The 56,243-nt window shown below is 71.1% G+C and carries 55 protein-coding genes (1 of these 55 running past the window's edge); 22 read left to right on the top strand and 33 right to left on the bottom strand.

All coding sequences use genetic code 11. The features are described from left to right. The 5 genes from FPZ12_RS25175 to FPZ12_RS25155 all read left to right on the top strand — a co-directional run. Positions 1-1,204: the 3' portion of a CoA-acylating methylmalonate-semialdehyde dehydrogenase gene (locus FPZ12_RS25175; RefSeq protein ID WP_144758160.1), read on the top strand. It extends 287 nt beyond the left edge of the window; the window shows 1,204 of its 1,491 coding nt (coding positions 288-1,491); its start codon lies beyond the left edge, outside the window; the stop codon is at positions 1,202-1,204. A gap of 15 nt (positions 1,205-1,219) precedes the next feature. Then, a complete protein-coding gene (locus FPZ12_RS25170) occupies positions 1,220-2,566 on the top strand; it encodes an aspartate aminotransferase family protein (protein ID WP_144758159.1) in 1,347 nt (448 codons plus the stop codon). A 207-nt stretch (positions 2,567-2,773) separates the two neighbouring features. Further along, positions 2,774-3,613: an ABC transporter ATP-binding protein gene (locus FPZ12_RS25165; protein ID WP_208025998.1), complete on the top strand. Its 840-nt coding sequence runs from the start codon at positions 2,774-2,776 to the stop codon at positions 3,611-3,613. Positions 3,614-3,630: 17 nt separating this feature from the next. Continuing rightward, complete coding sequence (locus FPZ12_RS25160; protein ID WP_144760768.1) at positions 3,631-4,611, top strand: ABC transporter substrate-binding protein; 981 nt, start codon at positions 3,631-3,633, stop codon at positions 4,609-4,611. A 7-nt stretch (positions 4,612-4,618) separates the two neighbouring features. Continuing rightward, entirely contained in the window at positions 4,619-6,694 is a 2,076-nt protein-coding gene (locus tag FPZ12_RS25155) for an iron ABC transporter permease (protein WP_243770015.1), read from the top strand. Positions 6,695-6,717: 23 nt separating this feature from the next. On the opposite strand, the gene FPZ12_RS25150 is transcribed toward FPZ12_RS25155, so the two are convergent. Together FPZ12_RS25150 and FPZ12_RS25145 are read right to left on the bottom strand one after the other, a co-directional pair. Further along, the gene (locus FPZ12_RS25150) at positions 6,718-7,701 is read right to left on the bottom strand and encodes an Acg family FMN-binding oxidoreductase (protein ID WP_144760765.1); all 984 of its coding nucleotides are present in this window, start codon (positions 7,699-7,701) and stop codon (positions 6,718-6,720) included. Next, the gene (locus FPZ12_RS25145; RefSeq protein ID WP_243770014.1) at positions 7,698-8,651 is read right to left on the bottom strand and encodes a nitroreductase family protein; all 954 of its coding nucleotides are present in this window, start codon (positions 8,649-8,651) and stop codon (positions 7,698-7,700) included. The genes FPZ12_RS25150 and FPZ12_RS25145 overlap by 4 nt, the downstream gene beginning before the upstream one ends. 226 nt (positions 8,652-8,877) lie before the next feature. Between FPZ12_RS25145 and FPZ12_RS25140 the strand changes: the two genes are divergently transcribed. After that, a complete protein-coding gene (locus FPZ12_RS25140) occupies positions 8,878-9,324 on the top strand; it encodes a hypothetical protein (protein WP_144760762.1) in 447 nt (148 codons plus the stop codon). Between the two features lie 54 nt (positions 9,325-9,378). Next, positions 9,379-11,100 carry a sensor histidine kinase gene (locus FPZ12_RS25135; RefSeq protein WP_243770013.1) on the top strand — a complete coding sequence of 574 codons (1,722 nt, stop codon included), beginning with the start codon at positions 9,379-9,381 and terminating at the stop codon, positions 11,098-11,100. A 3-nt stretch (positions 11,101-11,103) separates the two neighbouring features. On the opposite strand, the gene FPZ12_RS25130 is transcribed toward FPZ12_RS25135, so the two are convergent. Both FPZ12_RS25130 and FPZ12_RS25125 read right to left on the bottom strand, forming a co-directional pair. Next, positions 11,104-12,492 carry a DUF4389 domain-containing protein gene (locus FPZ12_RS25130; RefSeq protein WP_144760759.1) on the bottom strand — a complete coding sequence of 463 codons (1,389 nt, stop codon included), beginning with the start codon at positions 12,490-12,492 and terminating at the stop codon, positions 11,104-11,106. A 257-nt stretch (positions 12,493-12,749) separates the two neighbouring features. Then, positions 12,750-13,463: a universal stress protein gene (locus FPZ12_RS25125; RefSeq protein WP_150980494.1), complete on the bottom strand. Its 714-nt coding sequence runs from the start codon at positions 13,461-13,463 to the stop codon at positions 12,750-12,752. A 208-nt stretch (positions 13,464-13,671) separates the two neighbouring features. Between FPZ12_RS25125 and FPZ12_RS25120 the strand changes: the two genes are divergently transcribed. The 3 genes from FPZ12_RS25120 (at position 13,672) to FPZ12_RS25110 (ending at position 16,334) form a co-directional block, all read left to right on the top strand. After that, positions 13,672-14,070, top strand: coding sequence for a pyridoxamine 5'-phosphate oxidase family protein (locus FPZ12_RS25120; protein ID WP_144760849.1), 399 nt, complete (start codon positions 13,672-13,674; stop codon positions 14,068-14,070). A 71-nt stretch (positions 14,071-14,141) separates the two neighbouring features. Next, the gene (locus FPZ12_RS25115; protein WP_144760846.1) at positions 14,142-15,908 is read left to right on the top strand and encodes an FUSC family protein; all 1,767 of its coding nucleotides are present in this window, start codon (positions 14,142-14,144) and stop codon (positions 15,906-15,908) included. Between the two features lie 18 nt (positions 15,909-15,926). Continuing rightward, the gene (locus FPZ12_RS25110; RefSeq protein WP_144760843.1) at positions 15,927-16,334 is read left to right on the top strand and encodes a hypothetical protein; all 408 of its coding nucleotides are present in this window, start codon (positions 15,927-15,929) and stop codon (positions 16,332-16,334) included. Positions 16,335-16,365: 31 nt separating this feature from the next. Here FPZ12_RS25110 and FPZ12_RS25105 read toward each other — a convergent pair whose 3' ends face one another. The 3 genes from FPZ12_RS25105 to selA form a co-directional block, all read right to left on the bottom strand. After that, positions 16,366-16,752, bottom strand: coding sequence for an anti-sigma factor antagonist (locus tag FPZ12_RS25105; RefSeq protein ID WP_166462894.1), 387 nt, complete (start codon positions 16,750-16,752; stop codon positions 16,366-16,368). A 150-nt stretch (positions 16,753-16,902) separates the two neighbouring features. After that, positions 16,903-18,636, bottom strand: coding sequence for a selenocysteine-specific translation elongation factor (gene selB, locus FPZ12_RS25100; protein ID WP_144760837.1), 1,734 nt, complete (start codon positions 18,634-18,636; stop codon positions 16,903-16,905). Further along, complete coding sequence (gene selA, locus FPZ12_RS25095) at positions 18,624-19,910, bottom strand: L-seryl-tRNA(Sec) selenium transferase (RefSeq protein WP_144760834.1); 1,287 nt, start codon at positions 19,908-19,910, stop codon at positions 18,624-18,626. The genes selB and selA overlap by 13 nt, the downstream gene beginning before the upstream one ends. Positions 19,911-19,978: 68 nt before the next feature. Here selA and selD point away from each other — a divergent pair, with 68 nt between their 5' ends. Then, positions 19,979-20,971, top strand: a complete 993-nt coding sequence (selD, locus tag FPZ12_RS25090) for a selenide, water dikinase SelD (RefSeq protein ID WP_144760831.1) — start codon at positions 19,979-19,981, stop codon at positions 20,969-20,971. Between the two features lie 17 nt (positions 20,972-20,988). Here the strand turns inward: selD and FPZ12_RS25085 are convergent, their stop codons facing one another. Then, positions 20,989-21,282 (bottom strand): hypothetical protein, encoded by a 294-nt coding sequence (locus FPZ12_RS25085; protein WP_144760828.1) that lies wholly within the window; start codon positions 21,280-21,282, stop codon positions 20,989-20,991. Positions 21,283-21,726: 444 nt separating this feature from the next. Here FPZ12_RS25085 and FPZ12_RS46915 point away from each other — a divergent pair, with 444 nt between their 5' ends. Beyond that, positions 21,727-21,855: a hypothetical protein gene (locus tag FPZ12_RS46915; protein ID WP_279537832.1), complete on the top strand. Its 129-nt coding sequence runs from the start codon at positions 21,727-21,729 to the stop codon at positions 21,853-21,855. Between the two features lie 7 nt (positions 21,856-21,862). Here FPZ12_RS46915 and FPZ12_RS25080 read toward each other — a convergent pair whose 3' ends face one another. Together FPZ12_RS25080 and FPZ12_RS25075 are read right to left on the bottom strand one after the other, a co-directional pair. Then, positions 21,863-22,462 carry a PASTA domain-containing protein gene (locus FPZ12_RS25080; protein ID WP_144760825.1) on the bottom strand — a complete coding sequence of 200 codons (600 nt, stop codon included), beginning with the start codon at positions 22,460-22,462 and terminating at the stop codon, positions 21,863-21,865. 51 nt (positions 22,463-22,513) lie between these two features. Then, on the bottom strand, positions 22,514-23,413 hold the full coding sequence (locus FPZ12_RS25075; RefSeq protein WP_144760822.1) for a cobalamin-binding protein: 900 nt from the start codon (positions 23,411-23,413) through the stop codon (positions 22,514-22,516). Positions 23,414-23,485: 72 nt separating this feature from the next. Between FPZ12_RS25075 and FPZ12_RS25070 the strand changes: the two genes are divergently transcribed. The 3 genes from FPZ12_RS25070 to FPZ12_RS25060 are packed head-to-tail and all read left to right on the top strand — an operon-like array spanning position 23,486 to position 25,811. Continuing rightward, positions 23,486-24,499: an LLM class flavin-dependent oxidoreductase gene (locus tag FPZ12_RS25070; protein WP_150980490.1), complete on the top strand. Its 1,014-nt coding sequence runs from the start codon at positions 23,486-23,488 to the stop codon at positions 24,497-24,499. Positions 24,500-24,510: 11 nt separating this feature from the next. Beyond that, complete coding sequence (locus FPZ12_RS25065; protein ID WP_144754200.1) at positions 24,511-25,509, top strand: GDSL-type esterase/lipase family protein; 999 nt, start codon at positions 24,511-24,513, stop codon at positions 25,507-25,509. Further along, positions 25,506-25,811, top strand: a complete 306-nt coding sequence (locus FPZ12_RS25060) for a DUF6191 domain-containing protein (RefSeq protein WP_144754197.1) — start codon at positions 25,506-25,508, stop codon at positions 25,809-25,811. The genes FPZ12_RS25065 and FPZ12_RS25060 overlap by 4 nt, the downstream gene beginning before the upstream one ends. Positions 25,812-26,098: 287 nt before the next feature. On the opposite strand, the gene FPZ12_RS25055 is transcribed toward FPZ12_RS25060, so the two are convergent. Genes FPZ12_RS25055 through FPZ12_RS24995 form a run of 13 tightly spaced genes read right to left on the bottom strand, consistent with a single transcriptional unit; the run spans position 26,099 to position 40,166 of the window. Continuing rightward, positions 26,099-26,296 (bottom strand): helix-turn-helix domain-containing protein, encoded by a 198-nt coding sequence (locus FPZ12_RS25055; protein ID WP_144754194.1) that lies wholly within the window; start codon positions 26,294-26,296, stop codon positions 26,099-26,101. A gap of 10 nt (positions 26,297-26,306) precedes the next feature. Then, on the bottom strand, positions 26,307-26,882 hold the full coding sequence (locus FPZ12_RS25050) for a LutC/YkgG family protein (protein WP_144754191.1): 576 nt from the start codon (positions 26,880-26,882) through the stop codon (positions 26,307-26,309). Next, positions 26,879-28,330, bottom strand: a complete 1,452-nt coding sequence (locus FPZ12_RS25045; RefSeq protein ID WP_144754216.1) for a lactate utilization protein B — start codon at positions 28,328-28,330, stop codon at positions 26,879-26,881. The genes FPZ12_RS25050 and FPZ12_RS25045 overlap by 4 nt, the downstream gene beginning before the upstream one ends. 17 nt (positions 28,331-28,347) lie before the next feature. Then, positions 28,348-29,073, bottom strand: a complete 726-nt coding sequence (locus FPZ12_RS25040; protein WP_144754187.1) for a (Fe-S)-binding protein — start codon at positions 29,071-29,073, stop codon at positions 28,348-28,350. Further along, positions 29,070-30,521 (bottom strand): rhamnulokinase, encoded by a 1,452-nt coding sequence (locus FPZ12_RS25035; protein ID WP_208025997.1) that lies wholly within the window; start codon positions 30,519-30,521, stop codon positions 29,070-29,072. Before FPZ12_RS25035 ends, FPZ12_RS25040 begins: the two co-directional genes overlap by 4 nt. Beyond that, positions 30,521-31,936, bottom strand: a complete 1,416-nt coding sequence (locus FPZ12_RS25030) for an L-fucose/L-arabinose isomerase family protein (protein WP_144754184.1) — start codon at positions 31,934-31,936, stop codon at positions 30,521-30,523. Before FPZ12_RS25030 ends, FPZ12_RS25035 begins: the two co-directional genes overlap by 1 nt. Positions 31,937-31,949: 13 nt before the next feature. Then, a complete protein-coding gene (locus FPZ12_RS25025) occupies positions 31,950-33,980 on the bottom strand; it encodes a bifunctional aldolase/short-chain dehydrogenase (protein ID WP_144754181.1) in 2,031 nt (676 codons plus the stop codon). 2 nt (positions 33,981-33,982) lie between these two features. Next, positions 33,983-35,158 (bottom strand): L-rhamnose isomerase, encoded by a 1,176-nt coding sequence (rhaI, locus tag FPZ12_RS25020; protein WP_144754178.1) that lies wholly within the window; start codon positions 35,156-35,158, stop codon positions 33,983-33,985. Next, complete coding sequence (locus FPZ12_RS25015) at positions 35,155-35,484, bottom strand: L-rhamnose mutarotase (RefSeq protein ID WP_144754175.1); 330 nt, start codon at positions 35,482-35,484, stop codon at positions 35,155-35,157. Before FPZ12_RS25015 ends, rhaI begins: the two co-directional genes overlap by 4 nt. Positions 35,485-35,544: 60 nt before the next feature. After that, positions 35,545-36,609 (bottom strand): rhamnose ABC transporter substrate-binding protein, encoded by a 1,065-nt coding sequence (gene rhaS / locus FPZ12_RS25010; RefSeq protein WP_144754172.1) that lies wholly within the window; start codon positions 36,607-36,609, stop codon positions 35,545-35,547. Next, complete coding sequence (locus tag FPZ12_RS25005) at positions 36,606-37,619, bottom strand: ABC transporter permease (protein WP_144754169.1); 1,014 nt, start codon at positions 37,617-37,619, stop codon at positions 36,606-36,608. Before FPZ12_RS25005 ends, rhaS begins: the two co-directional genes overlap by 4 nt. Beyond that, complete coding sequence (locus tag FPZ12_RS25000) at positions 37,612-38,655, bottom strand: ABC transporter permease (RefSeq protein WP_208025996.1); 1,044 nt, start codon at positions 38,653-38,655, stop codon at positions 37,612-37,614. Before FPZ12_RS25000 ends, FPZ12_RS25005 begins: the two co-directional genes overlap by 8 nt. After that, positions 38,652-40,166, bottom strand: coding sequence for a sugar ABC transporter ATP-binding protein (locus tag FPZ12_RS24995; RefSeq protein ID WP_144754166.1), 1,515 nt, complete (start codon positions 40,164-40,166; stop codon positions 38,652-38,654). The genes FPZ12_RS25000 and FPZ12_RS24995 overlap by 4 nt, the downstream gene beginning before the upstream one ends. Positions 40,167-40,333: 167 nt before the next feature. On the opposite strand from FPZ12_RS24995, the gene FPZ12_RS24990 reads away from it, so the two are divergent. Then, positions 40,334-41,383 carry a LacI family DNA-binding transcriptional regulator gene (locus FPZ12_RS24990; RefSeq protein WP_144754163.1) on the top strand — a complete coding sequence of 350 codons (1,050 nt, stop codon included), beginning with the start codon at positions 40,334-40,336 and terminating at the stop codon, positions 41,381-41,383. A 340-nt stretch (positions 41,384-41,723) separates the two neighbouring features. Here FPZ12_RS24990 and pntB read toward each other — a convergent pair whose 3' ends face one another. The 7 genes from pntB to FPZ12_RS24955 all read right to left on the bottom strand — a co-directional run bounded on the left by pntB (position 41,724) and on the right by FPZ12_RS24955 (position 48,987). Next, on the bottom strand, positions 41,724-43,193 hold the full coding sequence (gene pntB / locus FPZ12_RS24985; protein WP_144754160.1) for a Re/Si-specific NAD(P)(+) transhydrogenase subunit beta: 1,470 nt from the start codon (positions 43,191-43,193) through the stop codon (positions 41,724-41,726). A 23-nt stretch (positions 43,194-43,216) separates the two neighbouring features. Next, on the bottom strand, positions 43,217-44,740 hold the full coding sequence (locus tag FPZ12_RS24980; protein ID WP_144754156.1) for a Re/Si-specific NAD(P)(+) transhydrogenase subunit alpha: 1,524 nt from the start codon (positions 44,738-44,740) through the stop codon (positions 43,217-43,219). Between the two features lie 238 nt (positions 44,741-44,978). Continuing rightward, on the bottom strand, positions 44,979-45,545 hold the full coding sequence (locus tag FPZ12_RS24975; RefSeq protein ID WP_144754153.1) for a dihydrofolate reductase family protein: 567 nt from the start codon (positions 45,543-45,545) through the stop codon (positions 44,979-44,981). Between the two features lie 10 nt (positions 45,546-45,555). Continuing rightward, positions 45,556-46,362 (bottom strand): ABC transporter ATP-binding protein, encoded by an 807-nt coding sequence (locus tag FPZ12_RS24970; RefSeq protein ID WP_144754150.1) that lies wholly within the window; start codon positions 46,360-46,362, stop codon positions 45,556-45,558. A gap of 6 nt (positions 46,363-46,368) precedes the next feature. Further along, positions 46,369-47,154, bottom strand: coding sequence for an ABC transporter permease (locus tag FPZ12_RS24965; protein ID WP_144754147.1), 786 nt, complete (start codon positions 47,152-47,154; stop codon positions 46,369-46,371). Beyond that, the gene (locus FPZ12_RS24960) at positions 47,151-47,963 is read right to left on the bottom strand and encodes an ABC transporter permease (RefSeq protein ID WP_144754144.1); all 813 of its coding nucleotides are present in this window, start codon (positions 47,961-47,963) and stop codon (positions 47,151-47,153) included. The genes FPZ12_RS24965 and FPZ12_RS24960 overlap by 4 nt, the downstream gene beginning before the upstream one ends. A gap of 34 nt (positions 47,964-47,997) precedes the next feature. Further along, the gene (locus FPZ12_RS24955) at positions 47,998-48,987 is read right to left on the bottom strand and encodes an ABC transporter substrate-binding protein (RefSeq protein WP_144754141.1); all 990 of its coding nucleotides are present in this window, start codon (positions 48,985-48,987) and stop codon (positions 47,998-48,000) included. Positions 48,988-49,241: 254 nt separating this feature from the next. On the opposite strand from FPZ12_RS24955, the gene FPZ12_RS24950 reads away from it, so the two are divergent. Further along, on the top strand, positions 49,242-49,901 hold the full coding sequence (locus FPZ12_RS24950) for a GntR family transcriptional regulator (protein ID WP_144754138.1): 660 nt from the start codon (positions 49,242-49,244) through the stop codon (positions 49,899-49,901). Positions 49,902-49,985: 84 nt separating this feature from the next. After that, entirely contained in the window at positions 49,986-50,258 is a 273-nt protein-coding gene (locus tag FPZ12_RS24945) for a DUF2277 domain-containing protein (RefSeq protein WP_144754135.1), read from the top strand. A gap of 19 nt (positions 50,259-50,277) precedes the next feature. Here the strand turns inward: FPZ12_RS24945 and FPZ12_RS24940 are convergent, their stop codons facing one another. Beyond that, positions 50,278-51,423 (bottom strand): serine hydrolase domain-containing protein, encoded by a 1,146-nt coding sequence (locus tag FPZ12_RS24940; RefSeq protein WP_144754132.1) that lies wholly within the window; start codon positions 51,421-51,423, stop codon positions 50,278-50,280. A gap of 77 nt (positions 51,424-51,500) precedes the next feature. Between FPZ12_RS24940 and FPZ12_RS24935 the strand changes: the two genes are divergently transcribed. Then, positions 51,501-51,824, top strand: coding sequence for a DUF6412 domain-containing protein (locus tag FPZ12_RS24935; RefSeq protein ID WP_208025995.1), 324 nt, complete (start codon positions 51,501-51,503; stop codon positions 51,822-51,824). Positions 51,825-51,898: 74 nt separating this feature from the next. Next, positions 51,899-52,660 (top strand): membrane protein insertase YidC, encoded by a 762-nt coding sequence (gene yidC, locus FPZ12_RS24930; RefSeq protein WP_144754129.1) that lies wholly within the window; start codon positions 51,899-51,901, stop codon positions 52,658-52,660. Here yidC and FPZ12_RS24925 read toward each other — a convergent pair. Together FPZ12_RS24925 and FPZ12_RS24920 are read right to left on the bottom strand one after the other, a co-directional pair. Continuing rightward, positions 52,632-53,627: a hypothetical protein gene (locus FPZ12_RS24925; RefSeq protein ID WP_144754126.1), complete on the bottom strand. Its 996-nt coding sequence runs from the start codon at positions 53,625-53,627 to the stop codon at positions 52,632-52,634. The two genes, yidC and FPZ12_RS24925, sit on opposite strands and share 29 nt — an antisense overlap. 126 nt (positions 53,628-53,753) lie before the next feature. Beyond that, positions 53,754-54,695 carry an aldo/keto reductase gene (locus tag FPZ12_RS24920; protein ID WP_144754123.1) on the bottom strand — a complete coding sequence of 314 codons (942 nt, stop codon included), beginning with the start codon at positions 54,693-54,695 and terminating at the stop codon, positions 53,754-53,756. 84 nt (positions 54,696-54,779) lie between these two features. On the opposite strand from FPZ12_RS24920, the gene FPZ12_RS24915 reads away from it, so the two are divergent. Together FPZ12_RS24915 and FPZ12_RS24910 are read left to right on the top strand one after the other, a co-directional pair. Further along, complete coding sequence (locus tag FPZ12_RS24915; RefSeq protein ID WP_144754120.1) at positions 54,780-55,346, top strand: TetR/AcrR family transcriptional regulator; 567 nt, start codon at positions 54,780-54,782, stop codon at positions 55,344-55,346. Next, positions 55,343-56,095, top strand: coding sequence for a class I SAM-dependent methyltransferase (locus FPZ12_RS24910; RefSeq protein WP_208025994.1), 753 nt, complete (start codon positions 55,343-55,345; stop codon positions 56,093-56,095). The genes FPZ12_RS24915 and FPZ12_RS24910 overlap by 4 nt, the downstream gene beginning before the upstream one ends. Positions 56,096-56,243: the final 148 nt, after the last annotated feature.

The following is a 56,243-nucleotide window of genomic DNA, read 5'->3' as shown; positions in this document are numbered from 1 at the left end:
CGACGCGCTCGGCGAGGTGGCCCGCGGCCAGGAGGTCGTCGAGTTCGCGTGCGGGATCCCGCACCTGCTCAAGGGCGGGTTCAGCGAGAACGCCTCGACCTCGGTGGACGTCAGCTCGCTGCGCCAGCCGCTCGGGGTGGCGGCGGTGATCTCCCCGTTCAACTTCCCGGCGATGGTGCCGATGTGGTTCTTCCCGGTCGCGATCGCCGCCGGGAACACCGTGGTGCTCAAGCCGAGCGAGAAGGACCCGTCGGCGTCGCTGTGGCTGGCGCGGCTGTGGGCCGAGGCCGGCCTGCCCGCCGGAGTGTTCAACGTCCTGCAGGGCGACAAGGTCGCGGTGGACGAGCTGCTCACCAACCCGGCGGTGAAGGCGGTCAGTTTCGTCGGCTCCACACCGATTGCACGCAGTGTGTATACAACCGCCACGGCGCACGGAAAACGCGTGCAGGCCTTGGGGGGCGCGAAGAACCACGCCGTCGTCCTGCCCGACGCGGACCTCGACCTCGCCGCCGACTCGATGGTCAACGCCGGGTTCGGTTCCGCGGGCGAGCGGTGCATGGCGATCTCCGCGGTGGTCACCGTCGGGAGCGTCGCGGACGAGCTCGTGGCGCGGATCGCCGAGCGGGCCACGAAGATCCGCACCGGCGACGGCACCCGCGGCACGGACATGGGCCCGCTGGTCACGAAAGCCCACCGGGACAAGGTGAAGGCCTATGTGGACCAGGCCGAGACCGACGGCGCGAAGCTCGTCGTCGACGGCAGGCAGGTGCGGCCCGAAGGCGAACCGGACGGCTTCTGGCTCGGCCCGACGCTGCTGGACCACGTGCGCACCGACATGAGCTGCTACACCGACGAAATCTTCGGCCCCGTACTGTCGGTGCTGCGCGTGGAGACCTACGAAGAGGCGCTGGCGCTGGTCAACGCCAACCCGTACGGCAACGGCACCGCGATCTTCACCAACGACGGCGGGGCCGCGCGGAAGTTCCGGAACGAGGTGGAGGTCGGCATGGTCGGGATCAACGTCCCGATCCCGGTGCCGGTCGCCTACTACAGCTTCGGCGGCTGGAAGAACTCGCTGTTCGGCGACACGCACGCGCACGGCACGGAGGGCGTGCACTTCTTCACCCGCGGGAAGGTGGTCACGACGCGCTGGCCGGATCCGAGCCAGGGCGGCGTGAACCTCGGCTTCCCGCGGAACACCTGAGAAAGGCGAGACGACATGACGCTCAGCGAAGACGCCGCGCGGACGCACGCGCTCGACCGCAAGCACGTGTTCCACTCGTGGTCGGCGCAGGCGGCGCTGGACCCGATGGTGATCACCCGCGCCGAGGGCAGCTACGTCTGGGACGGGCACGGGACCAGGCTGCTCGACTTCTCTTCGCAGATGGTGAACACCAACATCGGCCACCAGCACCCGAAGGTCGTCGAAGCGATCGCCGGGCAGGCGCGGAAACTGGCCACGATCGCGCCGCAGCACGCGAACGACCAGCGCTCCGAAGCGGCGCGGCTGATCGCCGAACGGACTCCGGGCGATCTGGACAAGGTGTTCTTCACCAACGGCGGCGCCGACGCGAACGAACACGCCGTGCGGATGGCGCGCCTGGTGACCGGGCGGCCGAAGGTGCTGACCCGGTACCGCTCGTACCACGGCGGCACCGAGACCGCGATCAACCTGACCGGCGACCCGCGGCGGTGGGCCAACGATCACGGCACCGCGGGCGTCGTGCACTTCTTCGGGCCGTACCTGTACCGCAGCCAGTTCCACGCGGAAACCGAAGAGCAGGAGTGCGAGCGCGCGCTCTCGCACCTGGCGCAGGTGATCGAGCTGGAGGGGCCGGGCACGATCGCCGCGGTGCTGCTGGAGGCGATCCCCGGGACGGCCGGGATCATGGTGCCGCCGCCCGGATATCTCGCCGGGGTGCGGGAACTGTGCGACCGGCACGGGATCGTGCTGATCATGGACGAGGTGATGACCGGGTTCGGCCGCACCGGCGCGTGGTTCTTCTCCGCGGACGAGGGGGTGGTGCCGGATCTGCTGACGTTCGCGAAGGGTGTCAACTCCGGTTACGTGCCGCTCGGCGGGGTCGCGATCTCGGGGCGGATCGTGGATTTCTTCGGTGAGCGCCCGTATCCCGGCGGGCTCACGTACTCCGGCCACCCGCTCGCGTGCGCGGCCGCGGTCGCGGCGATCACGGCGATGGAGGACGAGGGCATCGTCGAAAACGCCAGGAGGATCGGTTCCGAGGTGCTCGGCCCGGAGCTGGCGAAGCTCGCCGCCCGGCACCCGGGCGTCGGGGAAGTGCGCGGGCGCGGGGTTTTCTGGGCGGTGGAACTGGTCAGCGACCCGGCGGCGCGCACGCCGGTCGCGCCGACCGGCGGCAGCAGCCCGGTGATGGCGGAGGTGACGAAGACGGCGAAGCAGCTGGGACTGCTGCCGTTCATCAACTCCAACCGCGTACACGTGGCCCCGCCGTGCACGGTCACCGAGGCCGAGGCGCGGGAGGGACTGGAGATCCTCGACCGCGTACTGGACCGCGTGGACGAGCTGGTTTCCCGGGCGGAGTAAGGGAAAGCGGTGTTCCCGTCCGTTCGGGCGGGAACACCGCCGGTCCGCGCCGGCACACAGCGCAGAATCCCGCCCGAAGTCTCCACCCCGCCCCTCGCTGACCCACCACTCGACCCGCACTCCGGACATCCCGGTACGAAACCGGCAAGTGTGCCGCTGCCCACTCCGATCTTGCCACTTAGGTAAGCCTTTCTTTAGATTGCGACGGTGTTCGTCACCCCACCGGACGCCGTCGCCGGCTTGTCCGCACGCCGGATCGACGTCGCCTACGGGCGGGAAGTCGTCGTGCGCGCCGCCTCGGTTTCGCTCGAGCCCGGCACGGTCACGGCACTGATCGGGCCCAACGGCAGCGGCAAATCGACGCTGCTGCGGGCGCTCGCCCGGCTGCATCCCCCGGTGTCGGGCGAGATCGAATTCGCCGACGGCGCGGAGTTGCGGGCGCTGTCGGCGAAGGATCTCGCGCGCCGGATCACCTTGCTGTCCCAGCAAAGGACCGCGCCCGGCGGCCTCAGCGTGCGCGAACTGGTCGAGTTCGGCCGGCATCCGCACCGCTCGCGCTGGGGCGGCCGCGACCCCGAAGGCCCGGCCGCGGTGCAGCGCGCGATGGAGCTGACCGGCCTCACCGCGATCGCCGAGCGCCCGGTGCAGGCGCTGTCCGGCGGCCAGGCGCAGCGCGTGTGGCTGGCCGGCTGCCTCGCCCAGGACACCGCGCTGCTCCTGCTCGACGAGCCGACCACGTTCCTCGATCTGCGCTACCAGGTCGAAATCCTCGACGTCATCCGCGACCTCGCCGACGGGCACCGGGTCGGCATCGGCGTGGTCCTGCACGACCTCGACCAGGCGGCGGCGATCGCCGACCGGGTGCTGCTGCTGGAAGGCGGCGAGGTCACCGCGGACGGCCCGCCCGCCGAGGTGCTGACCGCCGAAAACCTCACCCGCGCCTACGGCATCCGCGTGGACGTCGACACCGACCCGGTCGGCGGGCGCCTCCGCACCCGCGCGGTCGGCCGCTTCAACGACGACGGCATCCGCGCCGCGTCGGCCTGAGAAAAAGCAGGAGAGAAATGCGCCCCACCCGAGTGCTGACCGGGCTGTCCGTGGCCGCCGCGCTGTTCGCGGCCGGCTGCGGCACCACCGAGCCGGCCGGTTCCGGCACCCAGCAGACCACGGCCGCCGGCGCCCCGGTCACCGTCGTCGACTCCCGCGGCAAGGAGGTCAAGCTCGACCACCCGGCGAAACGGGTCGCCGCGACCGAGTGGAACGGCGTCGAGGACCTGGTTTCCCTCGGCGTGATGCCGGTCGGCGTGTCCGACGTCAAGGGCTACGGCCAGTGGGTCAGCGCGGCGCCGCTGGAGGGCAGCCCGGCCGACCTCGGCACGCGAGGCGAGCCCAGCCTCGACACGCTCGCCGGGCTGAACCTCGACCTCGTCGTGGTCACCGACAGCCTCACCGGCAGCGCGCTGGAGCAGATCGAGGCGAAGGTGCCGGTGCTGGTGATCAAGGGCGGCGACGCCGCGGACCCGGTCGGCGCGATGTTCGACGGCGTGGACATGATCGCCAAGGCCACCGGCACCGAGGACAAGGCGGCCCAGCTGAAGACCGAGTTCGACGCGAAGATCTCCGACGGCAAGGCACAGGTGGACAAGCTCGGCGCCGGCGGCCAGCCGGTCGCCTTCTCCGACGCGTACACCAGCTCCGGCATCGTGACGATTCGCCCGTACGCCAAGGGATCCCTCGTTTCGGAGGTGTTCTCGCGGATCGGCCTGACGAACCCGTGGCCGATGGCGGGCGACGGCGAATACGGCCTCGCGCAGGCCGACGTCGAGGGGCTCACACAGCTGCCCGACGTCCGTTTCTGGTACATGGCCAACAACTCCGAGGGCGACCCGTACGCCACGGACCTCGCCGGGAACGCCATCTGGCGGAACCTGCCGTTCGTGCGCAGCGGCAAGGTGGAGCGCCTGCCGGACTCGCTGTGGATGTTCGGCGGCCCCAGGTCGATGGAGCAGTACGTCGACGCCGCGGTGCGGGCACTGCAGGCGTAAGTCCACAGTGGACACCATCACCGTCCGCCCGCCCGCGCCGGTCACGACCCGGCGGGGCGGGCGGCTCGCGCTGCTCGTACTCGCGCTCGCCGTCCTGCTCGTGCTGGGCGCGGCGGTGCAGCTGACGCAGGGCACCGCGAACGTGCACGCGCTCGACCTGCTGCGCCTGGTCTTCGGCGGCGCCACCGACAACGCCGTGTCGGTCGTGGTCGAGTCGCGGCTCCCCCGGCTGCTCACCGCCGTCGCGGTGGGCGTCGCGCTCGGCACGGCGGGCGCGGTGCTGCAATCGGTGGCGCGCAACATCATGGCCGCGCCGGACACGCTCGCCGTCGACGCCGGGGCGCATCTCGCGATCGTGGCCGTGGCGGCGTTCGGGCTTTCCTTGCCACTGCTCGGTTCCGCCGGGGTCGCCTTCGCGGGCGGGCTGGCCGCGGCCGCGTTGGTGCTCGCGCTCTCGGGCACGGGCGGCACCGGGATCGTGCGGCTGGTGCTGGCCGGCACCGCGATCGCGCTCGCGATGTCGTCCGTGACCAGCATGTTGTTGCTGTTGTTCTCCGAGCAGACACGCGGGCTGTTCGCGTGGGGCGCGGGTTCGCTGAGCCAGAACGGGCTCGACGGCGTGCGGACGCTCGGCCCGGTGATCGGCGTGGCGCTGGCGTTGGTGCTCCTGCTGGCCCGGCGGCTGGACCTGGTGTATCTCGGCGACGATCACGCGCGGTCCCTCGGAGTACGGGTCGGCCGGGTCCGTTTCGCCGCGATCGTGCTGGCCGTGCTGCTGGCCGCGGCCGCCGTCACTCTCGCGGGCCCGATCGGCTTCGTCGGCCTCGCCGCGCCCGCGCTGGTGCGCCTGCTCGCCGGTGCTGTGCCGGGTCTGCACCGGCATCTCGCACTGATCCCGGTTTCCGCGGCGACGGGTGTGCTCCTGCTGCTCGGCGCGGACGTGTTGCTGCGCGCGCTGGCCGGGGCGCAGACGTCGCTCGAGGTGCCGACCGGCGTGGTGACCACCGTGCTCGGCGCGCTCTTTCTGATGCTGCTGGCCCGGAACGTCCGCGTGACCGCGACGGTGGAACCACCGGCGGCCGGGGTGCGGCGGACGCTGAGCCCGGCCCGGTACCGGCTGATCCTCGCGGTGCTGGTGGCCATCGTGCTCGGCGCGGTCGTCGGCTCCGTCCTGCTGGGTGACGCGAAACTGCTGCTCGGCGATGTCGTGAACTGGGTGAGCGGGCGTGCGGGGCCGATCGTCACCGGCGTGCTGGAGAACCGCCTGCCGCGCGTGGTCGCCGCGGTGCTGGCGGGCGCGTGCCTGGCGCTCGCGGGCGCGGTGATCCAGGCGGTGACCCGGAATCCGTTGGCGGAGCCCGGAATCATGGGCGCGGTCGGCGGGGCGGGGCTGGGCGCGGTCACGGCGATCACGCTCATCCCGGCCCTGGGGTTCTGGGCGCAGACCGGGTTCGCCGGGATCGGCGCCGCGCTCGCGACGGCGCTGGTGTTCGGGCTGGCCGCGAAGGGCGGCTTCGCCAGCCAGCGCCTGGTGCTCATCGGCTTCGGCGCGCAGGCGGGCACACAGGCGCTGATCACGTTGCTGATCGCGCTCTCGGATCCTTGGAACGAAACGAAAGCGCTGACCTGGCTCGGCGGTTCCACCTATGGGCGCACGTACGAACAGCTCGTGCCGATGGCGCTGGCGCTCGTGCTGGTGCTGCCGGTGCTGTTCCGCGCCAGGCATGAGCTGGACCTGCTGTCGGTCGACGACGAAACCCCGCGGGTGCTCGGCGTGAACGTGCCGCGGGCGCGGCTGTTGGTGCTGACGTGCGCTGTGCTGCTGACGGCCGCGGCGGTCGCCGGTGTCGGGGTCATTTCGTTCGTGGGCCTGGTCGCCCCGCACGCCGCACGCGCGATCACCGGCCGGCGGCACACGCGGGTACTGCCGGTTTCGGCCCTGCTGGGCGGAATCCTGGTGTGCGTCGCCGATACGGCAGGGCGCACGGTCATCTCGCCCGGCCAACTCCCCGCCGGCCTGATGACGGCCTGCCTCGGGGCGCCGTATTTCGTGTGGCTCCTGTACCGCAGCCGGGGGCGGTAGGTTTCGGGGCTGTCCAGGGGAACCTACCGACGCGGCAACGTCTTCACGTCCACGACCTCCGCCAGTGCGCGGCGAGGCGTCGCCCCCGCTGCGGTGCCGTAGCCGATGCGTAGCAGGGTATGGACTTCGCCGCGGCCGCGGAACAACTCACCGAGCGCGGCCCGGGTGCCGGCGACCTCGAAGGGCTGCGACAGAAACGAGACGCTCAGCTCGAACGTCGTCGCGGCGAGGAGGACATGTTGCATCGCCATCCCGGCCTGGACGTCCGCGCGTGCCCCGCGGCCCGGGGTGAGCAGCGCGGCCAGTAAGGGCTGTTGCTCGAACTCGCGCGGTGGGAGGTCGTCGCCGCCGGTGAAGCGGCGCATGGCGATCACACCGTCTCTCTCGGGCGGCGGGCCAGCCGCACCACGCGGCACACCGTCGGCGGCCTCGGCGGGACGGCCGGTCCACTGCGCGGTCTCGGCGGCGTAGCGCTCGTCGACGGACTGGATGTGTTCGGCGCGGCGGATGAGCTCGGCGATCATGTCGTACCGGCCGGTCCCGTCGATCAGATCCAGGGTCGCGCCGCTCTGCAAGGCCGCGGCCGACAACGCCGTCCGGATCCGGAAGGACACCGGCCGGTCGAAAAACGGGCGCCGGTTGGTGTGCCTGCGCCGGACCGCGGCGGCCAGCGCGCGTTCCGGGGCCGCGGCCCGCCAGTCACGACCGGTCTCGACGACGGCCAGCAGATCCTTCTCCGCGTGGTCCGGCAGCACACCGACATCGGCACCGCGACCCGCCGCGCGCAGTGTGACCGCGAGGTTGAACACGGCCGCGCCGCAGGACAAGCGGGCTTCGCGCGCGTCGGGGTCGGCTACGGAGAGCACTCGCTCGCGGTCGAGCCACCCCTCGATCCGGTCACCGTCGACGACGAACCGCCACGGCTGCGTGTTGTGTGGCGACGGCGCGAGAACGGCCGCGTGCAGCGCGTGCTCCAGCAGTTCGGGCAGGGTGGGTTCGGCGGTCACGGCGTCTCCCTCGCGGTCACGGCGGCCAGCGCGGCGGCGGGCGTCGCGGTCACCGGGTAACCCAGCCGCAGGAGCAGCTGCGGGAAACCGGGCAGATTCAGCCGTTCGATGAACCCGGCCCGCACCTCGTGCAGGTGCAGCGGCTGCGTCAGCACCGAGCCGACCAGCCCGCGCGCCACGGCCCGCAGCCAGGTCCGCTGCATCACCGCCCCGGCAGCCAGGTGGTCCCGGCGGGTGTCGTCCGGGGTCACGACGACGAACAGGCCTTCCCGCGCCAGCCGGTCCGCCAACGTCCTGGCGTCCGGCAGGTGGGTGTGCGCCGTGACCAGGCCCGTCCACGGCAACGTCGAGTTCTCGGGCAGCGGTTCCGGGAACTGCGTGGACCAGGCGCGCAGCTCGCGTTGGTAGGCCCGGTCGTCCCGGAGGACGCGGCCGGCGTAGCAGAGCAACTCCGCGAGCGAGTCCTGTTCGGTGACGACCCTCGCTTCGGCACCGTCGCCGCCCCCGAGGAGTTCCCGCAGGTCAGCTGCGGTAAGCACGTGTGAGCTGAACGGGGCACGGTAGCTGTGGCGGCGGAAGATCGCGGAGTACAGGCTGAGTTCGTCGTCCGTCGCCTCGTATCGCCGCGGCGCGGTGACCGAGGCCAGCAGGCCGGAGCGCGCGCTTTCGGGGAACAGCACGGTTTCCGGCCGCCGGCCGAGCGCGCACACGGCCAGCTCGAGGTTCGCCAACGCCGCCCCGCACGAGATGATCCTGTCCCGCCCGGTGGGATCGTGGCGGGGCAGCTGGGCCTCGGCCCGTTCGTACAGTTCGGCGCGGTCCGCGACGGCTTCGACCGCCCACGGCCGCAGGTTGTGCACCGACGGGGCCCGCTCCACGGCGCGCGCCAGCAGGCCTGCCTCCGCGCTCGACCACGTCATGGTGCGGACCTCCGTGTTCGCTTCGGACACTCCCCCAGCCTGTGCCATCGCGCTCCCCGCCGGGTAGGTCCGGCGGTCCTTTCCCGCGTGGGTCCTTCGGCCCTGCCCGGCAGGGCCGGAGTACCGCTGAAAGCGCTTTCTCCTACGGTGGCCCGCGACGGTTCCACTGTGGACCGGGGGCTTCTCGTCACGAACGGAAAACACTCTGGCGCGGGCGGGCGAACTGGGCCAGGATCGGAGGGGGAAAGGAGTGGCTGTGCCCGGAAGAACGTTGTCCCATCACGAATGCGTGAAGCGCGCGCGTTCACCCGAGCGTTACCACCGGGCGCGGCTGTCGATCGACGGGCGGGAGCCGGAGCGGTATGGGTGCTTCGTGCTCGACGACGGGGATCTGCTCGTGCCCACCGGCCCGGACCGGTCACTCGTGCGCGCGGCCAGCGGTCGCCCGGTCGTGGTCACCATTTCGCAGCCGGGCCGCGGTGAGCCGGGCTGGACGATCACCGGGATGGGGCTGGCCCGCCCGCTCGTGCCCGCGGACAGGCCACGGCCGGTGCCGCACACCACGGGCGCGCTCGCGGGCCGGTTCGCCAACGGCATCCGCATCGTGATGGCGCGGCTGACGGGCTGGGAGGAGCTCCCGGCGCCGCGCATCCCGCCGCAGCGCGAGCCGCCGGCGCAGTCCCCCGCCGTCCGTCCACAGTAGACGGTCCGGCGCCGTGGTCTGGTGCTTTGCCCCTGCTGATGTCAAGCTAATCGGGTGGGCGACGGAACCGGTGAAAGACCTTCGCTGCGCGGCACGCTTTCCCAGCTCCGCTTGCGCGAGCTGCTCAAGGAGGTGCAGGACAGCGTCGAGCAACTGGTCGGCGCGCGCGACCAGATGGACGGGCTGCTGGAGGCCATGCTCGCGGTCGCGGGCGGCCTCGAGCTCGATGCCACGCTGCGCCGCGTCGTGCACGCCGCGATCGAGCTCGTGGACTGCCGCTACGGCGCGCTGGGCGTGCTCAACCCGGACAAGATCGGGCTCGCCGAGTTCGTCTTCGAAGGGGTGAACGAGCAGGTCAGGGCCGAGATCGGGGAGCTGCCCGAGGGACACGGCCTGCTCGGGCTGCTGATCGAACAGCCGAAGCCGATCCGGCTCGGCGACCTGTCCCGGCATCCGGCCTCGAGCGGGTTCCCGCCGCACCACCCGCCGATGAAGAGCTTCCTCGGGGTGCCGATCCTGGTGCGGGACACCGTTTTCGGGAACCTTTACCTCACCGAGAAGACGGACGGCCAGCCGTTCACCGAGGACGACGAAGTGGTCGTACAGGCGCTCGCGGCCGCGGCGGGGATCGCGATCGAGAACGCCCGGCTGTACGAGGACGCGCGGCTGCGCCAGCAGTGGCAGGAGGCCACCAGCGAGATCCGCGCCGAGCTGCTGTCCCGGCCGGACTCCGACACGGTGCTGGAGCTGATCGCCGAGCGCACGCTGGCGCTGACCGGCGCGGACTACACCTTCCTCGCCCGCCCCGAGGATCCGGAGCTGCCGCCGGAGGAGGTCAGCGCACTCGTGGTCACCGTTTCCGCCGGGCTCGGCTCGGACTCCCTGCGCGGGCGCCGGATCCCGGTCGAAGGCTCCAGCTGCGGCGAAGCGTTCCGCACGGCGGCGCCGGTCCGCATCGCGCAGCTGCGCTACGACCTCAGCAGAGGTCTGGACGAGGATTTCGGCCCGGCCGCGATTCTCCCGCTACGCGCGTCCGCCGGCACGGCGTCCGGTGTGCTCGTCGCCCTGCGCAAACCGGGCGCCAAGCCGTTTTCCAGCTCGCAGGTGCCGCTCGCGGCGTCGTTCGCCGACCAGGCGGGCCTCGCCCTGCAGCTGGCCAGCGACCAGCAGCGCCTGCACGAGTTCGAGGTGCTCGCCGACCGCGACCGCATCGCCCGCGATCTGCACGACCACGTCATCCAGCGCCTGTTCGCGCACGGGCTGGCGCTGCAGAGCACCCGCCTGCGCACCCGCTCCCCCGACATCCAGAAACGGCTCGCCGACGCCACTTCCGACGTGCAGAGCATCATCGCCGAGATCCGCACCGCGATCTTCGACCTGCACAGCGGCCCGGAGGGCACCACGCAGCTGCGCAAGCGGCTGCACGAGGTGATCGCCGAGCTCACCGGCGAGAGCGAGATCCAGACCGTGGTGCGGATTTCCGGCCCGCTCGGGGTGATCTCCGCGCCGCTGGCCGACCACGCCGAGGCCGTGGTGCGTGAGGCGGTCAGCAACGCGGTGCACCACTCGGGGGCGGAAAACCTGGTGGTCACCATCTCGGTCGACGACGATCTCGTCATCGACGTCACCGACGACGGCCGCGGGATGCCCGGCGTCGTGGCCCGCAGCGGGCTGCACAATCTGCGCGAGCGCGCCGAGGACGCGGGCGGGAATTTCGTCATCGAAAGCCCGCCCGACGGCGGGACGAAGCTCGTCTGGAGCGCCCCGGTTTCCTGACCTTCAACGGCTTCCGGCGGGCGTGTCGGCCTGCTTTCCCCTCGAGGCGCGGTGCACGGGCACGGCGATCAGCAACACGCCGCATACGAGGAACACGGCCCCGCCGACGAGCACCCCGGTCGCGATCCACGTCAGGCCGGGCACCGTCGCGCCGGCTTCGGCCCGGACGTCGAGGCCGGGCGTGCCGTCGGGGTGCAGGACCACGGCGGTCCAGTTCCCCGGCCGCAGCGGCCACTGCACGGTCCGCGGCCCCGGCCCCGAAGACCGGGCGACCCAGATCCCGGCGTCCTCCGGGAGCACCGCGGGCGCGGATCCACTGTGGACACTGACCGCGCCGGACGAGACGTCCCGCACCGTGGTGTGCCCGACGCCGGCGAGGTAGCGCCCGGCGTCGGCGGACGCGGCGATGCCGACGAACAACGGCGTCCCGGCGTCCGTGGCGGAGACCCGCAGCCGTACGTCGCCGAACAGGTCCGCGGGCGAGTCCCAGCCGTCCAGGGTCACCGGGCCGGTCGCGAGCGCGTATTCGCTGGTGTGGAAGGAATCCGACACCGACACGTAGCCGTCGGCGTCACGCCCGGCCTGGTCGGCCCACAGCAGCGTGCCGCCGCCGGTGAGCAGGCCCATCGCGGCCAGCGCGAGCACCGCGCCCGCCACCACCGACGTGACCCGGCCGCCGGTCCAGCGGTGCACGGGCCAGCGCGCGCCCTCGCCGGGACGGCCGGGGCCGCCCGGGTCCGTGCCGCCGAGGTCGAGCCGGAACGGCGGGTAGACGTCCGTCATCAGCGCGGCGTAGGCCCCGGCGCGGACCACCCAGCGGTCCATGCCGAGCACGAAGTCGTAGACCGGTTTCGGGTAGGAACCGGTCACCAGCAGCACCACGCCCGCGACCAGGACCAGCACCCCGATCAGCCCGCCTGCCGCCCACTGGAAGTGCCCGGGCCAGGACTGTTCCGAAACCCAGATCCCGCCCCCGGCGAACAACGCGGCGATCAGGTAGTGCGGCAGCCCGATCAGCCACTTCACCAGCACGAGCCCGCGCGAGAGCCGGTCCGGGTAGTCGACCTCGAGCCGCGCCGGGTAGGTGGGTACCTCGGCCAGGGTGAACGGCGGGTACGCGTCGGTGCCCAGCGCCGCGTAGGCGTAGTAGTGCACGCGCCAGCTCCACCGCAGCACGCCGACGTTGAAGTCGAAGATCGCGCGCGGGTAGCGGCCGGTGACCAGGATCGCGAAGAACGCCGCGACCGTCAGCACCGCGAACGCCACCCACAGCAGCGCGAGCACGAAATAGTGCGGCACCGCGAGCAGCCATTTGACCAGCCACAGCCAGCGGGACAGGTGCCCGGCGGGCTCCGCCTCGACCCGCACCGGGAACGGTTTACGCGTCTCCATCTCGACCCCTTAGGAAATGTTTTCGAATGTGGTTTGCGTGGCGGTGCGGGTAGCGGCCCCTCCCGTCGCCCGCCACCACCCTCAACGGACGCGCTGCGCGGCGGAGCCCATTCAAGGCGGCCCCTGGCTGTGGGATCGCCTCATCATGAATGCCCATTCACCACTTCGGCGCTGTCCTCGCCAGGAACCACCTCAGAACCCCCGGCGGTGCCGGTTGACGGCCCACAGCAAGCGGCTCCGCCACTGACAGACAGGACCTAGGTCGCACTCACCGGCACGATCAGCAGCGGGCACCCCGCGTGGTGCAGCAAGGTCTGGGCGGTGGAGCCCAGCGGCAGCCCGGGAAACCCGCCGCGCCCGCGGGCTCCCGCCACGAACAGGCAGGCGTGCTCGCTCCAGCGCACTGACTGCCGGCGGGGATGGTCGTGTTCGATCACCAGCCGCACGGCGACGTCGGGGAACTTGCGCTCCCACTCCGCCAGCGCCTCGGCCGCTGATCCGCCGCGCGGCTCACCGACCGTGGCGTGCAGGGCGACCAAAGGCGACTGCCGCAGAGCGGCTTCCTCGAAGGCGAGCGCCAGGGCCGGCTCGCTGCCGGCGCTACCGTCCACGCCGACCACCACCGGCCCCTCGCCGACCCCGGGCAGCTCGCGGCCGCGGGTGACGGCGACCGGGCAGCGCGCGTGCGCGATCAACCCGGTCGCCGTCGCGCCGGCGGCCCCGAGCACGACCATCACCGCCCCGGCCGAGCGACGCAGCAGCGCCCGCACCGGTTTGTCCACAGTGGACTCGATGCAGACCTCGACGCGTTCGTCCACGGCCACCGGTGCCTCAAGCCGCTCACCCGGCGCGCTCGCGCAGTGCACGAGGTGCAACGGCATGCCCCGGCGGACGGCTTCGGCCGCGCTCCACCGGACGGCCCGCTCCGCCGCGCCCGACCCGTCCATCCCGACCACGATGGGGGCGCTCATGGCTGCTCCCTCCCGCCCGTTCCCGCTGTCCCTCCAGGCTTCGGCACCGGCGCGGCGGGGCGAAGGGGCCTTGGTCCCTTCTGCCGGGGGCCGAGGGTCACGGAACGCGTACGCCCCCGGGTTTTGAGGACTTCCTGCCCTGACCCCCGGCGTGGCACCCGAGCAGAATCGGGGGCAGCGAGATCCACTCACGGCGAAGAGACGTCCCATGTCCCAGATCCGGCCGCTGACGCCGAAGGAATGCGTCGATCTGCTGGCCGCCACCCCCATCGGCAGGCTCGCGTTCTCCGAGGACGCGCTGCCCGCGATCCACCCGGTGAACTTCTTCCTGCACCGCGGCGACATCATCGTGCGCGCCGGTGGCACCGGCGCGCTGGACAGGCTCGGGCACACCGTGGTGGCGCTCCAGGCGGACCGGATCGACAAGAACAGCCACATCGGCTGGAGCGTCGTCGCGGTCGGGAAGGCCACCGCGATCGCGGCCGTCGACGGGCCGGCGGACCTGGCTCCCGGGGCGCGCACCCGTTTCCTCCGGATCCCGATCGAGATCATCACCGGCCGCCTGGTCCGGCTGATCGACGACGATCCGGGCGCCGCCGCGAGCTGACAGTCCACTTCGGACATCCGGCCGCGCCGTTAAACTCCTTCCGTCCCCTGTGCCCGGAACGGAGGAAGAACTTGACGGAGTGGAGCCGGTTCGCCGGAGCGTTCCGCACCCGGTGGCCGGTGGGCCTGCGCGCCGGGCTGAGCGTGGGGATCCCGCTGCTCGTCCTGGTGCCGGCCGGCAGGCCGGACTGGGGCGCGATCGCCTCGCTGGGCGGGATAGCCGGGGTCTACGGGGCCGGGACGCCGTACCGGTACCGGGTGCGCCTGGTCGCCGCGATCGGGCTGGCGCTGGCGGTGGTGGTGCCGGTGAGCAGCCTGTGCGGTTCGGTGCCGTGGCTGTCGGTGCTGTTCGTCGGCGTGGTCGCGGGGGTGGCCGGGTTCGTCTGCCTCGCCACCCGGATCGCGCCGCCGCGGGAGTACCTGATCATCCTCGCCACCCTCGTGGCCACCGGCACGCCCGTGGACTTCCGGGGAGCGATGACCGAATTCGCCCTCGTCGCGGGCGGGGCGCTTACGGCGTTGCTGGTGGCGGCGCTGGTGCTGCCCCGCACGCCGGAGACAGGCACCGTGGCGCGCGCGTGGCAGGCGATCGACGAAGTGCTGCGCACGGCGGGCACGCCGCAGGCGGGCGGGGCGCGGCGGCAAGCGGTGAGCGAGGTAACGCGGGCGAGGGAGACGTTGCGGCAGGCGCGCGCCGGGCGCGGGGATGAGCGCACCCGGTCGCTCGCCGCGGCGGAAGTCGTGCTCACGTGGGCGCTGTCGGTGTCGATCGACGCCAAGGCGCCGTTGGACCCGGCGTCCTGGGAGGCGGCGCTGCACCGGCCGGGCGAGCGTACCGACGCGCCGGAGCTGCCCGGGTTGCGCGAGATTTCCCTGACGGCGGACCGAATCCTGCGTGGCGAGGCGGTGGACGAGGTCGAGCCCGCCCGGCTCAGCCTCACCGAACGGCTCAGGGACGCGCTGAACCCGCACGCCGTCGTCCTGCCCGCCGCCGCGCGCACCGGTGTCGCGGTCGCGATCGGGGTGTTGCTGGGGCGGCTGCTGGGGCTCGGCCACGCGTACTGGGTCGGGCTGACCGTGGCCGCGGCTTTGCAGGCCACCAACGTGACGCTGCTGGTCCGGCGGGCCGCGCATCGCATCGTGGGCACGATCGCCGGGGTCGCGCTGGCGGCGGTGGTGTTCGCGGCCGATCCGCCGCTGCTCGCCGTCGCGTTCGTGGTGATCGTCGCGCAGGGCGTGTCGGAGATCCTGATGCCGGTGTCCTACGGCGTCGCGGTCGTTTTCGTCACGCTGGTGCCGCTTTCGCTGTACGACCTGGCGGTGCCGTCGGCCCAGGTCAGCAGCGCGGTCGGGGCCAGGGTGCTGGACACGGCGATCGGCGCGGTGCTCGTGGTGCTGCTGCGGGTGCTGCTGTGGCCAAGGGCGACGGCCGCGCGGCTGCCCCAGGTACAGGCGCGCACGCTGCGGTCGGTGGCGGAGGTGTTCCGGGGCCGCTGGCTCGACGGGGACGAGGCCGAGCTGCGGGAGAATCGGCGGCTGCTGCGTGAGCAGGTGCTGGACCTGCACAACATCGCCGAGGACGCCAGGGCCGATCGCGTCCGCGGCCGCGACACCGACCGGATCACGCTCGCCGTGGACGAACTCGCGATGCTGGCGCTCGGCGTCCCGTTCGGGCGCCCGCATCCGGCGCGGGAACAGGGCGAGCGGCTCGTGAACGGGCTGAGATCACTGGCCGACGCGCTGGGCCGGGGCACGGCGCCGGGCGAACGGCCGCCGCCGATCCCGGGCTACCCCCGCGTCAGCGCGGCGAGCGAATTGCTGGCGACTTCGCTGGGCTGACGTGGTTTCCTGGGAGGTATGGACGAGCGACCGCCCTTCCTCGACGAGCACCACGTGCTGACCGGCGCTTCGCAGGGCGCGGTGTGGCAGTCCCTCACCGACCTGCTCCACGCCCGGCAACCGGGCGCGGAGGTGGTGGCCCGGCTGGTGGGTGCCGGCCCGCGAGGGGACGGGCCGCCCGGGTTCACGGTGGCCGACACCGTGCCGCCGCAACGCCTGCGGCTGACCGGGCGGCACCATTTCTCCCGCTACGAACTGGTGTTCCTCGTCGAGCCCGATGGCGATCGGACAAAGCTCAGCGCGCGTTCGTACGCGGAGTTCCCCGGTGTGCTCGGCCGCCTCTACCGGGCGGCCGTGATCGGCAGCGGGGCGCACCGGGTGCTGGTGCCCCGGCTGTTGCGGGGCATCGCCCGCCGCGCGAGCTGATCAGGCGGCGCCGCTCGTCCGTTGTGGACAGTCAAGGGGACTGGACCGCGGCCAGCGCCTCGTCCATCGTGGGTGAAACCGGGAGCACCTCGCCCAGCCCGGACATCGTGATCGAGCGCAGCACGGGCCGCGACGAGCTGACGATCCGCAGCGACACCCCGCACCTGTCACAGCTTTCGAGCTCCCGCACCAGCACGACCAGCCCCGAGGACCCGAGGAACCCCACCTCGGCCAGGTCCGCGATCAGCCGCCCCGACGCCGCTTCCCGCCGCGCTTCCCTCAGCTGTTGCGCCAGATGCCCGGCGTTGGCCAGGTCGACCTCCCCGGCGACCCGGACCACCACCGCGTGCTCCCCTGTTTCCCTGCGCACCCGCAGATCCCGCGGGGCTCTGCCCGGCGTGCCGGGAATCTCAGGCATGTAAGTCATTCTCCGCCCTCCAGATGTGCACAACCGGTGCCGCTGAAGAAAGCGGCGGGCTGGAGGGTCCAGCCCGGGGACAATCCCGACCGTAATCAGTCTGGCCGCGAAAGCAACCCCCCATACCCCGCACGGGGCGGGTAATCCCGCTCACCGGTCCTTTGTGGACTCCACTCGCAGCCGCCGGGTGCCGTCCTCCCGCCGCCGGGTGAAACCCTTGCCGTCCAGCAGTTCCAGGAGGGGGACGACGACGCGGCGGGTGCTGTCCAGCGCGCGGCGGGCGTCGCTCACGGTGAAATCCGCGCCGAGTCCTTCGAGTATCCCGGCCGCTCGTTCGAGCGCGCCGGGCCCCAGCACGACTTCCGAGGTGATCCGGGTCAGCCTGCCGGCGCGTTCGGCCGCCGCCAGTTCCTTCACGCCGAGCCCGAGCGCCCGCAGTTCGCCCGCTTCCGGGGCGCGGAACGGGCGGTCCGCCAGTTTTTCCTCGATTTCCCGCACCGCACTGTCCACTCGCGCGGGCAGCGCCGTGCCCGGCCGCCGCACGAGCCCCTCCGCCACGGTCAATGTGGTGCCCTCCAACAGCGGCCCGGCCAACGCCGAGGGCAGCTCGAGCCGCTGCGCGAGCGCGTCGACCGGCATTCCCGCGGCCACGGGATGTTCGGCCAGCCAGGCACCGGCGACGGGCACCGCGCGGGCTCGCAGCGTGGCCCAGTTTTCCTCGTCGACCAGCCATTCCCCCACGCGCAGACCGGTTTCCGGAAGGCCGCGCGCGTGCGCTTCGCTCGCGCGCAGGAAACGCGGGATACGGGGCGGCGCGGACAGTTCGGCGTCGCGGGCGCGCGCGGCGCCCCGCCCCCGCAGGCGCGGCGGGCGGGCGTCGAGCACGTCGATCCCGGCCGGGATCCGGTGTTCGCCGGGATCGCGCAGCAGCCCGCGATCGCCCCGGCGCAGCGGCAACGCGCGCGAAAGGATCAGCCGCGCGGTGTCGCGGCCGAGCGGGCGGATCCGGCAGTTCACCCCGGCGGAACCCAGATGCAGCACCAAGTTCCGCTGGAGTTCAGCCGCCTCGGCGCCGCGCAGCCGGACATCCGCCTCGGTCGTGGTGAACCAGGCGCCCGGGGTGAGCAGCGCGTCGCCGCGGGCGATCCGCTCGCGGTCCACTCCCCGCAGGTTCAGCGCCACGCGGGCGACGGCGGCGGCTTCGTCCCGGGATTCGCCCAGCAGCTGCAGACCGCGGATGTGTACCGAAGTGCCGTCGGCGACTACGAGTTCGCCGCCGGCACGCACACTTCCGGCCGTCAGCGTCCCGGTGACCACCGTGCCCGCACCCCGGATGCTGAAGCTGCGGTCCACCCAGAGCCGGACGTCGGCGGCGGTGTCCGGCGCGGGCAGCCGGGCCGCGAGCCGGGTCAGTTCCGTGCGCAGCTCGGGCAGTCCTGCCCCGGTCGCTCCGCTGACCGCGACGGCGGGCACCTCGCCCAGCGATGTTTCCGCGAGCCGCGCGCGGGCCTGCGCGAGCGCGGGGCCGGGGTCCGCGCGGTCGGCCTTGGTGACCGCGAGCAGTCCGTGCCGCACGCCGAGGGCGTCCAAAGCGGACAGATGCTCCTCGGACTGCGGCATCCAGCCCTCGTCCGCGGCGACGACGAACAGCACCGGCGGCGCCGTGCCGACCCCGGCGAGCATGTTGGCCACGAAACGTTCGTGCCCTGGCACGTCGACGAAGGCGAACGTCGTGCCAGCGAGCGTGGTCCAGGCGAAGCCGAGGTCGAGGGTCAGCCCGCGCCGGCGTTCCTCCGCCCAGCGGTCGGGTTCCATCCCGGTCAGCGCGCGGATCAGCGTGGACTTGCCGTGGTCGACGTGGCCCGCGGTCGCTACGACGCGCACCGGCGCACCGCCTCCGCCAGCTCACCGTCCTGGTCCGGGGCGACGGTGCGCAGATCCAGCAGGCACCGGTCCCGCTCGAGCCGCCCGACCACCGGTGGCGTGCCCGCGCGCAGCAGCTCCGCATACCGCCGGGGGAGGCTCACCGCGGCGCTCGGCAGCGGCACGCCGGGCGCGCCACCGCCACCGACTTCGGCGACGCTGCCGACCGCCCGCGCGCCGAATTCGGCCAGCGTCTCCGCGAGCCGTTCCGCCCGTTCCGTCAGGCTTTTCAGTGACGTGTCCAGGGCTGCCCGCACCGGCGGCACCGGCCCGCGCAGCGAAGCCTCCAGTGCGGCCAACGTCAGCTTGTCGACGCGCAGGGCCCGCGCCGCGGGATTGCGCCGCAGGCGCTGGACGAGCTCCGCGTCGCCGAGAATCAGCCCGGCCTGCGGGCCGCCGAGCAGCTTGTCACCACTCGCCGTGACCAGGCTCGCGCCGGCCCGCAGCGCGCTTTCCGCGTCCGGCTCGTCGGGCAGCGCCGGATGCGGGGCGAGCAGGCCGGAACCGATGTCGGCCACCAGCGGGACGCCGAGACCGGCCAGCTCGCCGAGGCCGGGGCTGGCGGTGAACCCGGTGATCCGGAAGTTCGACGGGTGGATCTTGAGCACGAACCCGGTGGCCGGGCCGATCGCTTCGGCGTAGTCCCGCACGTGGGTCCGGTTCGTGGTCCCGACTTCGCGCAGCTTCGCGCCCGCGGACTCCAGGAGTTCCGGGATGCGGAACCCGTCGCCGATCTCCACCAGCTCGCCGCGGCTGAGCACGATTTCCTTGCCGGGCGCCAGTTCCAGCGCCGTGAGCAGGAGGGCGGCCGCGTTGTTGTTGACGACATGCACCTCGTCCGCGGCGGGCACGGCCTCGGCTAGCGCGGCGAGCGCTCCCGCGCCTCGCTTGGCGCGGCGCCCGGTCTCCAGATCGAACTCGACGTCGGTGTAGCCGCCCGCCTCGGCGACGGCTTCGAGCGCCGCCTCGGACAACGGCGCGCGCCCGAGGTTGGTGTGCACGATGACGCCCGTCGCGTTGAGCACCCGCCGCGACGAGGCGGCCGTGGGCGGCAGTGTGGCCAGCACTTCGGCCACCACGTCGTCGGCCTTGAGAAAACCTTCACGAACTCGCTGCTGCGCCGCCGCGACGGCCGCTTTGACGACTCCACGGCCGAGCCTGCGTTGCGCCTGCCCGAGTTCGGGACGGGCGAGCACGGCGTCCGTCCGCGGCACGGATCGGCGCGGGTCGGTCATGGCGTCATCCTGCCAAGTCCCCGGCTCGTACGCAGCGCTCCGCGGGCGGCGGAACGAGAATGGCGGGCATGACGGTACGGCTCACGCACTACGCGCACGGCGGCGGCTGCGCCTGCAAGATCCCGCCGGGCGAACTGGAACAGGTCGTGTCCGGGCTCACCGGGCGCGGACCGCGTAACCCCGCGGGCGAGTTGCTCGTTGGACTGGACGCGGGCGACGACGCGGCCGCGGTGCGCATCCGGGACGGGCTCGCGGTGATAGCCACCACGGACTTCTTCACGCCCGTGGTCGACGATCCCTACGACTGGGGCCGCATCGCAGCGGCCAACGCGCTTTCCGACGTCTACGCCATGGGCGGGACGCCGGTCGTCGCGGTGAACCTGCTCGGCTGGCCGCGCGAAACGCTGCCGTTCGAGCTCGCCGCCGACGTGCTGCGCGGTGGTCTGGACGTGTGTACCGCGGCGGACTGCCACCTCTCCGGCGGGCACAGCGTGGACGACCCGGAACCCAAGTACGGGCTGGCCGTCACCGGCACGGCGGACCCGGAACGCTTGCTGCGCAACGACAGCGGCGAACCGGGCACGCCCCTGTCCCTGACCAAGCCACTGGGCATCGGCGTGCTCAACACCCGGCACAAAACGACCGGAGAGCGCTTTCCGGCCGCGATCGACGCCATGACCACGCTCAACGACACCGCGTCGGCGGCGGCGCTGCGGGCGGGGATCACCTGCGCCACCGACGTGACCGGGTTCGGCCTGCTCGGGCATCTGTACAAGCTCGCGCGGGCCAGCGGGGTCACCGCGGTGCTCGATTCCGCCGCCGTGCCCTACCTACCCGGCGCGAGGGAAGCCCTGCGCGATGGTTACGTCAGCGGGGGCACGCGCCGGAACCTCGAGTGGGTGCGCCCGCACACCGATCTCAGCGCCATCAGCGAGGACGAGGCGCTCTTGCTCGCCGACGCGCAGACTTCGGGAGGCTTGCTCGTGGCCGGGGAAATCCCGGGCGCGCCGGTCGTGGGCGAACTCACCGCCCGGGGAGAGCACACCGTGGTCGTCCGCTGATTCTCCACTGTGGACGGCTAGGTTTCCCGCAGCAGCAAGGACAACCGGCCGTGCGCGGCCACCAGCTCGGTGGCGCTCTCGTCGTGCCGTCGCGCCTTGGCGTAGGCGAACGCGCGGCCGAGTACGTCCAGCGTGCCGGGCTCAGCCACGGCGAGCACCGCGCTGGCGGCAGCGGTGGTGTCCGCCAGACCCGCGAGCATCGCCGTCACCTCGGGCGCGCTCGCGTCCACCGTCATCGCGGCCGCGAGCAGCCGCAGCTGGGTGTGCAAACAGTGCAGTACCGCCACATCTCCATCGTCGCCGGTGCCCATGTCACCCCTCCCGAGGCCGGTTCCCCGCCGGCCGAAGCTGGGACGCCCGTGGCACGGGCTCGTGACGGTAATAGCGGCGGAATTCTTTTCCCGGTGGCGGCGATTACACCGGGCAACATCAAAATTCACCCGGGTATGGGATTCGTTCGGGGCAATCCGATGATTACCGTCGGGGCTGTGCAGTGCAGGAGGTCGCGGCACGCGAGGGGGTTTAGTGAAGGACGATCGGGATACTTTGAGTAACGGCACGCGGGTCACTTACACGATCCGCACCCGTACGGGGGAACCCGCGCGGCTGGCAAGGCGCGGAACTGTTGTCGGAGAACCGATTTTCGACCGGTACACCACACACGTGTGGGTGCCTGTACAGCCGGACGGCTCCTCGGCCGACATCGAGCCGAGTCTCGTCCGGAAGGACAGCATCATCGAAGTGCTGGAGCGGTCATGAACCCCGAAGAAAAACCGGTGACCGGCGAATCCGCCGAACCGACCCCGATTTTCGAAGCCGTGCTGACCGAACTGCTGGTGCGCGCCGAACGTGAGCCCGTCGCCGCGGGCGCGGAAAGCCCGTGACGAAGAATCAGTTCACCGTCTGATCGGTGATCTCGTCTTTCATCTTGCGCCCGGTCCGGGGTTCAGGTTCGGGCCGCCGTGGCTCGCGCACGCCACCTTCGCCACGGTCCACCCACAGCCGCACGAGCGAACCGGGCGGCACGCGGGCGCCGGATTCCGGGCTCTGGTCGGTCACCACGCCGCCCGGGCGGTCGAGCACGTCCAGCGGCACGTCGCCGGGGTCGGGGCTGACCGCGTGCAGGTCTTCCTTCTCCAGCAACGCGCGGGCGTCCTCGATGCTCCGGCCGATCACGTTGGGTACCTTCACCGACGAACGGCGGCGGTGCCGCGCCGAGCGGCCGCTGACGGGCTCCGGAGCGGGCGCCGGTTCGTCGATGTCCCGCCAGCGTTCCCACGCCGACTGCCTGGTCACGCCGAGGCGCACGGCGATCTCAGACCACGACCGGCCTTCGGCGCGGGCCGTGCGCACGGCCTCGAACTCCGTCTGATCGAGCAGGCGCCGGACCAGCCCGAGATCGTCCAGCGCGGAAAGCGCTTCCCCCGGGGCCGAGCCCGACCACCCGGCGAGCCGCCGCCACGCTTGCTGAGCTTCGTCCCACGGGTCCATGACCTCACCTCGCTGTCAGGATAGCCTGACAACGAGGGCGACTCCAGGCTCTTATCCGGCGAGACGCGCTTCGCCCGGGCTCACCGGGGCGCCGACCGTGACTCCGTGAAGGACGTGCGCGAGCACCTCGGCGCCGCGGACGACGCGCGGCCCGGGCCGGTTGAAGTAGGCCGGGCCGTCGACCACCCACACCCGTCCTTCGCGGACTGCGGGCAGGTCAGCCCAGCCGGGCCGGGTCGCGAGCACGTCCAGCTCGGCGACCGTCCTGTCCGGCGTGAGGCCGCACGGCATCAGCGCGATCACCTCGGGCCCGGCGTCGAGCACCGCCTGCCAGTCCACCGGCTCGGTGTGCTCGCCCGTGTTCGCCAGCAGGGGAATTCCGCCGGCCGTGTCGAGCTGTTCCGGCACCCAGTGCCCGGCGGGCCACACCGGATCGAGCCACTCGATGGCCGCCACCCGCGGCCGCGGCCTGCCCGCGACGGCCCGCCGCACGTCGTCCAGGCGCGTTTGGAGTGCGGCGATGCGGGGCTCGGCGTCGACGCCGAGCCGGTCCGCGACCTGGCGCAGGCAGTCGAAGATCCCGTCGAGCGTGCGGGGTTCGAGGCTCAGGACTTCCACGCCCGCGTCGAGCACGCGCACGGCTTCGGTGACCCGGCGATAGGACACCGCGCAGACTTCGCACAGGTCCTGGGTGAGCACGAGATCCGGCGCCAGCCCGGCGAGCAGCTCGGAGTCCAGCGCGTACAGCGACGAGCCCTGGTGCCCGCCCACGGCGGTGGAGATTTCGCGGCTGCTGAGCCGTTCCGGCTCGATCGCGCTGCCTGTCACCACCGGCACGGTCGAGACCGCGGCGGGCCAGTCGCATTCGTGGGTGCGGCCGACCAGCGCGGGCAGGCACCCGAGCTCGGCGACGATGTCCGTCGCGGCGGGCAGGAGCGACACGATCCGCATGCCGCCAGTGTCTCACGTGGTGAACTCCCGCCCGGCCGGTGACAGAATCGGAGGGGACGAAAGGGGGGCGCGGTGCCACGCGCTTCGGAACCGTTGCGGAAACTGGGTTTCCTCACCATCGGGCTGTTCGACGGGGACGATCCCCTGCCGGGCCACGAGTCGACGCTGGAGATCATCCGGCTCGGCGAGGAGCTGGGGTTCGACAGCGCTTGGGTGCGCCACCGGCACCTTCAGTACGGGATCTCGTCGCCCGTCGCGGTGCTCGCGGCCGCGTCACAGCGCACGAGCCGCATCGAGCTGGGCACGGCGGTGATCCCGCTCGGCTGGGAAAACCCGCTGCGCCTGGCCGAAGACCTCGCGACGGTCGACATCCTCTCGGGCGGGCGCCTCAATCCCGGCCTGTCGGTTGGGCCGCCGATGCACTACGAACGGCTCAAGGAAGCGCTCTATCCGGACACGGCCGACGTCGAGGATTTCAGCTACGAGCGGATGCGCCGGTTCGTGGACGCGGTGCGGGGTCAGCCGGTGACGGACTTCAGCGGCACCGAAGGGTTCGAGGTGTTCTCGGACCGGGTGCAGCCCCACTCCCCCGGGCTCGGGCGGCGCCTGTGGTACGGGGGCGGGAGCCTGCGTTCGGCGCAGTGGGCGGGCGAGCACGGGATGAACTTCCTGACCAGCAGCGTGGTCAAGGCCGGCGAGAGCACCGATTTCGCGGAGATCCAGCTGTCGCACGTGCGGGCCTTCCGCGCCCACCACCCCGACGGCGACCGGGCCCGGGTTTCGCAGGGGCTCGTCGTGATCCCGACCGACAGCGCCACCCCGGCGCAGCGCGCGAAGTACGAGGCATACGTCGCGAAGCGGACTCCACGCACGGCGGAGCCGCAGGGACCGGCGCGGTTGTTGTTCGCCAAGGACGTGATCGGCACGTCGGCGGAGATCGCGGAGCAATTGTACGCGCACGTGGCCTTCCAGGAGATCGACGAGGTCGCGTTCGCGCTGCCGTTCACCTTCGAGCACGAGGACTACGTGCAGATCCTCACCGACATCGCCACGAAACTCGGCCCGGCGCTGGGGTGGCGCGGCTAAACTCCGGTCGTGTGATCGAACTGCTGCCGGATGATCCCCGGCTCGGCCTGCGCGGGCACGCGGAACTGGTGCGGGAGGGCGGGTGGTGGCAGCCTTACCGGTTGCCCGCCGACCACTCGATGATCCACCCGGAGCTGCTGCCGCCGGTCCGGACGTCCGCGGGGGTGCGGCTCGATCTCGTCACCGACGCCACCGCGCTGGAATGGCCGGTGGAAGTGTCCCCTGTGGACAGTCGCCCGCCCGCGCCGGTCGAGCTGCTGGCGGACGGGGAACCGGTGGCGCGCAAGGTGATCAGGGGCGCCGGGGTGTTCGCCGCCGAGGGGTTGCGGCCGGGCGCAAGGCTGGAGGTGTGGCTCCCGCAGTTCGGCTCCAGCCGCATCGGGCCGGTCCGGTTGGAGGGCACGCACGTCGAGGCCGGCGGGCCGCGTCCGCGCTGGATCGCTTACGGCAGCTCGATCACGCAGTGTGCCCAGGCGGCGGGCCCGAGCACGACGTGGCCCGCGCTCGTGGCGCGCGCGAACGGCTGGGATCTGCGGTGCCTGGGGTTCGCCGGGCAGTGTCATCTGGATCCGCTGGTGGCGCGGTTCGTCCGGGACAGCCCGGCCGGGCTGATCAGCCTGTGCCTTGGCATCAACATCCACCGCCGCGCGAGCTTCACCGGCCGCTCCCTGGTGCCCGCGATCGCGGGTTTCGTCGCGACGATTCGTGACGGGCATCCCGAGACCCCGATCGTGCTGCAGACCCCGATCTTCGACCCGGACGGCGAAACGCTGGCGAACACGGCCGGGCTGACGATGCCCCAGGTGCGGGAACTGCTCGCGGAGGCCGCGGAAACGCTCGGGCTGCCGCTGATCGACGGGCGGACGGTGCTCACGTCCGACGAAACGCACCTGCTGGAAGACGGCCTGCACCCGAATGCCGAGGGCTACCGCTTGATGGCGGAGCGGCTCACTCCCCTGCTCGGTGCCCACCTGCCGCGGAACCCCGCGGTGGCTCCGGTCGTGGGGTGAGCGTGGTGGTGTCGATCCTCGAGTGGAGCATTCCGGGCGGGATGCTCGCGGTGGTGGCCGTCGGCCTGTTCGAACTAGCGCGGCACAAACGCCGCAAGCGCAGGGGCACGCCGATCACGGCCACGTACATCAACGAGGTCACCGCGATGTTCTACGGGACGAAGCGGATGGAACTCGACCACCGGGACGCCGTGGAAATGCTCCGCGAGGAGGACGCGCAAGGCGCCCCGCCGCGCTCCCGGGTGGACCTGGACAAGGGCGTCGCGCAGCTGAGGATGGAGAACGGCCGGCGCGAGTTGTAGTGGCAGGGCGCCCGCCCCGCGCCGGAAGGCGACCGGTGAGGGTTGTGGCGGCTTCTCCCTTGCACACCAACGCAACCCGGCAACGCGAAGCGAGCCGTCCCACCGACCACACCCCTCCACCGCCCCGATCCCCAGCCGTCTCTTGCGATCTTGACGCTGGGTCAAGGCATCTTTCCCGCCTTGACGCGGCGGCAAGATCGCGAACACTAAAAGATCGGGGCGGCGGAGGGGTGCACACAGCGCGCGCTACGCGCGTCCGTTGCTGTCTCAAATCGAACCGAACAATCTCAAAGCAGTCCTCGCCGGGCAGCCCACACCACGGCCTGAATGGGCGCGCCCAGCCCGAGCCGGTCGCAGATCGCCCGTAGGCGGCGGCGCACGGTGCGGTCGGAAAGGGCGAGCCGCCGGGCGATGGCGTCCAGCGGGAGTCCTTCCGCCAGCAGCTCCAGGAGTGCGATGTCCTCTTGCTCGAGGGCCGCGGTCACCGAAGCCTCCTCACGGCACGACGATCACGTGCAGGGCGCGCGGGCCGTGGACGCCCTCGACCCGGTCCAGTTCGATGTCGCTGGTGGCGCTGGGCCCGCTGATCCACGTCTGCGGCCGGGCCGGGTCCAGGCGCGCGATGGCCTGCGGGACCCCGGGCACGATCTGGTCCTCGCTCAGCACGCACACGTGCTTGTCCGGCACCAGGGTCAGCGCGCGGCGGCCCTGGCCTTCGCCGTGGTCGAGCACGATCGTGCCGGTGGTGGCGATGCCGAGCGCCGCGGTGGTGACGACGGCGTCGTAGTCGTCGAGGTCCGGGGCGTCCGGCACGCCCTCGATGTCCACCGGAAAGCCTTGTGGTACCAGCACTTTCCGCGCAGGCCCGAGCGCCTTGCTGATCACGCCGGGCAGTTCGTCGCGGCCGCAGCGGGTCAGGTCCGCGCGGTAGTCCACGACGCGTTCGGCGAACAGGTCGACCACGTTCGACGCCGCCACGGAACGGTATCCACGCGGGACAGGCCGTTCCGTGCGGTCGGCGCCGTGCAGCGCGCCCCGCACGGCGGCGAGGATTTCGTCACGGGCACTCATTTCCGGCCTCCCTTGCGCCACCACGCACGGAACGACTCCACCGGCGGCGCCGGCATGTCACGCGCGTTGGTCCACAACGAACCCGGCCACGGCAGCCGGCCGAGCGCCCGCCGCCCACCCGGCAGCACACGGCGCCCGAAGCGGGTGAGCACCTTGTTCGCCACACCCAGACCGCGCTCGGCGAAGCTCAGCCGGCGCGCGTCGGCGAACATCCACGACGCGGATTTCATCGCCAGCGCCTCGGGTTTCGGCGGCCCGGCACGATGCGCGTCGACGACTTTCGAGCGCAGGTGCACGAGCACCTCGGGGATGTCGATCCGCACCGGGCAGGCGTCGAAGCACGCGCCGCAAAGGCTTGAGGCATAAGGCAGCGAGTCGGTCTGCTCGTCCACTCCGACACCCTTGAGCAGCGGGTTCAGGATCGCGCCGATCGGGCCGGGGTAAACCGAACCGTAGGCGTGCCCGCCCGTGCGCTCGTACACCGGGCACACGTTCAAACAGGCCGAACACCGGATGCAGCGCAGCGCCTGACGGCCGACCTCGTCGGCGAGGGCGCGGGTGCGGCCGTTGTCCAGCAGCACCACGTGTGTCTCTTGTGGACCGTCGCCGGGCGTGCTCCCCGACCACGTCGAGGTGTAGGGATTCATCCGCTCCCCCGTGCTGGAGCGCGGCAGCAACTGCAGGAACACGTCCAGATCCGCCCACGTCGGCACGATCTTTTCGATCCCGACCACGGACACCAGCACCTCGGGCAGAGTCAGGCACATCCGCCCGTTGCCCTCGGACTCGACCACCACGAGCGTGCCGCTCTCGGCGACCGCGAAGTTCGCCCCCGAGATCGCCATGCGAGCGCGCAGGAACTTCTCGCGCAGGTGCAGCCGCGCGGCCCCGGCCAGTTCGGCGGGCTCGTCGGACAGGTTCTCCGGCGCCGGGCGGCCCGCGGCGGCCATTTTGGCGCGGAAGATCTCACGGATTTCCGCGCGGTTGCGGTGGATCGCGGGCACCAGGATGTGGCTGGGCAGGTCGTCGCCGAGCTGCACGATCAGCTCCGCCAGGTCGGTCTCCCACGCCGTGACGCCGTGCTCGGCGAGCGCTTCATTGAGCCCGATCTCCTGGGTGGCCATGGATTTCACCTTGACCACTTCGTCGACCTCGTGCCGCTTCGCGATCTTCGCGACGATCTCGCACGCCTCGGCCGCGTCCCGCGCCCAGTGCACGACGGCGCCGCGTTCTTGCAACGCCGTTTCGAGGGTGAGCAGGTGCTCGTCGAGGCGGTGCAGGACGTTGTCCTTGATCGCCTCCCCGGCCAGGCGCAGCTCCTCCCACTCGTCCACCTCGCCGACGACCGCGGCGCGCTTGGCGCGGATCGTGCCGGTGGCGTGCGCGAGGTTGCGGCGCAGCTGCGAATCCGCCAGCGCTCCCCGGGCCGCCTCCGGAAACGCGGGCATACCGACGAAAGTGGCGGTCACGCGTCCTCCTCGGTCGAAGCCAGCACATCGGCCAAATGCAGCACCCGGACCCCGCTGCGTTCGCGGGACAGCATCCCGCCGATGTGCAGCAGGCAGGAGTTGTCACCCGCCACCAGCACCTCGGCCCCGGTCTCGCGCACGTGCCGCGCCTTGTCCGCGCCCATCGCCGTGGACGTCTCGGCGTTCTTCATCGCGAACGTGCCACCGAACCCGCAGCACTCCCGCGCGGCGGGCAGCTCCCGCAAATCCAGCCCGCGCACGGCTTTCAGCAGTTGCAACGGCTTGTCCCCCACGCGCAGCATCCGCAGCGAATGGCACGTCGGGTGGTACGTGACGCGATGCGGGAAGTACGCGCCGACGTCGGTCACGCCGAGCACGTCCACCAGGAACTCGCTCAGCTCGTACACCTTGGGCGCGCCCTCGGCGAGCCGCTCGTCCTTCGCGCGGCGCGCGATGATCGGGTGCTGGTGACGCACCGACCCCGCGCACGAACCCGATGGCGTGACAATCGCGTCGTACCCCGCGAAGGCGTCCGTGAACGCGCGCACCACGGGCACGGCCTCGTCGAAGTAGCCGGTGTTGACCATCGGCTGGGCACAACAGGTCTGCCCTTGCGGGAAATCCGCCTCCACGCCGAGCCGCGACAGCAGCCGGAACACCGATTTCCCGGTGTCCGGGAACATCGCGTCGTTGATACAGGTGACCAGTACCGCGACCTTCACGCCACACACCCCGCCGTCAACCGGCCTTCCGCGGCCGCCCACTCGTTTTCCCGCCCCGAAGGCTCGTACCGCCGCAGCGCGTGGGTCTCCCGGATCAGCGCCCGCATGGCCGCGAGGTCCGGAAGATCCGCGCCCAGGGTACGCGCCTGCACCAGGATGTTGCCCAGCGCGGCGGCTTCGACCGGGCCCGCGAGCACCGGCGCTCCGCACGCCTCGGCGGTCAGCCGGCACAGTAGTTCGTTGCGCGCCCCGCCGCCGACGATGTGCACGATGTCGACCGGACGGCCCGATATCTCGGCGGCCTGGCGCACGGTGCGCCGGTACGCCAGTGCGAGGCTGTCGATGATGCAGCGGACCATCGCGGCCCGGTTCGCGGGCGGGCGCTGCCCGGTCTCGCGGCAGGCGGCCACGATCCGTTCCGGCATATCACCCGGGGGGAGGAAAGCCGGGGCGTCGATGTCCACGACCGCCGCCAGCGGCGGCGCCTCGGCGGCCTCGGCCAGCGCGGTGGCCACGTCGATCCGCTCGCCACGCGCGTTCCACAGCCGCAGGGTTTCGCTGAGCACCCACAGGCCCATCACGTTGCGCAGGAAGCGGATCCTGCGGTCGACGCCGCCTTCGTTGGTGAAGTTCGCGGCTCGCGCGGCCTCGCTCAGCTCGGGCTCGTCCAGCTCCAGGCCGACGAGCGACCACGTGCCGGAGGAGATGTAGGCGAAGTTCGCGCCGGGCTCGGCGGGCACCGCGACGACCGCCGACGCCGTGTCGTGCGAGCCGACCGCGATCACCGGCAGCTCGGGCAGCGCCAGCTCGGCGGCCGGCTCCGGCAGCAGCGTGCCGATCCGCTCCCCCGGCTCCCGCAGCGGCGGCAGCAATCGCGCCGGGATACCGACACGCGCGGCCAGCTCCGGCGCCCACGTCCGCGCGCGCACGTCGTAGAGCTGCGTGGTGGAGGCGTTGGTGCGCTCGGCGCCGATCTCACCGGTCAGCCAGTACGCCAGCAGATCCGGGATCAGCAGCATCCGGTCCGCGGCGGCGAGCCGGTCCTTTTCGGACACCAGCTGGTATAGCGTGTTGAACGGCAGCTGCTGCAGACCGGTGATCTCGAACAGCTCCCGCTCGGGCACGGTTTGCACGACCCGTTCGAGCACGCCGTCGGTGCGGGAATCGCGGTAGTTCACCGGGTTGCCGAGCAGCGCGCCATTGCGGTCGAGCAGGCCGTAGTCGACCGCCCAGGAGTCGATGCCGACCCCCTCGACCGCGCCCGCTTCCTGCAGGCCGGTGAGCAGCTCGCGGTGAATACCCAGGATGTCCCAGTACAGGGTCTTCCCGGCGCGGACGCCGCCGTTGGTGAACCGGCGGACCTCCTCCACCTCCAGCGTCGCGGGCCCGACCGTGCCGGCCATCACCCGCCCGCTGGAGGCGCCGAGATCGACCGCGGCCAGCCTCATCACACCCGCACCACGGTGAGTTCGAGTCCGAGCAGATCCGCGACCGCGGCCAGCTCCGCGGCGCGGTGGCCGGTGCCCAGCGCCCAGTGGTGGTCCACGCCGGTGGCCGACCACGCGTCGGTCCACTCGCCGGGATCGCAGCCGAAGTCGACCCGCGAGGTGGTGTTGCCGATCTTGAGCAGCGGGCCGGGCACGACCTCGCCCTCGGAGGCGACGAGCCGGAAGGTGCCGTCCCGCAGCTGTCCCAGCCCGAGCAGGGTGACCGGGCCGTGCTTGACGTCGAACTCCACGGACACGCCCCAGCCGCGTTTGCCGTGGTACACGCCGAGCCCGCGCAGCAACGGTTTCCGCGCGCTGATCGCCAGGTGCGCCGGGCCGTCGTGGCCCATCTCGACCACGTTGTCGTGGAAGTTCAGCGCCTGCAGCTCGGTGAACGAACCGCCGGCGCCGATCCGGTCCATGATCAGCATGGCCAGGGAGTTGCGCAGCTCGTACTCCCCCGCCGCCGGGATCCCGCGCGCGGTGAGCAGGGACGCGCCGAGGATGAACCCGGCGCCCACCCGCTCGTGCAGCTCACCGTCGAGCCCGCGGTGGTAGTAGGCCAGTGAGTCGAGGGAGAAGTCCTCGACCAGCCTGTCCAGCGCGACCGAAACCTTGGCGCCCCAGGCGAAATCCTCTTCGACGACGGAATCGTCCACAGTGAACACTTCGCGGGCGAGCGCCATCCGTGCCTTCGTCTCGGCGTCGGTGACCTTCTCCACGCGGACGCGCAGGTCGTCGATCTCCAGGATCTCGACGTGCCCGCCGAGCTGCGCGGAGACCAGTGTCGGGTCGGTCGAGACGTCCATCATGCCCGGGTACAGGTGCCCGAGCAGCCCGTGCCTGCCGTGCCGCAGCGCCGCGCGCACCCCGGCCGCGGACATCCAGCGGCCGATCTTCGCCCAGGCGCGCTCGTCTTCGAGATAGCCCGACACGGAACGGAATTCGACGCCCGCGCGGCGGAACGCGTTCGCCATCTCCGGCAGCGGGCAGGCGCCGCAGTAGGCCAGCCAGGCGCCGGTGTCGAAGGTTTCGTGGTCCATCGCCTCGGTCGGCTGCAGGTTGATCAGCAGCACCGGCGAGCCGCTGCGCCGCGCGATGGGCACGAGCATGCTGGACGTGAGGTAGGTGGTGAGGAAGCCGATGATCAGGTCGCAGTCGGCCACCCGCAGCTTTTCCGCGGCCGCGGCGCCTTCCTCGGCGTCGGAGACGAACCCGGCGTCCACCACTTCACAGTCCATTCCGGACAGTCGCCCGGCGACCCGCCGCGCCGAGGCCCGCAGCCGCGGCAGCAGCTCCGGGAACTGCGGCCAGTACGCGCCCAGCCCGCCGGCCACGAGGCCGATCCGGGTCTTGCGCGGGGTGATGCGGTCCATGGTTTCCCCCTCCTCAGCGAAGGAACGCGGCGGCTACTCCGGCGTCGACGGGCACGTGCAGTCCGGTGGTGTGGGTGAGATCGCCCGCGGTCAGCGCGAACACCGCGGCGGCGACGTGTTCGGGCAGCACCTCGCGCTTGAGGATGGTGCGCTGGGCGTAGAAGGCGCCCAGCTCCTCTTCGGGCACGCCGTAGACCGCGGCGCGCTGCGCACCCCAGCCACCGGCGAAGATGCCCGAGCCCCGCACGACGCCGTCGGGGTTGACCCCGTTGACGCGGATGCCGTGCTCGCCCAGCTCGGCCGCCAGCAGCCGGACCTGGTGCGCCTGATCCGCCTTCGCCGCCCCGTAAGCGACGTTGTTGGGGCCCGCGAACACCGAGTTCTTCGACGAGATGTACACGATGTCGCCGCCGATGCCCTGCGCGATCATCGCCTTCGCCGCGGCCTGCGATACCAGGAAGGAGCCCTTGGCCATCACGTCATGCTGGAGGTCCCAGTCCTTCTCCGTGGTTTCCAGCAGTGGCTGGGAAATCGACAGCCCGGCGTTGTTGACCACCAGGTCGATACCGCCGAACGCCAGCACCGTGGCGTCCACGGCCGCGGCGACGGCGCCGGCGTCGGTGACGTTCGCGGTGACCGCCACGGCCTTGTCCGTGGTGCCGATGCCGCTCGCGACCTCTTGCGCCGCTTCGGTGTTCAGGTCCGCGATGGCCACGCACGCGCCCTCGGCGGCAAGCCGTTCGGCGATCGCCTTGCCGATGCCCGAGCCCGCGCCGGTGACCAGCGCGACCCGGCCGGCCAGCGGCTTGGGCTTCGGCAGGCGCTTGAGCTTCGCCTCTTCCAGCGCCCAGTACTCGATCCGGAACTTCTCGCTCTCCGGGATCGGCGCGTAGGTCGAAACGGCTTCCGCGCCGCGCATGACGTTGATGGCGTTGACGTAGAACTCGCCGGCCACGCGCGCGGTCTGCTTGTCCTTGCCGAACGAGAACATGCCCACGCCGGGCACGAGCACGATCGCCGGGTCCGCGCCCCGCATCGCCGGGCTGCCGGCGTCGGCGTGCCGCTCGTAGTAGGCGCGGTAGTCCTCGCGGTACGCCTCGTGCAGCTCCTTCAGCCGCGCGATCGCGTCTTCGAGCGGCGCGTTGGCGGGCAGGTCGAACACGAGCGGGCGGACCTTGGTGCGCAGGAAGTGATCCGGGCAGGACGTGCCCAGCGCGGCCAGTGGCGCGAGTTTCTCCCGCGCCAGGAACTCCAGCACCGCGTCGCTGTCGGTGTAGTGGCCGACCTGGCGCGCGTCAGTGGACGCGAGCCCGCGGATCACCGGGGAGAGCGCGGCCGCACGCGCGTGCCGCTCGGTTTCGGGCAGCGCCTCGAAGCCCGGTACGACGGCGCCGAACGGCTCGGCCTTGCCGCGTTCGGCGAGGAACTTCTCCGCGGTGTGGATGATCTCCAGCGAATTCCGTTGGCACTCCCCGGAAGTCGCGCCCCACGCGGTGATGCCGTGCCCGCCGAGGATCACCCCGATGGCCTGCGGATTGGCCTGTTTGACCGCAGCGATGTCCAAACCCAGCTGGAATCCGGGCCGCCGCCAGTCCACCCACACCACGCGGTCGCCGAAGCATTCCTTGGTCAGCGCCGGGCCGTCGGCGGCGGTGGCCAGCGCGATCCCGGAGTCCGGGTGCAGGTGGTCGACGTGGGTGGCGTCGACCAGCCCGTGCATCGCGGTGTCGATCGACGGGGCGGCGCCGCCCCGGCCGTGCAGGCAGTAGTCGAACGCGGCGACCATCTCGTCCTCGCGCTCGACGCCCGGGTACACGTCCACCAGCGCGCGCAGCCTGTCCAGCCGCAGCACGGCGAGCCCGGCCTCGGTCAGCGTGCCGAGGTCACCACCGGATCCCTTGACCCACAACAGTTCCGCGGGTTTGCCGGTGACGGGGTCCACTGTGGACCCTTTGGCGGAGGTGTTGCCCCCGGCGTAGTTGGTGTTGCGCGGGTCGGCGCCGAGCGCGTTGCTGCGCGCGACGAGCTCTTCGGGCACGCTCATGCTCAAGCTCCCCATCCGGCCTGCTGCCCACCGGCACGCTCGGCCACGATCTTCTCCTGGTAACCACTGCGGTGGTACGCCGCGATCGGGTCCGGGTCCAGCCCCGCTTCGGTTCGCACCTCGGCCAGGATCGGGCGGACGTCGGTGTTGTAGGCGTCCATCAGGATCGCGTTGGCCTCCAGCACGTTCCCCGCCCGCTGCGCGGCGCGCAACGCGTCCCGGTCCACCAGCAGCGCCTTCGCGGTGGCCTCCTGCACGTTCATCACCGAGCGGATGATCGCCGGGATCTTCGCCTCGATGTTGTGGCACTGGTCGAGCATGAAGTTGATGCCGTACGCCGGGTCCAGCGCGTCGCCGCGGACGATCTCGTACAGGATGCGGAACAGCTGGAACGGATCCGCCGCGCCGGCCATCAGGTCGTCGTCGGCGTAGAAGCGCGAGTTGAAGTCGAAGGCGCCCAGTTTCCCGGCACGCAGCAGGAAGGCCACGATGAACTCGATGTTCGTGCCCGGCGCGTGGTGCCCGGTGTCGATGCACACGGTCGCCTTCGGGCCCAGTTCCACGCAGTGCGCGTAGGAGGTGCCCCAGTCCGGCACGTCGGTGGCGTAGAAGGCGGGCTCGAAAAGCTTGTACTCCAGCAACATCCGCTGGTCGCCGCCGAGCCGGTCGTAGGCCTCGCGCAGCGCTTCGGCGAGCCTGTCCTGGCGGTCGCGAAGGTCGTCCTGGCCGGGGTAGTTCAGCCCGTCCGAGAACCACAGCTTCAGGTCGCGCGAGCCCGTGGCGTCCATGATGGAGATCGCTTCGAGCAGGTGGTCGGTGGCCTTGCGGCGGATACCGGGGTCGGGGTTGGTCACCGAACCGAGCTTGTAGTCCTCGTCCTGGAAGACGTTGGTGTTGATGGCACCGATCCGCACGCCGAGGTCCTCGGCGTACGCGCGCAGCGCGCCGTAGTCGTCGACGCGGTCCCATGGGATGTGCAGGGCCACGGTCGGGGCGGCACCGGTGAACCGGTGCACGGTCGCCGCGTCCGCGATCTTCTCCTCCGGCGTGCGCGGCACCCCGGGCTGCGGGAACACCTTGAAGCGGGTACCGGAGTTGGCGAAGGCCCACGAGGGAGTCTCGATCCGCTGGGCCCGCAGCGCGGATTTCACGGCCGTCATGTCGGTCAACGCGATCACTTTCCTTCTTCGAGGTGGAAAACCTCTTCGAGCAGCACGAACCCCTCGTCGGGGCCCCGTCCGTCCAGACCGGTGAAGAACTCCGCCATCCGCGCCTGCCAGCGGGTGTTGACCTCGGTGCGGGCCATCGCCGCCTGCGCGGCCCCGAGGTCGTCCGCCTCGACGTAGCCGATCAGCAGCCCGTCGTCGCGGAGGAAGAGCGAGTAGTTGCGCCAGCCGGTTTCACGCAGGGCCTCCTGCATCTCCGGCCACACCGCGCGATGCTGCTGGGCGTACTCGGTCATCCGCTCGGGCTTCACCTGCAGGCAGAAGCAGTACCTGGCCACGGTCCATCCTTTGTGGAACCCGGCCGGGCCGCGGTCCGCGCGGCCCGGCCGGAAGTGCCGCTAGAAGTTGAACTGGTCGATGTTCTTGTCGTCGAAGACCGTCGGCGGGCCGAGGACGATCTCACCGTCCTTGCCGATGGTGTAGTCGCCGAGCTTGCCCGCCTTGAACTTCTGGCCCTCGGTACCGGTGATCTGGCCCGAAGCCAGCGCCACGCCCGCGTACGCGGCCAGGTAGCCGATGTCGGCCGGGTTCCAGAGCGCGAACTCCTTGACCGTGCCGTCCTTGATGTACTGGCGCATCTGGTTCGGCGTGCCCAGCCCGGTCACCGCGACCTTGCCCTTGTAGTTCGAGGAGCTGATGTAGCGCGAGGCGGCCGCGATGCCGACCGTGGTCGGCGAGACGATCACCTTCAGGTTCGGGAACGACTGCAGCAGGCCCTGGGCCTCCTGGAACGACTTCTGGTCGTCGTCGTTGCCGTAGGCGATCTTGTCCAGCTTCAGCCCGGCGTTCTCCGGCTTGGCCAGTTCGGTCTTCATCACGTCGATCCACGCGTTCTGGTTGGTGGCGTTGGGGGTCGCGGACAGGATCGCGATCTCCCCCGAGCCACCAGCCAGCTCACTGGCCATCTTCACCAGCTGCTCGCCGATGCTCTGCGTGCTGGCCTGGTTGATGAACACGTCGCGGCAGTCCTTGGCCGCGTCGGAGTCGAACGCGACGACCTTCACCCCGGCCTGGCGCGCCTGGTTCAGCGACGGGCACACCGCGTTCGGGTCGTTCGCTGCGATGCCGATCACGTCCTGCTGCTGCTGGATCAGCGTGTTGATGTAGCTGACCTGGCTGGACGCGCTCGCGTCGTTGGGGCCGACGAGCTTGTACTCGCCCTTCAGCTCGCTCAGCGCGGACTGCCCGCCACCCACCTCGATGTCGGAGTACGGGTTGTTCAGCTGCTTGGGCAGGAAGGCCATCTTCACGCCCGTCTTGGTGGCCGCGTTCGGGTCCGCGGTGGCGGTCGACTGCGCGGCGCCACCGGACGAGGAACTGTCGTTCTTCGTGGTGCCACCGCATGCGGCCACCGTCAGCACCAGTGCTGCCGACACCGCACCGGCGAGGAGTCGTGTCTTCATTGGGCTGGTTGCCTTTCTCCTGTGGTGGCCCGGCGCCGCCAAGCGGCCCGGGTCCGGGTGACGATGTTGGGGAGGAGCACCGAGATGATCAGCAGCACCCCGGTGACGATGTTGAGCGCCTCGTTCGAAACGTCCTGCAGCCGCAAGGCGTTCTGCAGGGTCGCGAGCAGCACGACCCCGGCGAGCACGCCCGGCAGCGTCCCTTTGCCGCCGAAGATCGAGACCCCGCCGAGCAGCACCGCCGCGACGACGGCGAGTTCGAGGCCGAGGCCGTTGTCCGCGCGGGCGCTGGAGTACCGCAGCGTCCACACCACTCCGGCCAGTCCGGCGACCGCCCCGCTGACGACGTAGAGCCAGAACTTGAGGCGTCCCACGCGGATCCCGGCGAACCGGGCCGCCTGCTCGGACGCGCCGGCCGCGAAGGTCGCGCGGCCGACCGGGGTCGCGTGCAGCACGAGGCCGAAGATCACCGCGAGCACGATGAGCGGGAGGAGCACGTTCGGGATGGGCCCGTCGCCGATGGTGCCGGTGATCCAGGACGTGTAGTCGCGCGGAAAATCCGCGACCGCGTTGTCGCCCAGCACCACGAACGCGAGGCCGCGGTACAGCGCGAGGGTGCCGATGGTGACCGCGAGGGAAGGCAGTTTCAGGACGGTGACGAAGAAGCCGTTGAGCGCGCCGAGCACCGCGCCCAGCACGATGCACACCGGCATGATCGTCTCGATCGCCATGCCCTTGTCCCACAGCTCACCCATCACCGCCGAGGTGAGCCCGAGGGTGCTCGCCACCGACAGGTCGATCTCGCCGGTGACGATCACGAAGGTCATCGGCAGCGCGACCAGCGCGATGGGCAGCAGGTCCAGCAGCAGGAACGTGAAGTTGCGGCCGGTGCCGAAGTTCTCCACCGCGCCGGAGGCGATCACCAGCACCAGCACCGTGATGACGATGACCGCCGCGTCCCAGCTCGCCAGCCTGGACAGCCACGCCGGGCGAGTCCCCTTGTCAGACATGGGAATCCCTCTTCTTGAGTGCCTTCGCGACGCGGGCCGCGACCAGCCGGTCGGCGCCGATGGCGAGCAGGATCAGCGCGCCGACGATGGCCTGCTGCCAGAACTGGTTGATGTCGAGCACGGCCAGCGCGCTGCCGATGACGGTGAGCAGCAGGGCACCCAGGGCCGCGCCCCACACCGAACCGCTGCCGCCGAACACCGCGACCCCGCCGACCACGGCGGCGGCCACCACGTTGAGCTCGTAGCCGTTGCCCGCGGCGGCGTCGATCGTGCCGAACCGCGCGGCGAACAGCACGCCCGCGAGCCCGGCCAGCGCGCCGCTGACGAGGAACGCGCCGATCGTGTTGCGGCCGACCTTGATCCCGGCCAGCTCGGCCGCCTGCGGGGAGGAGCCGATCGCGTACAGCTCACGGCCCGCGCGGTAGTTGCGGAGGAAGAGCCCCGCGATGACGAGCACCACGACCGCGATCAGCACCAGCCACGGGATGCCGAGCACCGAGGAGTTGCCGAACTCCAAAAAGGACTGTGGCAGCTTGTCGGCGTTGATCTGCTGCCCGCCGGCCCAGAAGTAGACCGCGCCGCGGTAGGCGTAGAGCGTGCCGAGGGTGACCACCAGCGCGGGCACCTGGCCGAACCGGACGAGTACGCCGTTGACGAGACCGCAGGCCGCGCCGAGCGCGAGCCCGGCGAGCACCGCCACGATCACCGGCAGGCCCTGGTTCGCCCGCAGCAGCGAACCGACCGCGAACGCGGACAGGCCCAGCACCGAGCCGACCGACAGGTCGATGTTGCGGGTGATCATCACGATCGCCTGGCCGATCGCGAGCACCGCGAGGATCGCGGTGCCGAGCAGGATGTCGCGGATGCTCTGGCCGGAGAGGAACCGGTCGTTCTGGGTCGCGGTGAACGCGATGAGCACCACCAGCGCGAGCACGATCCCGGACTCGCGTGCCTTGAACACTGTGCCGAACACCGTCCGCCTTCCCGGTACGGTCGCCTCACGAGGAGCCGGCGCCGCCAGCTTCGTCGCGTTCACGCTGCCTCCTGCCCCATCGCCGCGAACATCACCGAGTCCTCGGTGGCCCCGGCGCGCGGGATCTCCGCCACGATGTGGCCTTCCCGCATCACGAGCACGCGGTCGGCCATGCCGAGCACCTCGGGCAGCTCGGAGCTGACCATGATCACCGCGACCCCTTCCGCGGCCAGCGAGGACATCAGCCGGTGCACCTCCGCCTTCGTACCGACGTCGATCCCGCGCGTGGGCTCGTCCACGATCAGCACCTTGGGCGCCATCGAAAGCCATTTGGCGAGCACGACCTTCTGCTGGTTTCCCCCGGAAAGCGTGGCGACCGCGTCGCCGAGCCTGCGGTACTTCGTCCGCAGCCGCTCCGTCCAGCGGACCGCCTCGCGCCGCTCCCCCGGGCCGAACAGGAACCCGAGCTTGGCGAGCTTGCCCGAGCGCGGCAGCGTCACGTTGCGCTCGATGGACAGGTCCATCACCAGGCCCTGCTGGCGCCGGTCCTCCGGGACCAGCGCCATCCCGGCGGACATCGCCGCGCGCGGCGAGCCGGGGCGGAGTTTCTTGCCCAGCAAGCGAACTTCGCCCGCGTCGCGTTCGTCCACTCCGAACACCGCCTGCACGACCTCCGAGCGCCCGGAGCCGACCAGCCCCGCGAACGCGACGATTTCGCCCGCACGCACGGAAAACGAGATGTCGCGGAAGACTCCTTCGCGGGCGAGGCCGGTGACTTCGAGCACCACCGCGCCCGGTTCGACGTCCTGTTTGGGGAACAGCGCGTCCAGCTCGCGGCCGACCATGCGGCGCACCATCTCGTCGACGGTGAGATCGTCCAGCGCGTCGGTGGAGACGTGCTTGCCGTCGCGCATGATCGTGACGCGCTGGCACAGCTCGGTGATCTCCTCGAAGCGGTGCGAGATGAACATGATCGCCGCGCCCTCGTCCCGCAGATTCCGTGCGACGGAGAACAACCGCTCGACTTCGACGAGCGAGAGCGCGGCGGTCGGCTCGTCCATGACCAGCACTCGCGCGTCCGCGGAAAGCGCTTTCGCGATCTCCACGATCTGCTGGTCGGCGATCGACAGGCCACGCGCGGGGCGGGCCGGGTCGATGCGCACCCCCAGGCGGGCGAAGAGGCGTTCGGCCTCCGCGCGCATCGCCTGCCGGTCGATCATCCCCGCGCGGCCCTTGGGGTGGCGGCCCATCACGATGTTCTCTTCGACCGAGAGATCGGGGAACAGCGTGGGTTCCTGGTAGATGACCGCGATCCCGGCCGCCTTGGCGTCCGCGGGCGAGGAGAACCCGACCTCGCGGCCGTCCACCAGCAGCGTGCCCGAATCCGGGCGGTGGACCCCGGCGAGCATCTTGACGATGGTCGATTTCCCCGCGCCGTTCTCGCCCACCAGAGCGTGGGCCTCGCCGGCGTGGAGGGGGAACGAAACTCCGGCGACGGCGGCCACCGCGCCGAACGACTTGGTGACGCCGCGGACCTCCAGTAAAGGCACGGGGCCCGGGTCCTGCCGCACCATCGCGACCTCCGATTGAAAGGTTTCACAAACCTGGCGCGGTGACGCTACTATGCAGCGGATCACAAAGTCAATGCTGCATGAAAGATCCAGTTCAGCAGCGGTTTACTGAACTGGGGGTTACCCTCGGGCAGCGAGTGTTACGTTTCAACAACGGAAGGCAGACGCGGATGCCGGTGCAGGATTCCCCGGACGTCCCCGAGGTCCGCGCCGCGGGCATCAAGGACGTGGCGGCCGCCGCCGGCGTCTCGCTCGGGACGGTGTCGAACGTGCTGAACCGGCCGGACCGGGTCAGCCCCGGCACCCGCGCCCGGGTGGAAGCCGCTATGGCTGAGCTGAAGTTCGTGCGGAACGAGTCGGCGCGCCAGCTGCGGGCGGGGCGCAGCCGGACCGTGGCGTACGTGATGCTCGACGGCAGCAACCCGTTCTTCGCCGACGTGGCGGCAGGGATGGAGGACGCCGCCGACGAGGGTGACCTGTCCTTGTTCCTGTGCAACAGCGACAACCGGGCGGAGCGGGAGAGCTCGTATCTCGGCAGGCTGGAACAGCAACGGGTGCAAGGGGTTCTGATCACCCCGGTGGATCCACGATCGTCCACTTTGGATGATCTCGTGCTGCGCGGTACGCCCGTCGTGATCGTCGACCGCACCCGCGATGCCGCGACGCACTGTTCGGTGGCCGTGGACGACGTGTACGGCGGGCACATCGCGGTCCAGCACTTGTTGGAGGCGGGGCACGAACGGATCGGCTTCATCGGCGGACCCGCTTCGCTCGGCCAGGTCCGCGACCGCCACGAAGGCGCGTTGCGCGCGCTACGGGAGGCGGGTCTGGGTCCTGAGAACCTCGTCGACCTGACCACCACGAGCCTCACGGTCGCCGATGGCCGCCATGCCGGGCAGCGGCTGGCGGGCCTCCCGGCCGCTTCGCGCCCGACGGCCGCGTTCTGCGTGAACGACCTGCTGGCGCTGGGGCTGTTGCAGACGTGCGTGAGCCTGGGCCTGCGCGTCCCGGACGACCTCGCGATCGTCGGGTATGACGACATCGAATTCGCCGCTGCCGCGGCTGTTCCGCTGACGTCCGTGCGTCAGCCCCGGCGGCGCCTGGGGCGTACGGCCGCGGAGTTGCTGCTGCAGGAGACGACGGATCCCCTGCACCAGCACCAGCAGGTGGTCTTCACTCCGGAGCTGGTCGTGCGGGCATCGACACAGCGGGTGGGATGAGGGTTTCCGATCCGGCAGGGACAACGGGCGCTGAAACCGGCCCGGGCGCGCCCCGCTTGCACCCGGCTTCAGCGCGCTGGGTTCCGGCTTCGTCCGCACGGTCAAGGGTTTGGGCGAGGTGCTCGCCTAGTTCGCCCTGGCATTGCTGGCGATGGTTCTGTTCGCGGGCGCCGCGGCGGCGGCCAAATGGGGGTGGCGGCGCAGCCCCGCCCTCGCCGCGATCGCGTTGTCGCCGTTTTCGCGGTTGGCTTGCTCATTCTCCTGGGCTGGGGCGCGCTGTCGCACGCCGGAATTTGACCGTGAGCAGGGCCAGGCGACCAGGCCCCGCCCACGAATCTCGTCAGGAGATGCCCGCGCCGACGGACGGCTGGGCCGAACTTCCGGACCCCGCGGGCAACGCGCGGATCAGGTCCTCCACCCGCTCCTTCGCGTCGCCGAAGAGCATGGCCGTGTTTTCCCGGAAGAACAGCGGGTTCTGCACCCCCGCGTAGCCCGAGGACATGGACCGCTTGAACACCACCACGTTCTTCGCCTCCCACACCGTCAGCACGGGCATGCCCGCGATCGGCGAGCCCGGGTCTTCGGCCGCGGCCGGGTTGACGGTGTCGTTGGCCCCGATGACCAGCACGACGTCGGTGTCGGCGAAATCGTCGTTGATCTCGTCCATTTCCAGCACGATGTCGTAGGGCACCTTCGCCTCGGCGAGGAGCACGTTCATGTGCCCCGGCAGGCGCCCGGCGACCGGGTGGATGCCGAAGCGCACCGTCACGCCGCGCTCCCGCAGCTTGCGTGTCAGCTCCGCGACACCGTGTTGTGCTTGCGCCACAGCCATTCCGTAGCCCGGCGTGATGATCACGCTGGACGCGTCGGCCAGCAGTTCCGCGACGCCGTCGGCGGTGATCTCGCGGTGCTCGCCGTAGTCGGTGTCCTCCGCAGGCCCGGCCTCGATCCCGAACCCGCCCGCGATCACCGAGATGAACGAGCGGTTCATGGCCTTGCACATGATGTAGGACAGGTACGCACCCGACGAGCCGACGAGCGCGCCGGTGATGATGAGCAGGTTGTTCTCCAGCAGGAACCCGCTCGCCGCGGCCGCCCAGCCCGAGTAGCTGTTCAGCATCGACACCACCACCGGCATGTCGCCGCCCCCGATGGACGCCACCAGGTGCCAGCCCAGCGCGAGCGCCACCACGGTCACCGCGATCAGCAGCCACAACTGCGGCGACGCGACGAACCAGATCGTCAGCGCCACGAACACCACCAGGGCGCCGAGGTTGAGGAAGTTCTTGCCCGGCAACATCAACGGCGAGGACTTGATCCTGGCCGACAGCTTCAGGAACGCCACGATCGACCCGGTGAACGTGACCGCGCCGATGAACACGCCGATGAAGACCTCGGCGGAGTGGATGCCGCCGAGCCCGAGCGCGTCGAGCGAGCGCGCCTCCGCGCCGGTGGGGTCGGCTTCGACCTGCTGGTACCCGTTCCAGCCGACCAGCACGGCCGCGAGCCCGACGAACGAGTGCAGCAACGCGATCAGCTCGGGCATCCCGGTCATCTGCACGGCGCGGGCGCGCTGCAGGCCGACGGCGGCGCCGAGCACCATCGCCACCACCAGCAGCACGATCCCGAGCGCGGAAATATCCCGCTGCACGGCGAGCGCGATGGTGGCCGCGAGCGCGACGACCATGCCGGCGACGCCGAAACCGTTGCCTGTCTTGGCCGTTTCGTGCTTCGACAACCCCGCGAGCGCGAGGATGAACAACAACGCTGCGATGATGTAGGCCGCCTGAGCGACCGTTTCGAGGTTCATATCTGCAGACCTCCTGGTCGGGCTCAGCTGCGGGAGAACATGGAGAGCATGCGCCGGGTGACGGCGAATCCGCCGAAGATGTTGATCGACGCCAGCAGGATGGCGGCGAACGACAGCCACGTGACCGCCGCGCTGCCATGGCCCACCTGCAACAGCGCGCCGACCACGATGATCCCGGAGATCGCGTTCGTCACCGACATCAGCGGCGTGTGCAGCGCGTGGTGCACGTGCCCGATCACGTAGTACCCGACCACCACCGCGAGCGCGAACACGGTGAGATGTCCTTGCAGTGCCGGAGGTGACGCCGCGACCAGCAGGAACAACAGGACGCCCGCGAGCGCGGTCAGCCCGATTTTCGCCGCCGGGGACATCTTCTTCTTCGGCTCCGGCTCGGGCGCGGGCTCCTTGGGCGCGGCCTTCGGGGCGGCCGAGACCTGCGCCGGGGGCGGCGGCCACAGCAGCTCGCCCTCCTTGACCACCGTGATCGACCGGATCACGACGTCGTCGAGGTCGAACACCGGCTTGCCGTCCTTGGCCGGGGTCACCAGTTTCATCAGGTTGACCAGGTTCGTCCCGTACAGCTGGGAGGACTGCGTGGGCAGGCGGCCGGCCAGATCGGTGTAGCCGAGGATGGTGACGCCGTTGGCGGTGGTGACGGCCTTGCCCGCCACCGTGCCCTCGACGTTGCCGCCGTTCGCCGCGGCCATGTCGACGATCACGCTGCCCGGACGCATCGAGGCGACCATGTCGGCGGTGATGATCCGCGGCGCGGGCCTGCCCGGGATCAGCGCCGTGGTGACGATGATGTCCACGTCCCGGCACTGGTCGCGGTAGAGCTGGACCTCGCGGGTCTTGTAGTCGTCGCTCATCTCCTTGGCGTAACCGGTCGAGGAGACCTCGACGTCGGCCGCCTCGATCGACAGGTACTCACCGCCGAGGGACTTCACCTGGTCCGCCACCTCGGGCCGCGGGTCGGTCGCGCGGACGACCGCGCCCAGCGACCCGGCCGCGCCGATGGCCGCCAGCCCGGCGACGCCAGCGCCGACGACGAGCACCTTCGCGGGCGGCACCTTCCCCGCCGCCGTGACTTGACCGGTGAAGAACCGGCCGAACGCGTGCGCGGCCTCGACGATCGCGCGGTAGCCCGCGATGTTGGCCATCGACGACAGCACGTCCAGCGACTGCGCGCGCGAAATCCGTGGCACGGCGTCCATCGCCAAAGCGGTGATGGGCCGTTTCGAGAGGTCCTCGACCAGTTCCTTGTTCAACGCCGGGCTCAGCAGGCTGATCAGCGTCGCGCCCGGCGACATCGCGTCCAGCTGGGCTTTTCCAGGGGCATTGACCCCGAGGACGATGTCCGCCTTCACCGCTTCGCCGACCGACGCGCCGGCCTCGCTGTAGGCCTCGTCGGCGAAACTCGCCGCCGCACCGGCCCCCGGCTCCACCACGACGTCGTAGCCCAGCTTCAGCAGCTGGGTGACCGTCGCCGGTGTCGCGGCCACGCGGGTCTCCCCCGCGGCGGCCTCCTTCAGCACTCCGACCAGCATCGAACCCTCTCCATCCACGCCAGGGCTACGCGCACCCGGCATCCCGCCATCGCACTCGCGGGCCGGATCGCTGCGCAATGACGTACTTTTCGGACTTCATTGGTAGCACCCGGGACGCAGTTTCGCATGTGAGCCCAGTTACAGGACACCACGGGACCGGACGCGCCCGGTTGCCGCCCGTGGCCCGGATCGACGCCGCGGCGAGTGTCCATAGTGGACTCCATAACAACCCGCCACCTCACCGATGCCGCCGGTAGCACAGCTCCACGATCCCGCTCCCGGTCCTCGAAGGCGTGCTGGACACCAGATCCAGCCGGTAGGACTTCGGGAATCCGTCGAACAGCCGGGTGCCTTCGCCCGCCACATAGGGGAACAGGCTCACCCGGAACTCGTCGATGAGGTCCAGGCGCATCAGGGAGCGCCAGAAACCGACGCCGCCCCAGGCCACGAGATAGCCGTCCCCGCCACGGCGCAGCTTGTCGATCTCCTCCGCCGTGTCCCCCGCGGCGATGGTGGTGTTGGCCCACCCGGCCGTCTTCAAACTCCGCGAGAACACCACCTTGCGCACGCCGGTCAACGTTTCGGCGAACGGGTGGTCCGTGGTGGTCATGGCCTGTGACATGCCCTCGTAGGTCGTGCGGCCCATGAGGTGGGCGTGGGCACCCCGCTGGAACTCGAGGTGCGCCGGATCGACCGGCTGCCGGATTTCGGGCAGGCTGAAGCAGAACTCCCAGAAATCGGTCCCCTCGTCGGCCAGGAAACCGTCGAGTGAGTAATTGAAGACCGTCGCGATCAGCTTCCGCATGGAAGGAACACTAGCCCTCTTCCGGCCGGTATCCCTGCTTCGCCGCCTGGATCCGTTCGTACACGTGCCCGCGCAGCTCCGCGAACTTCGGCGTGGACCGGGTGGACAGCTGATCCCGTTCGTCCGGCAGGTCCACCGGCACGTCCTCCAGCACCACGGTCGGCCGGTTCGACAGCACGAGCACGCGGCGGCCCAGGTAGATCGCCTCGTCGATGTCGTGCGTGACGAACAGGATCGTCACCCCGAGCCGGTGCCACAGCGACCGCACGAGGTCCTCCAGTTCGGCCCGCGTCTGGGCGTCCACGGCGGCGAACGGCTCGTCCATCAGCAACACCGCCGGCTCGTACGCGGTCGCGCGCGCGATGGCCACACGTTGTTGCATACCACCGGAAAGCTGCCACGGATGCTTCGAGGCGCTGTCCGCGAGCCCCACCGCTTCGAGGGCCTCGTCCACCTTCGCGGAACGCTGGGCGCGCGGGACTTTCCGCTCCTTCAACGGCAGCTCGACGTTCTGCCGCACGGTCATCCACGGGAACAGGCTGCGCCCGTACTCCTGGAACACCACCGCCATCCCCTCCGGCGGCCCGGTCACCTTCCGGCCTTCGAGCAGCACCTCCCCGCCGCTGAGGTCGAGCAATCCGGCGATGCACCGCAGCAGCGTGGTCTTGCCGGCGCCCGAAGGCCCGACGACGCACAGGAACTCCCCGCGCGGGACGGCGAAAGTCAGCTCCCGCACGGCTTCCACGTCGTCGCCGTGCCCGCGGTAGACCTTGTGCAGGCCCCGCACTTCGAGGGCGAGTTCGTCCGAAGTAGACACTGTCGATCAGTTCTCTTTCTCGGCCCGGCGCAGCCCGCGGTACCACGCCAGCGCCCGGTGCTCGGCTATTCGGAACAGGACGGAGAGCAGCACGCCGAGCAGGCCGAGCAGGATGATGCCCGTCCACATCTCCGGAATCGCGAAACTCCGCTGGAACTGCACGATCGACGCGCCGAGACCGCGGTTGGCGCCGAACAGCTCGCTGACCACCATCAGGATCACGCCGATGGACAACGCCTGCCGCGCCCCGGCGGCGACCTGGGGGCTCGCCCCGTGCATCACCACGCGCACCAGGCGTGTGCGCCGGCGGAACCGGTACGAGCGCGCCGTGTCGAGCAGCACCTCGTCCAGCCCGCGCACGCCTTCCACCGTGTTGAGCAGGATCGGCCACAGGCAGCCGAGCGCGATGGTGACGATCTTCGGGACCACCCCGGTGAACCCGGTGAACAGCGCGATGATCGGCACCAGCACCGGCGGCGGGATCGCACGGAAGAACTCGAGCACCGGCTCGCACAACGCCCGCACGGTGCGGGAAAGCCCGATGACGGTGCCCAGCAGGATGCCGAGCACGAGCGCGAGAAAGTACCCAGCGAGCAGGTTCCCGAGGCTCGGCAGCACGTCACCGGTCCACTTGTCCGCCGTCCACGTCTCGCCGAACGCCGAGACGATTTCCTTGAGCGGCGGCCAGAAGTAGTTCTCGCTGTCCGCGCTGGCGAACCACCAGACGACCACGAGGATCACCGGCAGCGCCAGCGCGTAGGCGACGGATTTCGCCGCGCCACGGAGGTTCATCCGACGTCCTTCCTGACCGAGCTGTGCCAGCGCAGCACGCGCCGTTCGACCCTGCGCGCCAGCACGTTGACCGCGACGCCGATCAGGCCGACGACGACCACCAGCGCGTAGGTCAGCGGCACGGCGCCCGAACCCTGCGCGACGCCGATGTCCTTGCCCAGCCCGGGCACGCCGATGATCAGCTCCGCGGTGATCTCCAGGATCAGCGCGACGGCGGCGGCCAGCCGGAAACCCGTGACCACGTAAGGCAAAGCGGTCGGCCAGATGACGTGGCGGACCATCGACCACCGCGAAAACCGGTAGGAGCGCGCGGTGTCGCGCACGACCGGATCGACGTCGGCGACCCCGTAGAGCACCTGCACGAGCACCTGCCAGACCGACGCGTACACCACGAGCACGAGCGCGGACTGCGGTTCGCTGCCGTAGATCAGCACCACCAGCGGGATGAGCGCCACCGAGGGAATGGGCCGGAGGAACTCGATGGTGGAGCTGGTGAACGCGCGCAGGAACGGCACGCTGCCGATGATCATGCCGAGCACGATCCCCGCCACCATGGCGATGGCGAGGCCGATCGCCCAGCCGAGCAGGGTCTGCCCCAGCGACGTCCAGAACGCGCCCTGGCCCAGCTCGTCGCCGAGCGCCTTGGCGATTTCGCTGGCGGGGGCCAGGAATCGCGGGTCGACGATCCCCGACCGCGGCAGGATTTCCAGCAGTGCCACCAGTATCACGAGCCCGGTGACCCCGAGCAGGGCGTCCCGGCCGCGGCGGATCGAGAATCCGCCGCGCCGGGACACCGCGGCGTCCGTCATGCGCGCCACCTTGGCGTGCGGGGGTTTCCGCTCGTCACGGGAGCAGGGCCGTGACGTCGGCGGGCTTGGTGATCAGGCCGTCCTGCTGGGCGAGGTCGGCCAGCTTCTGCACCGCGGCCTTGTCGATGTCCGGGCTCCACTTGGGCAGGATCATCGCGGCCTGCACCTTCGGGTCGATCTTCGTGTAGCTGCTGAGGATCGCGCGCGCCTCGTCCGGGTGCTCCTGGGCGTAGGTCAGCGACTTCTGCATCGCGGCGGTGAACTCCTGTGCCACCTGCGGGTTCTTCTGGAGGTACTGCTGGGAGCTGAAGTACATGCCGACCTCGAGGTTCGGGTCGGTGCCCGCGTAGTTCGACACCACCTGGCGGTCGCCCTGCTGGGTCGCGATCGTCAGGAACGGCTCCACCACCTGACCCGCGTCCACGTCGCCCTTGGCCACCGCGGCGGCGATGTCGGGGAAGCCGAGCTCGACGTACTGGATCTTCGACGGGTCCCCGCCCGCCTGCCGCACCACGCTGTTGATGGTGGTGGTGTTGATGTTCTTCAGGGTGTTCACCGCGATCTTCTTGCCCGCGAGGTCGGCCGCGGTCTTGATCGGGCTGTCCGGTTTGACGATCACCGCGCCGAAGTCCTTGCCCGGCGTGCCCGTCGAGGAGTTGCCCGAGCTGACCACCTTCACCGGCAGGCCCTGGGATTGGGCCAGCAGCAGGGAAGTCGTGTTGCTGAAGCCGAACTGGTACTGCCCGCTCATCACGCCGGGCACGATCGCCGCGCCGCCCTGCGCCGTCTCCAGCGTCAGGTCGAGGTGCTGTTCCTTGAAGAAACCCTTGCTGACGCCCAGATAGATCGGGGCGACGTCGACGATGGAGATCACCCCGACCTTCAGCGCCGTGTTGCCCTCGGGGGTGGTGGTGGACGAGCTGCCGCTCGAACCGCAGGCGGTGGCCGTCACGGTGAGCGCGAGCGCGGCCGCCGCGGCGAGTACCCGCCGCACGAGTGGGCCGCGGGTGAGGAACCGGTGCATGGGGACTCCTTGGGAGAGTGCGCGCCACCCGTGTCGCGCAGCGTTGCGGTCCGACAGATCGTGACGGAGGTTACAGCGATTGTGAACAATTGTGAAGCCAATCCCGCGCACAAAAATTGGCGAGATCCGCGGGGCCGATCCGGGGAAAATCCCACGAAATCCCGTCGAACGCCGGGCCGGGCCGGGATGTTGTGCACAATTTCGTTCGCGGTTTACGCTCACGGGACCCCGGGTCACGACACCTAGGAGCCCACGTGAGTACCAGCGCACGCGAAGGCGCGGCGGATCCCGGCGACGTCGCCGAAAGACTCAGGTCCGCCATCGTGGCGGGGGATTTCGCCCCCGGCCAGCGGCTCGTGGAAGCGGAGCTGAGCGAGCTGTTCGGCACCACCCGCGGCGTGGTGCGCGCGGCGCTGGTCGACCTGAGCCATCAGGGCATCGTCGAGCGGATCGCGAACCGCGGCGCGCGGGTGCGGCAGGTGACCCTCGCCGAAGCGATCGCGATCACCGAGGTGCGGATGGTGGTCGAGGGCCTCTGCGCGGCGAAGGCGGCCGAGCGCATCACCGACGCGGAGATAGCCGAGCTGCGCGAACTGGGCCGTCGCATGGAGGACGCGGTCCGCGGCGGCGAGGTGATGACCTACTCGCAGCTCAATTCCGCTTTGCACGACCGGATTCGCGACATCGGCGCGCAGGCCGTGGCCGCCGAGGTGCTCGTGAACCTGCGCGCCCGCAACGTAAGGCACGCTTTCCGGCTGGCGCTGCGGCCCGGCCGCCCGCAGGTTTCGCTGCCCGAGCACCTGGCCATCATCGACGAACTGTGCGCGCGCAGCCCGGAGGGCGCGGAGCGCGCGGTCCGGCGTCACCTCGGCAGCGTCGTCACCGCGCTACGGGAGACCGACGTTCCACAGTAGACAGTGCCGGGCCGGCACGGCTGTGAGGGGGCTTCGACCTGCTGACCGGCGCCTCTGCCCCGGAGCACGGCTACGCTGTGGGGTATGTGCCGGAACATCACCGTCCTGCGGGGGCTGGAGCCCTCGGCCACCGCCGAGGAGATCGAGGCGGCCGCCCGCCAGTACGTACGCAAAGTGACCGGGGTGCAGACCCTGTCCGACGCCACCCGCGAGCCCTTCGAGGCCGCGGTCGCGGAGATCGCCACGATCACCGCGCGGCTGCTCGGCGAGCTGCCGGCCCGCAAGCAGCCACCGACGACCGTGCCCCCGCTGCGGCGCCCGGAAGTCCGTGCCCGGATGGCGAAACAGGGCCGCTGAACCGTCCACAACGGACTGTTCAGCGCGCGGCGTACACCCAGAAGTCGCGCATGATCTTCGGCGCGGCCGGGCCGGCCATGGCCACCTGGGTCAGCAGGATGCTCACCGCCTCCGCGCCCGGCACCAGGTGCGCCGACGTGCCGGTGCCGCCGACCCAGCCGTAGCGGCCCGGTTCGTTGCCGGGCTCGGTGGTGGCGACGTCGACCGAACCGCCGAAACCCCAGCCGTGGCCTTCGAGGAACAGTGCCGAGGACTCCCGGTCGGCGCGGCTGAGGTGGTTGGTCACCAGCTGCCGCACCGATTCCGCCGACAGCAGCCGCCGGCCTCCGGCCGTGCCTTCGGCGAGCAGCATCCGCGAGAAGCGGAGCCAGTCGTCGACGGTGCCCACCAGCCCGCCCGCGCCCGACGCGAACGCGGGCAGGGTGCTCCACTGCCCGTCCGGCGCGTCGGACAGCTCCAGCCCGCCGTCCTCACGCACCCGGTAGAAGCTGGTGAACCTGCCGCGCTTCGCCGCCGGGACTACGAAGCCGGTGTCGGCCATGCCCAGCGGTTCGAACAGCCGCTCGGCCATGAGGTCCGGCAGCGAGGAGCCACTGGCCCGCTCCAGCAGCACGCCGAGCACGTCGTAGGAAGTGTTGTACAGCCACGCTTCCCCCGGCTGATACAGCATCGGGATGCGGGCGAGCTTCGTGAGCCACTCGTCGGGCGGCGGGAAGTTCTGGGGGTTGCGGCCGTCGGCCTGCACTTCGTCGAACAGCGGCTGCACGGCGGGCAGCGTGAAATCCGAGGGGAAGCCGTAGCCCATCCGCGAGCTGAGCACGTCGAGCACGGTGATCGGCCGGTTCGCCGGGACCACGTCGTCGACCGGGCTCCTCGGCGTGCGCACCACCCTCGGCGAGGCCAGCTCCGGGAGCCGGCGGTCGATGCGGTCGTCCAGGCGCAGGACGCCGTCCTCGACGAGCATCATCGCCACCGCCGAGACGGCTTCCTTCGTGATCGAGGCGAAGCGGAAGATCGAGTCCCGGGCCATCGGCGCGGTGCCCTCCACGTCGGCGGACCCCACGGCGGCCACCTCGGTGTGCTCACCCCGCGCGACCAGGGCGACCGCGCCCGGCACGGTCCCGTCGGCCACGTACCGGTCGAGCAGCGCCCGCAGATCGGTCATCTTCCCCGCCTTTCCGTCGTTGCCAGGATGGACCAGCACGCGACCGGAAACTCATCGGACGCGCTATCGTGGCGGACGTGGTCGAACCGGGGAGCTCCGCGCTGCGGATGAGGTGGCTGCTGGCCTTTCTCGTCCCGGCCCTGCTGTCCGCGCTGCCCCTGCTGCAGCTGCTGACCACCACCCCGCTGGCCCTGCCCGCGCTGCTCGCGGCCGGGGCGGCGGCGATCCTGCTCGTCTGTCTCGCCGCGCCGCAACTGGATCCGGTCTCCGGGCCGGTGCGCGGGCGAGCGGTCGGGCTGGGCGTGCGCGCCCGGCAGGCGGCTTTCCTCCGCCTGCGTGACCCGAACGCCCCCGGCCGCTCCAGGCCACGAGCACCCACAGCCGTTTTCGCGGCTGCGTAAGCACTTCCCTCTCTGCGTCACCGCGCAGCCGCTGCCGCCTGTCCTTTTCCTCTTCGGCATACGGAGTGCTGCTCGTGTTCGATTTCCTGCTCTTCCCCGTGTCGGCCATTCTCTGGCTCTGGCACCAGGTCTTCGGTTTCCTGCTCGGCCCGGACAACGGCTTCGCCTGGGCGCTGGCCGTGTTCTTCCTCGTCTTCACCCTGCGGGCGCTGCTGCTGAAACCCACGCTGAGCCAGCTGCGCGCTGCCGCCAAGATGCGCGAGGCCGCCCCGCGCATCAAGGAACTGCGCGAAAAACACCGGAACGATCCGCAACGGCTCAGCGCGGAAATGAAGGAACTGGGCGTGAACCCGGTGGGCAGCTGCCTGATGTCCCTGGTGCAGCTCCCGGTGTTCTTCTGCCTGTACACGGTGTTGCGGGACTTCCATCCCGACGCGCGGAGCAACTTCGTGTTCGACCGGCAGGGCGTGCTTTCGTTCGTGCGGGCCGACATTTTCGGCGCGAGGCTGGGGAACTGGCTCAGCCAGCCGGCGTCGCAGCTCGCCACGTTCGGCACCGATCACGCGCACATGCTCGCGGTCGGCATCCCGCTGATGCTCCTGACGAGCCTCGCGACGTTCGTCAGCATGAAGATCTCCCTGCGCCGCCAGGCGGAAGCGCCGTCGATCACGAAGGCGCTGGTGTACCTGGCGCCGCTGGGCGTGCTGGTCTCCGGCTCGTTCTTCCCGTTGCCGCTGGGGGTGTTGCTGTACTTCCTCGCGCAGAACCTGTGGACGCTGGGCCAGACCTGGGTGCTGCGCGACAGGTTCAGTTCGCCGGCTCCGGCGTCGCCGTGACCTGGTACCAGCTGCGCACGCCGTCGGGTGGCCGCCAGCCGGGGATCGCCTCGGTCATCCGCTGGTGCAGGAAAAGCGCCTGACCACATCGTTCGTGCCAGGCGGTGCCGTGCAGCCCGCCGCGGAGCCGGAGCTGGGCGTGCAGCGAATGCCGGAACGCCTCCCGCGCCCCGGGCGTGCGGCCGGAGCAGACCGGGCATTCGCATTTCCAGAGTTCGCTCAGCTCCGGGATCCGCGCGAGCGTTTCGAGCCGGTGATAGCCCAGCAACGGCGTCACGAAGGCGGAAACGCCCGGCGGTGGCGGCTGGTTGTACGGCGCGAGCGGGTGCAGGCGGCGCAGGGAACTGCTGGTGCCGACGGCGGCCGCGTGCGCGCCGTGGCACAGGGCGCCGAGCGCGGAAACGTTGGAGCGCAACAACAGCACGGGCACGGTCGCCGACTTCACCAGGCGCAGCCAGCCGCGCAGGACGTACTGGGCGCCGAACGGGTCCCGGCGGTGTTCGATCGCGACGGCCACCGGCACGCCTGCCCGGTCGATCTCGCGCAGGAGCGTGTCGACGATCGCGTCGGTGGCGAACCAGCGCGCCGCCATCGGCAGCATCGCGATCACCGGCGGTTCCAGCTCGCGGGCCGGGCGCAGGATCGTGCGCAGGCCACGAAGGTCTCGCGGGGCGAGGTACCCGGAGTCGGTCAGCGCGACGAGGCCGAGCGCGTGCTGGCGGCGCACCCACGCCTGCCGGATGCCGCGGGACGCCGGGATCCGCCGGGAGCCGGAGTAGCGCCCAGCGTCGCACAGGATAGGGCCGGTGAACCCGCCCGCGCGCAGGTCTTCGACCACGGGCTCCGGGTTCCCGGCCGTGAGCACGAGACCGGCGGCGTGCGCGCCGGCGACCTCGGCCGCCGCGCGGGCTTCCGAGGGACGGCACTGGACGAGCAGCGCCCCGGCGAGCTCCTCCAGGTCCGCCATCTCTCAACGATGATCTCCCGGCCTGGCCCCTGTCATCGCACGTCACACGGATGCGCGCGGCCACCCCACGGATGGGGCAGCCGGGTTTCGCCCTTCGTGCCGGGTACGCCGCCGGACGGGTGGCGCTCAGCCGAGCGGCACCTGCGCCGAACGCGACGGGACGGCGTCGAGCGCCGCGACCGTCGCGTCGTCCAGCTCGATCCGGCCGGCGGCGATGTTGGCCTCCAGGTGACCGGCGTCCGCGGTGCCCGCGATGAGGTGCGTGTTCCGCGAATGCCGCAGCAGCCAGGCGAGGCCGACCTGCGCGGGGGTGCAGCCGAGCGACTCCGCCGCGGCGACGACGGCGGGCTCGTCGGTCACCTTCGGCATGGTGGGGAACGCGCCGCCGAGCGGAAAGTACGGCACCCACGCGATGCCTTCCTTCTCGCACAGCGCAAGCATTTCCTCGTCCTCGCGGGCCACGAGGCTGTAGGCGTTCTGCACGCAGACGATGCCCGCGGGGAGCGACCGGCGCAGCACGTCGAGGCTGACGCTGCTGAGCCCGATCGCGCCGATCTTGCCCTCGTCGCGCAGCGCGATCATGGTGGCGAGCTGGTCGTCGAGATCGACCACCTGGTCGCCCTCGGCCTTCACGCCGGGCCCGTGGTCGGTGCGGCGCAGGTTCACCACCGGGACCTGGTCCATGCCCAGGCTGCGCAGGTTGTCCTCGACACTCGCGCGCAGCTCCTCAGGCTTTTGCGCCGTGCGCAGCGGAAGTCTGCCGCCCGGGTTCGGGGTGGCGCCGACCTTGCTGACCACGAGCACGTCGTCGTCGGGGCGGAGGCCGTCGCGGAGGACCTCGTTGACGAACCCGAAGCCGTAGAACTCGGCGGTGTCGACGTGGTCCACGCCCAGCTCGACGGCGCGGCGCAGCAACGCGATCGCCCCGGCGCGGTCTTCGGTGAGCCGGCTGATCTGCATCGCCCCGTAGCCGACGCGGGAGACGGTGCGCCCGGCGAAGGCGCCGGGGCCACCGGGGCGCGGCGCGCCCGTGGCTGTGGTGTCGGAGGAGGGAGTGCCAGCGGCCATCGGAAATGTCCTGCCTGTGGAAGAATGGGCTAAGCGGAGGTGGTTCCGCATAACCGACACTAGCACAAACGGAGGTGCCTCCGCTTGAGTCAGGCAGCCGATCGTCCCCTGCGGGCCGACGCGCGCCGCAACCGGGACCGCCTGGTCGCGGTCGCGCGGGACGCGTTCGCCAGGGCGGACAACGCCATCCCGCTGGAGCACATCGCGCGCGAGGCGGGCGTCGGGATCGGCACGCTGTACCGCCACTTCCCCACCCGCGAGGCGCTCATCGAAGCCGTCTACGCCTCGGAGCTGGACGCCGTCACCGCGAGCCCGGCCGAGCTGCTCGGGAAGCTGGCGCCGGACGCCGCGCTCCGCGCCTGGATGGACCGCTACGCGCAGTTCGTCGCGGTGAAGCACGGGTTTCTCGACACGCTCCGTGCCGGCTGGTCGTCCGGCCGCATCACGAAACCCACGAAGGAACGGATCACCGCGGCGATCGGCACGATCCTCGAAGCGGGTGCGCGGGCGGGCTCGCTGCGTTCCGACGTGCGGCCCGAGGACGTCACCGCGATGATCTTCGGCGCGCTGCTGTCCACCGCGGACAACGACACCCCGGACCAGACCAAGCGGTTGCTCGACCTCATCGTGGACGCCCTGGAGTGCCGATGACCTTCGACGAACTCGTCGCCGAAGGGGAGGCCATGCCGCTGGCGGGCTGGGATTTCTCCTGGTTCGAGGGCCGCGCCAGCGAGGAGCGTCCGCCGTGGGGTTACGCCGGATTGCTGGGCGAGCGGATGGCGCGGGCGAAGGTGGCGCTCGACGTGCAGACCGGTGGCGGCGAGGTCGTGGCGAGCATCCCGAAGCCACCGGCCCGGCTCGCCGCCACCGAGGCCTGGCCCCCGAATGCCATTGTGGCGCAACGGAATCTCGACCCGATGGGTGGCCGCGTCGCGCGCGCGGCGGAGGACACCCTCCCGTTTCGCGACGGCACGTTCGATCTGGTGACCAGCCGGCATCCGGTGGTGGCGGCGTGGCCGGAGATCAGCCGCGTGCTCGCTCCGGGCGGTACGTACTTCTCGCAACAGGTCGGCGCCGGTTCGAACCAGGAGCTGATCGACTTCATGATGGGCCCGCAACCGGTCAGCCAGGCGCGCAGCCCGCGCCGCGCCGTCGAGCAGGCGGAGGCCACGGGGCTCGAGGTGGTCGACCTGCGGGAGGCGGCGCTGCGCGTGGAGTTCGGGGATGTCGGCGCCGTGGTGCACTTCCTGCGGAAGGTGCTGTGGACGGTGCCGGACTTCTCCGCCGAGCGCTACCGGGAGCGGCTTTTGCAGCTGCACCAACGGATTCAGGCCGAGGGCCCATTCGTCGCGCACTCGTACCGATTCTTGATCGAGGCACGGAAACGCGAGCCGGGCTGACTCCGCACCGCACAACACCGCCACCCGGCAACGCGAAGCGAGCCACCCCACCGACCACGGCACCAACCGCCACCCGGCAACGCAACGCAAGCCACCCCACCACGCACCCAAACCGCCACCCGGCAACGCGAAGCGAGCCGCCCCACCG

The sequence above is a fragment of the Amycolatopsis acidicola genome (assembly GCF_007713735.2).
GTDB lineage: Bacteria > Actinomycetota > Actinomycetes > Mycobacteriales > Pseudonocardiaceae > Amycolatopsis_E > Amycolatopsis_E acidicola.
The sequence above is the reverse complement of the archived record's forward strand: the minus strand, read 5'-3'. Positions and strand labels throughout refer to the sequence as shown.

Coding starts and splice junctions, on each gene's coding strand:
- FPZ12_RS24910 (WP_208025994.1), top strand. CDS start 55,343: ATGACCTTCGACGAACTCGTCGCCGAAGGGGAGGCCATGCCGCTGGCG.
- FPZ12_RS24965 (WP_144754147.1), bottom strand. CDS start 47,154: ATGAACCTCCGTGGCGCGGCGAAATCCGTCGCCTACGCGCTGGCGCTG.
- FPZ12_RS25125 (WP_150980494.1), bottom strand. CDS start 13,463: ATGAGCGCCCCCATCGTGGTCGGGATGGACGGGTCGGGCGCGGCGGAG.
- FPZ12_RS25050 (WP_144754191.1), bottom strand. CDS start 26,882: ATGAGTGCCCGTGACGAAATCCTCGCCGCCGTGCGGGGCGCGCTGCAC.
- FPZ12_RS25120 (WP_144760849.1), top strand. CDS start 13,672: ATGTCCCAGATCCGGCCGCTGACGCCGAAGGAATGCGTCGATCTGCTG.
- FPZ12_RS24940 (WP_144754132.1), bottom strand. CDS start 51,423: ATGACCGATCTGCGGGCGCTGCTCGACCGGTACGTGGCCGACGGGACC.
- FPZ12_RS25080 (WP_144760825.1), bottom strand. CDS start 22,462: ATGGACCCGTGGGACGAAGCTCAGCAAGCGTGGCGGCGGCTCGCCGGG.
- FPZ12_RS25130 (WP_144760759.1), bottom strand. CDS start 12,492: ATGGAGACGCGTAAACCGTTCCCGGTGCGGGTCGAGGCGGAGCCCGCC.
- FPZ12_RS24945 (WP_144754135.1), top strand. CDS start 49,986: ATGTGCCGGAACATCACCGTCCTGCGGGGGCTGGAGCCCTCGGCCACC.
- FPZ12_RS24920 (WP_144754123.1), bottom strand. CDS start 54,695: ATGGCCGCTGGCACTCCCTCCTCCGACACCACAGCCACGGGCGCGCCG.
- FPZ12_RS24960 (WP_144754144.1), bottom strand. CDS start 47,963: ATGACGGACGCCGCGGTGTCCCGGCGCGGCGGATTCTCGATCCGCCGC.
- FPZ12_RS25045 (WP_144754216.1), bottom strand. CDS start 28,330: ATGCCCGCGTTTCCGGAGGCGGCCCGGGGAGCGCTGGCGGATTCGCAG.
- FPZ12_RS46915 (WP_279537832.1), top strand. CDS start 21,727: ATGAACCCCGAAGAAAAACCGGTGACCGGCGAATCCGCCGAACCGACC.
- selD (WP_144760831.1), top strand. CDS start 19,979: ATGACGGTACGGCTCACGCACTACGCGCACGGCGGCGGCTGCGCCTGC.
- FPZ12_RS25105 (WP_166462894.1), bottom strand. CDS start 16,752: ATGCCTGAGATTCCCGGCACGCCGGGCAGAGCCCCGCGGGATCTGCGG.
- FPZ12_RS25035 (WP_208025997.1), bottom strand. CDS start 30,521: ATGAGGCTGGCCGCGGTCGATCTCGGCGCCTCCAGCGGGCGGGTGATG.
- FPZ12_RS25170 (WP_144758159.1), top strand. CDS start 1,220: ATGACGCTCAGCGAAGACGCCGCGCGGACGCACGCGCTCGACCGCAAG.
- FPZ12_RS24975 (WP_144754153.1), bottom strand. CDS start 45,545: ATGCGGAAGCTGATCGCGACGGTCTTCAATTACTCACTCGACGGTTTC.
- FPZ12_RS24955 (WP_144754141.1), bottom strand. CDS start 48,987: ATGCACCGGTTCCTCACCCGCGGCCCACTCGTGCGGCGGGTACTCGCC.
- pntB (WP_144754160.1), bottom strand. CDS start 43,193: ATGAACCTCGAAACGGTCGCTCAGGCGGCCTACATCATCGCAGCGTTG.
- FPZ12_RS25085 (WP_144760828.1), bottom strand. CDS start 21,282: ATGGGCACCGGCGACGATGGAGATGTGGCGGTACTGCACTGTTTGCAC.
- FPZ12_RS24995 (WP_144754166.1), bottom strand. CDS start 40,166: ATGGTGCGGCAGGACCCGGGCCCCGTGCCTTTACTGGAGGTCCGCGGC.
- FPZ12_RS25075 (WP_144760822.1), bottom strand. CDS start 23,413: ATGCGGATCGTGTCGCTCCTGCCCGCCGCGACGGACATCGTCGCCGAG.
- FPZ12_RS25160 (WP_144760768.1), top strand. CDS start 3,631: ATGCGCCCCACCCGAGTGCTGACCGGGCTGTCCGTGGCCGCCGCGCTG.
- FPZ12_RS24980 (WP_144754156.1), bottom strand. CDS start 44,740: ATGCTGGTCGGAGTGCTGAAGGAGGCCGCCGCGGGGGAGACCCGCGTG.
- selA (WP_144760834.1), bottom strand. CDS start 19,910: ATGACCGACCCGCGCCGATCCGTGCCGCGGACGGACGCCGTGCTCGCC.
- FPZ12_RS25005 (WP_144754169.1), bottom strand. CDS start 37,619: ATGTCTGACAAGGGGACTCGCCCGGCGTGGCTGTCCAGGCTGGCGAGC.
- FPZ12_RS24990 (WP_144754163.1), top strand. CDS start 40,334: ATGCCGGTGCAGGATTCCCCGGACGTCCCCGAGGTCCGCGCCGCGGGC.
- rhaS (WP_144754172.1), bottom strand. CDS start 36,609: ATGAAGACACGACTCCTCGCCGGTGCGGTGTCGGCAGCACTGGTGCTG.
- FPZ12_RS25110 (WP_144760843.1), top strand. CDS start 15,927: ATGGACGAGCGACCGCCCTTCCTCGACGAGCACCACGTGCTGACCGGC.
- FPZ12_RS25030 (WP_144754184.1), bottom strand. CDS start 31,936: ATGGACCGCATCACCCCGCGCAAGACCCGGATCGGCCTCGTGGCCGGC.
- FPZ12_RS25025 (WP_144754181.1), bottom strand. CDS start 33,980: ATGAGCGTGCCCGAAGAGCTCGTCGCGCGCAGCAACGCGCTCGGCGCC.
- FPZ12_RS24925 (WP_144754126.1), bottom strand. CDS start 53,627: ATGGCGGACCTGGAGGAGCTCGCCGGGGCGCTGCTCGTCCAGTGCCGT.